45 protein-coding genes (1 of these 45 running past the window's edge) are annotated in these 52,531 nt (G+C 46.0%); 20 read left to right on the top strand and 25 right to left on the bottom strand.

The genetic code is table 11. From position 1 onward, the window contains the following. Nucleotides 1-299 precede the first annotated feature (299 nt). The 7 genes from panC to sfsA form a co-directional block, all read right to left on the bottom strand. Complete coding sequence (gene panC / locus PSI22_RS07460) at nt 300-1,157, bottom strand: pantoate--beta-alanine ligase (RefSeq protein ID WP_273579215.1); 858 nt, start codon at nt 1,155-1,157, stop codon at nt 300-302. Nucleotides 1,158-1,196: 39 nt separating this feature from the next. Further along, nucleotides 1,197-1,988, bottom strand: coding sequence for a 3-methyl-2-oxobutanoate hydroxymethyltransferase (panB, locus tag PSI22_RS07455; RefSeq protein WP_273579214.1), 792 nt, complete (start codon nt 1,986-1,988; stop codon nt 1,197-1,199). A 163-nt stretch (nt 1,989-2,151) separates the two neighbouring features. Continuing rightward, nucleotides 2,152-2,634, bottom strand: coding sequence for a 2-amino-4-hydroxy-6-hydroxymethyldihydropteridine diphosphokinase (folK, locus tag PSI22_RS07450; RefSeq protein ID WP_273579213.1), 483 nt, complete (start codon nt 2,632-2,634; stop codon nt 2,152-2,154). A gap of 1 nt (nt 2,635) precedes the next feature. Further along, nucleotides 2,636-3,994: a polynucleotide adenylyltransferase PcnB gene (pcnB, locus tag PSI22_RS07445; protein ID WP_273579218.1), complete on the bottom strand. Its 1,359-nt coding sequence runs from the start codon at nt 3,992-3,994 to the stop codon at nt 2,636-2,638. A 294-nt stretch (nt 3,995-4,288) separates the two neighbouring features. Continuing rightward, nucleotides 4,289-5,209, bottom strand: a complete 921-nt coding sequence (gene gluQRS, locus PSI22_RS07440) for a tRNA glutamyl-Q(34) synthetase GluQRS (RefSeq protein ID WP_273579212.1) — start codon at nt 5,207-5,209, stop codon at nt 4,289-4,291. Nucleotides 5,210-5,244: 35 nt separating this feature from the next. Next, on the bottom strand, nt 5,245-5,700 hold the full coding sequence (gene dksA / locus PSI22_RS07435) for an RNA polymerase-binding protein DksA (protein WP_012989999.1): 456 nt from the start codon (nt 5,698-5,700) through the stop codon (nt 5,245-5,247). 196 nt (nt 5,701-5,896) lie between these two features. Further along, complete coding sequence (sfsA, locus tag PSI22_RS07430; RefSeq protein WP_038187857.1) at nt 5,897-6,607, bottom strand: DNA/RNA nuclease SfsA; 711 nt, start codon at nt 6,605-6,607, stop codon at nt 5,897-5,899. A 103-nt stretch (nt 6,608-6,710) separates the two neighbouring features. Here sfsA and hrpB point away from each other — a divergent pair, with 103 nt between their 5' ends. The 4 genes from hrpB (at nt 6,711) to PSI22_RS07410 (ending at nt 12,370) form a co-directional block, all read left to right on the top strand. Then, nucleotides 6,711-9,176, top strand: a complete 2,466-nt coding sequence (gene hrpB, locus PSI22_RS07425; protein WP_273579211.1) for an ATP-dependent helicase HrpB — start codon at nt 6,711-6,713, stop codon at nt 9,174-9,176. 53 nt (nt 9,177-9,229) lie between these two features. Continuing rightward, nucleotides 9,230-11,692 carry a bifunctional glycosyl transferase/transpeptidase gene (gene mrcB, locus PSI22_RS07420; RefSeq protein WP_273579210.1) on the top strand — a complete coding sequence of 821 codons (2,463 nt, stop codon included), beginning with the start codon at nt 9,230-9,232 and terminating at the stop codon, nt 11,690-11,692. Nucleotides 11,693-11,801: 109 nt separating this feature from the next. Beyond that, complete coding sequence (locus PSI22_RS07415; RefSeq protein WP_238098144.1) at nt 11,802-12,062, top strand: type II toxin-antitoxin system Phd/YefM family antitoxin; 261 nt, start codon at nt 11,802-11,804, stop codon at nt 12,060-12,062. Then, a complete protein-coding gene (locus PSI22_RS07410; RefSeq protein WP_273579209.1) occupies nt 12,062-12,370 on the top strand; it encodes a type II toxin-antitoxin system RelE/ParE family toxin in 309 nt (102 codons plus the stop codon). Before PSI22_RS07415 ends, PSI22_RS07410 begins: the two co-directional genes overlap by 1 nt. 130 nt (nt 12,371-12,500) lie before the next feature. Here PSI22_RS07410 and hemL read toward each other — a convergent pair whose 3' ends face one another. Further along, entirely contained in the window at nt 12,501-13,784 is a 1,284-nt protein-coding gene (hemL, locus tag PSI22_RS07405) for a glutamate-1-semialdehyde 2,1-aminomutase (protein WP_273579208.1), read from the bottom strand. 220 nt (nt 13,785-14,004) lie between these two features. Between hemL and erpA the strand changes: the two genes are divergently transcribed. Further along, nucleotides 14,005-14,349, top strand: a complete 345-nt coding sequence (erpA, locus tag PSI22_RS07400) for an iron-sulfur cluster insertion protein ErpA (protein ID WP_012989992.1) — start codon at nt 14,005-14,007, stop codon at nt 14,347-14,349. 72 nt (nt 14,350-14,421) lie between these two features. On the opposite strand, the gene btuF is transcribed toward erpA, so the two are convergent. Together btuF and mtnN are read right to left on the bottom strand one after the other, a co-directional pair. Next, on the bottom strand, nt 14,422-15,270 hold the full coding sequence (gene btuF, locus PSI22_RS07395) for a vitamin B12 ABC transporter substrate-binding protein BtuF (RefSeq protein WP_273579207.1): 849 nt from the start codon (nt 15,268-15,270) through the stop codon (nt 14,422-14,424). A gap of 31 nt (nt 15,271-15,301) precedes the next feature. Beyond that, on the bottom strand, nt 15,302-16,000 hold the full coding sequence (gene mtnN / locus PSI22_RS07390; protein ID WP_273579206.1) for a 5'-methylthioadenosine/S-adenosylhomocysteine nucleosidase: 699 nt from the start codon (nt 15,998-16,000) through the stop codon (nt 15,302-15,304). Nucleotides 16,001-16,138: 138 nt separating this feature from the next. Between mtnN and dgt the strand changes: the two genes are divergently transcribed. Next, a complete protein-coding gene (dgt, locus tag PSI22_RS07385; RefSeq protein ID WP_273579205.1) occupies nt 16,139-17,677 on the top strand; it encodes a dGTPase in 1,539 nt (512 codons plus the stop codon). Here the strand turns inward: dgt and PSI22_RS07380 are convergent. After that, nucleotides 17,661-20,021 (bottom strand): ATP-binding protein, encoded by a 2,361-nt coding sequence (locus PSI22_RS07380; protein ID WP_273579204.1) that lies wholly within the window; start codon nt 20,019-20,021, stop codon nt 17,661-17,663. The genes dgt and PSI22_RS07380 overlap by 17 nt on opposite strands. A gap of 53 nt (nt 20,022-20,074) precedes the next feature. On the opposite strand from PSI22_RS07380, the gene rlmD reads away from it, so the two are divergent. From rlmD to PSI22_RS07350, 6 genes are all read left to right on the top strand, one after another. After that, nucleotides 20,075-21,427, top strand: a complete 1,353-nt coding sequence (rlmD, locus tag PSI22_RS07375; protein ID WP_273579203.1) for a 23S rRNA (uracil(1939)-C(5))-methyltransferase RlmD — start codon at nt 20,075-20,077, stop codon at nt 21,425-21,427. Nucleotides 21,428-21,436: 9 nt separating this feature from the next. After that, on the top strand, nt 21,437-23,674 hold the full coding sequence (gene relA, locus PSI22_RS07370; RefSeq protein WP_273579202.1) for a GTP diphosphokinase: 2,238 nt from the start codon (nt 21,437-21,439) through the stop codon (nt 23,672-23,674). A 6-nt stretch (nt 23,675-23,680) separates the two neighbouring features. Continuing rightward, entirely contained in the window at nt 23,681-24,481 is an 801-nt protein-coding gene (gene mazG / locus PSI22_RS07365; protein WP_273579201.1) for a nucleoside triphosphate pyrophosphohydrolase, read from the top strand. A gap of 239 nt (nt 24,482-24,720) precedes the next feature. Next, nucleotides 24,721-26,358 carry a glutamine hydrolyzing CTP synthase gene (gene pyrG / locus PSI22_RS07360; protein ID WP_038202943.1) on the top strand — a complete coding sequence of 546 codons (1,638 nt, stop codon included), beginning with the start codon at nt 24,721-24,723 and terminating at the stop codon, nt 26,356-26,358. A 101-nt stretch (nt 26,359-26,459) separates the two neighbouring features. Further along, a complete protein-coding gene (gene eno, locus PSI22_RS07355) occupies nt 26,460-27,761 on the top strand; it encodes a phosphopyruvate hydratase (protein ID WP_273579200.1) in 1,302 nt (433 codons plus the stop codon). Between the two features lie 353 nt (nt 27,762-28,114). Next, the gene (locus PSI22_RS07350) at nt 28,115-29,500 is read left to right on the top strand and encodes a DASS family sodium-coupled anion symporter (RefSeq protein ID WP_273579199.1); all 1,386 of its coding nucleotides are present in this window, start codon (nt 28,115-28,117) and stop codon (nt 29,498-29,500) included. A gap of 70 nt (nt 29,501-29,570) precedes the next feature. Here PSI22_RS07350 and PSI22_RS07345 read toward each other — a convergent pair whose 3' ends face one another. The 3 genes from PSI22_RS07345 to PSI22_RS07335 form a co-directional block, all read right to left on the bottom strand. Further along, the gene (locus PSI22_RS07345; RefSeq protein WP_273579198.1) at nt 29,571-31,052 is read right to left on the bottom strand and encodes an aldehyde dehydrogenase family protein; all 1,482 of its coding nucleotides are present in this window, start codon (nt 31,050-31,052) and stop codon (nt 29,571-29,573) included. A 540-nt stretch (nt 31,053-31,592) separates the two neighbouring features. Beyond that, entirely contained in the window at nt 31,593-32,933 is a 1,341-nt protein-coding gene (locus tag PSI22_RS07340; RefSeq protein WP_273579197.1) for a dicarboxylate/amino acid:cation symporter, read from the bottom strand. A 208-nt stretch (nt 32,934-33,141) separates the two neighbouring features. Further along, a complete protein-coding gene (locus PSI22_RS07335; protein WP_273579196.1) occupies nt 33,142-34,278 on the bottom strand; it encodes an ABC transporter substrate-binding protein in 1,137 nt (378 codons plus the stop codon). A gap of 887 nt (nt 34,279-35,165) precedes the next feature. Here PSI22_RS07335 and PSI22_RS07330 point away from each other — a divergent pair. Next, nucleotides 35,166-35,513, top strand: coding sequence for a DUF6694 family lipoprotein (locus PSI22_RS07330; protein WP_273579195.1), 348 nt, complete (start codon nt 35,166-35,168; stop codon nt 35,511-35,513). A 73-nt stretch (nt 35,514-35,586) separates the two neighbouring features. Here PSI22_RS07330 and PSI22_RS07325 read toward each other — a convergent pair whose 3' ends face one another. Both PSI22_RS07325 and metK read right to left on the bottom strand, forming a co-directional pair. Next, entirely contained in the window at nt 35,587-36,126 is a 540-nt protein-coding gene (locus PSI22_RS07325) for a SprT family zinc-dependent metalloprotease (protein WP_273579194.1), read from the bottom strand. A 101-nt stretch (nt 36,127-36,227) separates the two neighbouring features. Next, the gene (gene metK / locus PSI22_RS07320; protein WP_273579193.1) at nt 36,228-37,382 is read right to left on the bottom strand and encodes a methionine adenosyltransferase; all 1,155 of its coding nucleotides are present in this window, start codon (nt 37,380-37,382) and stop codon (nt 36,228-36,230) included. A gap of 670 nt (nt 37,383-38,052) precedes the next feature. Here metK and speA point away from each other — a divergent pair. Next, the gene (gene speA / locus PSI22_RS07315; protein WP_273579192.1) at nt 38,053-39,957 is read left to right on the top strand and encodes a biosynthetic arginine decarboxylase; all 1,905 of its coding nucleotides are present in this window, start codon (nt 38,053-38,055) and stop codon (nt 39,955-39,957) included. Between the two features lie 223 nt (nt 39,958-40,180). Here speA and PSI22_RS07310 read toward each other — a convergent pair whose 3' ends face one another. Together PSI22_RS07310 and PSI22_RS07305 are read right to left on the bottom strand one after the other, a co-directional pair. After that, the gene (locus tag PSI22_RS07310) at nt 40,181-40,555 is read right to left on the bottom strand and encodes a helix-turn-helix domain-containing protein (protein ID WP_273579191.1); all 375 of its coding nucleotides are present in this window, start codon (nt 40,553-40,555) and stop codon (nt 40,181-40,183) included. Nucleotides 40,556-40,558: 3 nt separating this feature from the next. Then, nucleotides 40,559-40,861, bottom strand: coding sequence for a type II toxin-antitoxin system HigB family toxin (locus PSI22_RS07305; RefSeq protein WP_273579190.1), 303 nt, complete (start codon nt 40,859-40,861; stop codon nt 40,559-40,561). An 83-nt stretch (nt 40,862-40,944) separates the two neighbouring features. Between PSI22_RS07305 and PSI22_RS07300 the strand changes: the two genes are divergently transcribed. From PSI22_RS07300 to PSI22_RS07285, 4 genes are all read left to right on the top strand, one after another. After that, nucleotides 40,945-41,115 (top strand): hypothetical protein, encoded by a 171-nt coding sequence (locus PSI22_RS07300; protein WP_273579189.1) that lies wholly within the window; start codon nt 40,945-40,947, stop codon nt 41,113-41,115. Between the two features lie 283 nt (nt 41,116-41,398). Continuing rightward, nucleotides 41,399-42,325: an agmatinase gene (gene speB, locus PSI22_RS07295; RefSeq protein WP_238125295.1), complete on the top strand. Its 927-nt coding sequence runs from the start codon at nt 41,399-41,401 to the stop codon at nt 42,323-42,325. A 189-nt stretch (nt 42,326-42,514) separates the two neighbouring features. Continuing rightward, complete coding sequence (locus PSI22_RS07290) at nt 42,515-43,000, top strand: YbhB/YbcL family Raf kinase inhibitor-like protein (RefSeq protein ID WP_273579188.1); 486 nt, start codon at nt 42,515-42,517, stop codon at nt 42,998-43,000. Nucleotides 43,001-43,055: 55 nt separating this feature from the next. Then, nucleotides 43,056-43,835 carry an L-threonylcarbamoyladenylate synthase gene (locus PSI22_RS07285; RefSeq protein ID WP_273579187.1) on the top strand — a complete coding sequence of 260 codons (780 nt, stop codon included), beginning with the start codon at nt 43,056-43,058 and terminating at the stop codon, nt 43,833-43,835. 55 nt (nt 43,836-43,890) lie between these two features. On the opposite strand, the gene PSI22_RS07280 is transcribed toward PSI22_RS07285, so the two are convergent. After that, a complete protein-coding gene (locus PSI22_RS07280; protein WP_273579186.1) occupies nt 43,891-44,811 on the bottom strand; it encodes a LysR family transcriptional regulator in 921 nt (306 codons plus the stop codon). A gap of 289 nt (nt 44,812-45,100) precedes the next feature. Here PSI22_RS07280 and PSI22_RS07275 point away from each other — a divergent pair, with 289 nt between their 5' ends. Both PSI22_RS07275 and PSI22_RS07270 read left to right on the top strand, forming a co-directional pair. Next, the gene (locus PSI22_RS07275; protein ID WP_306310527.1) at nt 45,101-46,399 is read left to right on the top strand and encodes a 3-isopropylmalate dehydratase large subunit; all 1,299 of its coding nucleotides are present in this window, start codon (nt 45,101-45,103) and stop codon (nt 46,397-46,399) included. Continuing rightward, the gene (locus PSI22_RS07270) at nt 46,396-46,947 is read left to right on the top strand and encodes a LeuD/DmdB family oxidoreductase small subunit (protein ID WP_273579184.1); all 552 of its coding nucleotides are present in this window, start codon (nt 46,396-46,398) and stop codon (nt 46,945-46,947) included. Before PSI22_RS07275 ends, PSI22_RS07270 begins: the two co-directional genes overlap by 4 nt. A 71-nt stretch (nt 46,948-47,018) precedes the next feature. Here PSI22_RS07270 and PSI22_RS07265 read toward each other — a convergent pair whose 3' ends face one another. The 6 genes from PSI22_RS07265 to PSI22_RS07240 form a co-directional block, all read right to left on the bottom strand. Further along, the gene (locus tag PSI22_RS07265; protein ID WP_273579183.1) at nt 47,019-48,056 is read right to left on the bottom strand and encodes an MrpH family fimbial adhesin; all 1,038 of its coding nucleotides are present in this window, start codon (nt 48,054-48,056) and stop codon (nt 47,019-47,021) included. A 99-nt stretch (nt 48,057-48,155) separates the two neighbouring features. Further along, on the bottom strand, nt 48,156-48,680 hold the full coding sequence (locus PSI22_RS07260) for a fimbrial protein (protein WP_273579182.1): 525 nt from the start codon (nt 48,678-48,680) through the stop codon (nt 48,156-48,158). A gap of 32 nt (nt 48,681-48,712) precedes the next feature. Then, entirely contained in the window at nt 48,713-49,255 is a 543-nt protein-coding gene (locus PSI22_RS07255) for a fimbrial protein (protein WP_273579181.1), read from the bottom strand. Nucleotides 49,256-49,308: 53 nt separating this feature from the next. Next, complete coding sequence (locus tag PSI22_RS07250; RefSeq protein ID WP_273579180.1) at nt 49,309-49,797, bottom strand: pilus-assembly fibrillin subunit; 489 nt, start codon at nt 49,795-49,797, stop codon at nt 49,309-49,311. Between the two features lie 25 nt (nt 49,798-49,822). Next, complete coding sequence (locus PSI22_RS07245; RefSeq protein WP_273579179.1) at nt 49,823-50,569, bottom strand: fimbrial biogenesis chaperone; 747 nt, start codon at nt 50,567-50,569, stop codon at nt 49,823-49,825. Nucleotides 50,570-50,599: 30 nt separating this feature from the next. Further along, nucleotides 50,600-52,531: the 3' portion of a fimbria/pilus outer membrane usher protein gene (locus PSI22_RS07240; protein WP_273579178.1), read on the bottom strand. 645 nt of this gene lie beyond the right edge of the window; only the last 1,932 of its 2,577 coding nucleotides appear in the window; its start codon lies beyond the right edge, outside the window; it ends in the stop codon at nt 50,600-50,602.

Raw genomic sequence — 52,531 nt, 5'->3', positions numbered from 1 at the left:
AGTGAATTTATTTATTATGTTTATTTCTTTATAAAGTATAATTTAATTACCTTGTAAAGGTAATTAAATTATTTGTTCAATATAAATAAAATCATCAGATAAATATCATGTGGAATGGATGCAAGAAAAAAGAACTTATTGTATTTATCTTTTTTATCAATGACATGGGTTTTTTCGGCTTGCTGACAGATTTTGAATATAAATATCGATATGCGTTCTTCTCAATGATATTTGCGCCTAAATCAGGGATATGTGCATCATGTTACGGCTCCACTAACACACACATCCCATCACTAAAATCAGCCAACCAAATCGACTTGCTGATTGTCAATCAAGCGTACTTGTCCTAACCAGGCTGCCATTAGGATCACGGCTTTTTTACTTTGCGACGTCAGAGGTGCCAAGTTTTCTGCATCACGGATAAATAACTCATCCGGCATAAAGCCTTCTTCACGCAAATGTGTCGATGCCAGTTCGAGCAACGGTTCGGTCGCTTGTTCTCCATGCGTCAGCTTTTCTGCAATACACCGCATGATCTGATGCAATACCGGAGCAATTTTTTTCTCTTCAGCCGATAAGAGATTATTGCGGGAACTCAGTGCCAACCCACTTTTTTCACGGACGGTGGGGACGGAAACCAAAGTAATATCGTAAGCCATATCAGCAATCATCTGGCGGATAATCTGCACTTGCTGGAAATCTTTTTCTCCGAAATAAACGAGATCGGGCTGAATCAGATTGAACAGTTTGCTGACAACGGTGGTGACACCACGGAAATGCCCCGGGCGGTTGGCACCTTCAAGCAGATAAGAAAGCTCTGGTACTTCGACGAAAGTCTGGCTGCTGTCAGAGCCATTCGGATACATTTCATTTGCGTTGGGAGCAAAGACCAGTTCGACCTTGCGATGGCTCAGTTTTTCGCAGTCTTCCTGTAGGGTTCGTGGATAATTGACCAAATCATCTTCATGCTCAAACTGCATGGGATTGACAAAAATACTGACGATAACTACGTCAGCCTGTGCTTTGGCGGTGTCTACCAATGACATATGGCCATCATGCAGATTACCCATAGTTGGCACGAAGGCAATACGTTTGCCTGCCTGATGCCAGCGGCGGATTTCACGGCGTAAAATGGGGATCGTTTCTATAATCAGCATTGTTCTACTCCTTTAATTGGCCATCATGCCGGGGAATAATTATTTGAATGAGTGTGCTTGGCCGGGATAAGTACCACTTTCTACCTGCTCGATATACAGGCGGATGGCATCCCGTATGTTGCCGGTTTCTTTGAGGAAATCTTTGGCAAATTTAGGTGGTCTGGCGGTGATGCCTAAGGCATCGTGCATGACCAGAATCTGACCGTCAGTGAGGTTGCCCGCGCCAATGCCAATGACTGGAATTTCCAGCGCTTCGCTCACTCGCTGTCCCAATGCTGTCGGTACACACTCCAGCACCAGTAGTTGCATACCTGCCTTTTCCAAAGCCATCGCATCGTCAAGCAATTGTTGGGCGGAGGTTTCATCACGACCCTGCACTTTATAGCCACCGAAAATATTGACCGACTGCGGCGTCAGCCCCAAATGACCACACACTGGCACGGCACGTTCGGTCAGCATGTTGACCGTCTCACACAGCCAGCTTCCGCCTTCAATTTTTATCATGTTAGCCCCGGAACGCATCAATGTCGCAGCACTGCTAAAACTCTGCTCTGGAGTGGCGTAACTCATGAAAGGCATGTCTGAGATCAGGAAAGAGTGGGGGGCACCAGCACGGACGCAGCGGGTGTGGTAAGCAATATCTTCAACCGTGACAGGTAAGGTCGAGTCAAATCCTTGTAAAGTCATGCCGAGTGAATCGCCGATAAGCATGACGTTGATGCCTTGTTCGGCAAAAAGGTGGGCAAAACTGGCATCGTAAGCTGTGATTGTAGCGAACTTGCGCTTCTCTTTTTTTAACTGACTCAGATCAGTCAGGGTTGTTGGTTTCATTGTTATCTCCTGAATAGTTAGGGCCTGTCCCATTGAGCATCACTTTTGAACCTCAATGGGACAGGCCCTGATTATCCAAAAATCGGCCACGGCTGTATGAGATATTGAATAACTTTTCCTTCATAAAACGGCTGTGTTACAACGATAAATTCTGCTATCCGTGCTACAACCAAAACGTCAGGCCATTTTCTGGAACATGTTTTAATCGTGCTGCCAGTGTTTCTCCATCTGGGAATACAAGATCCGGCGCAATTTCTGCAAGCGGATAAAGCATAAACTCGCGCTGTTTTAAGCCGTAATGGGGAACGGTCAGGCGTTCAGTCTTAATAATGCAATCGCCAAACAGCATGATATCCAGATCGAGTGTTCTCGGCCCCCAGCGCTCATCTTTGCGGATACGCCCTTGTGCCAGCTCAATGGCTTGAGTGTGATCGAGCAACGCTTCTGGTTGCAGCTTGGTTTCCAGTGCAACAGCAAGGTTGAGGTAATCTGGCTGATCTTGTGGCCCCATCGGTTTGCTGCGATAAAAAGAGGATCGCATAACAAAGCTTGTGTCAGGGATCACATGCAGGGCAGCAAGTGCACTATCGACTTGCTGCAAGGGATCAGCCAGATTACTGCCAATGGCGATGTAAACCCGTGCCATGTCAACCGTTGTCCTTGAACTGACGAGGCCGGCTGCTACGGCGGGGACGTGTTCTGCGACGAACGGGGTCGGTGCCCAGTTCTGATATCATGCCACGCTGTTGAGGTGCTGTCGCCTGTTGGAATTCTGACCACCACAGTACCAGCTCTTTCAGTTCATGCCGTGGTTCGACGCTGGCGCGTAGTTCCAATAAATCATACGCAGCGCGGAACTTCGGATGCTCCATCAGCTTATTCGCGCGTTTTCCCTGACGGCGTGGCAGACGAAGCTGCAATAACCAAATGTCACGCATGGTCGTGGTATGGCGCTTCGGAATGGCAATAGAACCGCACTGCTCATCAAGAATGTCATTCATCGCGAGAGCAAAGGCATCGTAATACGGTAAACCACCTTCCTGAGACAGTTTCTCTGCATGTTCAATCAACGGATACCACAACATGGCCGCGAATAAGAAGGCCGGATTGACACGTTTGTCGTTCTGGAGCCGATAATCGGTATTTTTCAGCACCTGTTCCAGCAGTTTTTCCAGCGGTGAGTCACTGTTTGGAGTGAAACCGCGCTGCATCATCGGGAATAGCAGTTGGAACAGATTGTACTCGCGCAGCAGTTTATAGGTGCTGTAACCATGCCCCGACTGTAATAGTTTCAGGGATTCTTCGAACAGGCGTGCGGAGGGAATATCCTTCAACAGAAAGGCAAGCTGCGGGATCGGTTCGGCAGTGGTTTTCTCGATGGTCATGTCAAGTTTGCTGGCAAAACGGACTGCGCGCAGCATACGGACAGGATCTTCACGGTAACGGGTTTCCGGATCACCTATCAGGCGAATGATCCCTGCTTGCAGGTCAGCCATTCCGCCGACGTAATCCCGCAAGGCGAAATCTTCAATGCCATAATAGAGGCTATTGATGGTGAAATCGCGGCGAACGGCATCTTCTTCGACCGAACCGAAGATATTATCGCGCAGTAACATTCCGCTTTGTGCTTTTTGTGACTGATTCCGGTCATTGGATTCAACTTGCTCGTGTGACCCACGGAAAGTGGCGACTTCAATCACATCTGGCCCAAACATAATATGGGCAAGGCGGAAACGGCGACCCACAAGCCGACAGTTACGGAAGAGTTTGCGTACCTGTTCTGGTGTGGCATTCGTTGCGATGTCGAAATCTTTGGGTTTTTTGTGCAGCAATAAATCACGAACACCACCACCGACCAGATAGGCTTGAAAACCTGATTTATTCAGGCGATACAAAACCTTCAGGGCATTGTCACTGATGTCTTTACGCGAAATTGGGTGCTGATCCCGAGGGAGCACCGTGATCGGGGGGTCCGAAGGCTTGCCCTTTGCGGGTTTTTTCTTCATTGTGGCGTTATCAGCATTTGATGAAGATGAGTGATGTTCTCTGCGATGTTTAGGCAGAGGGCTGCTCTCTATTTGAGCAGAATGGTCAGATACGGTGACTGGCCTTTCACTGGCTGCCTGTGTGTCGCGTTTTGTTTTGTTTTCGCGGATCATCAAATTACGGCAGAAAGTTGCTACTCGGTTAAAAATGGTACACCTCGATAGTGACTAAGTAATATTAAAGCAAAAAAACAGCCGCTAATCATAACTTACTGGGCATTCTTTGAGAATGCTTGCAGAGTCAATAGAAACACTTTATTTGAATTGGCGATAGGTTATGTTTTTCTGCGGAACAGGGTTTATATTCCAACCGACGATAGCTTGCCGCAGCACCTGATCTGTCGTGAGATCTTGCCAGCCTGCAATGGTGGGTTGGTTTAAAAATGATAACGCATCAATAAGCAATGGCCGTGGATCATCCAGTGGGATCGGCTGGGCATGGTTTTGCTTAGAGAGCTTATTTCCCTCTTGATTGAGAACGAGGGGTAAATGCACATAATCTGGGATCGCAAAATTCAGGTACTGGTACAGTGATAGCTGGCGAACCGTGGGTTCAATCAAATCCGCTCCTCTGACAATTTCAGTCACGCCTTGATGGTTATCATCAACAACAACGACGAGATTATAAGCGAATAAACCGTCTTTGCGATAAATGGTGAAGTCTTCTTCCGCCATTTTAGCAGGAACAGTGATGTAACCCTGCAATTTATCGTCAAACCCATAAATTGGATGGCGTTGTTTCAAGCGAACAGCGGCATTGTCAGCAGGTAAATATAAATGCCGGCAATGATCGTCATAAAACCCGCCTAATTGTTGAATGCGCTGGCGGGTACAGGTGCAGTAATAGCTGCTTCCCTGTTGTTGCAACTGAGCGAGTATTGCACGATAGGCTTCATGGCGCTGGGATTGATACAGCACCTCGCCATCCCAGCAAAGACCATAATGCTCAAGGGATTGCAATATCCGGCTGGCGGCTCCGGGAACTTCTCTTGGGGGATCGATGTCATCAATGCGCATCAGCCATTTGCCATGGCAGGCATGTGCCTGTAGGTAACTGCCCAGTGCAGTTACTAGGGAACCGAAGTGGAGATCCCCGGAAGGGGACGGAGCGAAACGCCCGATATATAATGCGGAATGTTCAGATTGAGTCATATCAGGATAAATATAAGGGAGCATACGGCGCCATTCAGCGCCGTACTCAGCCCTACCGGTCAGCCAGCCATTTGCTTTTCGCGAATTTCGGCCAACGTTTTACAGTCAATGCATAAGTCAGCTGTCGGGCGAGCTTCTAAACGGCGGATGCCGATTTCAACCCCACAGGATTCACAATAGCCGAAATCGTCATCTTCGACTTTTTTCAGCGTTTTTTCGATCTTTTTGATCAACTTACGTTCACGATCCCGATTACGTAGTTCAAGACTGAATTCTTCTTCTTGCGCCGCACGGTCAACTGGATCAGGGAAGTTCGCTGCCTCATCTTGCATATGAGATACAGTACGGTCTACTTCATCCCTGAGTTGATTGCGCCATGCTTCCAGAATCAGCTTGAAATGCGTTAACTGGGCATCGTTCATGTATTCTTCGCCTGGCTTTTCTTGGTAAGCTTCTACCCCAGCGATGGCGAGAATGCTCAAGGACGAGGTTTTGCGTTTTTGCCCTTCTTGCATAATGCTTCTCCTTACACACGCACTATCAAACGACCCCCCCAACAATGGGGGGAAAAAAATAGGCCGCTATAAATAGCAGATGACTGCGAGGTTGGCAATTGTTCCTGCCATTAGTTTTGCAATGGTGTGAAGGCTACCGTGTTTACTGCCTAAATATGTTGCAAAACTTGCCTCATCAGTATGTTCTGTTTACAAATTATCCTATTGATACAAAAGGTAATTTGTGACTTAGAACCATCCTGTCTTTTGTCATGCTGGCCCCGTAACAGATTACTTCGACCCCTGAATTGCATGCTTGTTCCAAAAGACATGCATAATCATGGTCAATATGTTTTGCTGCCGCAACCTGACTAATCCCAGAATGTAAAACAGCAAAGAACAGAACAGCACGCTGCCCCTGTTGTGCTATCAATGATAGCTCACGTAAATGTTTTTGCCCTCGAATTGTCACTGTGTCCGGAAAATAGCCCTTATTTTCCTGCAACAATGTCACCGATTTGACTTCAATATAGCAGTTAACTCTCTGTTTTGACTGTAACAATAAATCTATCCGACTCTTCTCTTTTCCATAGACCACTTCACGGCGGATTTGCTCATAGTCAGATAATTCTGAAATTGCATTTTTTTCAATGGATTGATAGACCAATTCGTTGGCTCTGAGTGTATTGACACAAATCAAATGCCCGTTCTGGGTCTGAGTCAGTTCCCAGCTATTCGGATATTTACGTTTGGGATTGTCTGATGTGGAATACCACACGGTATCTCCCGGCATCGCGCATCCTGTCATTGCTCCGGTATTAGCACAGTGTATGGTCAGCGTTTCGCCTTCCGGGGTGAGGACATCGGCAAGAAAGCGCTTATAGCGACGGATTAGGGTCGCTGACTTCAGGGGAGGCGAAAATTCCATAAATTTTCCTTCATCGCTAATGGTCGGCAAGATCAATGAACTGAAATTAAAGTAGCCAATGCTACAATGACGCCCATTGAAAGTTAATGGTTAGGGTGATCCTTTGTTATTACCAATTTATGATGTTTTGGACTCTGTTATAACTAAGTTGAAAACGTCGAAACAGGTATTGTTGCATGCACCCACAGGGGCCGGGAAATCGACCGGATTGCCATTGGCGATCCTGAATAAAGCTCAACTGACAGGGCGCATTATTATGCTGGAACCTCGGCGCCTTGCAACGCGCAGTGTAGCAGAGCGTCTTGCCGAACAATTGAATGAGCCTGTTGGCGTAACGGTAGGTTATCGGATGAGGGCGGAAACCAAAGTCAGTGCCTCTACACGCCTTGAAGTTGTCACTGAGGGTATTTTGACCCGAATGCTACAACAAGATCCTGAATTAAGCGATGTTTCTCTGGTTATTCTCGATGAATTCCATGAGCGGAGTTTACAGGCCGATCTCGCGTTGGCGTTGTTGCTGGATGTACAGGAAGGTCTGCGTGAAGATCTGCGTATTCTGGTGATGTCCGCGACGCTGGACAATCAGCGTCTTTCTTCTTTATTACCTGATGCGCCCGTGATTGTTTCAGAAGGTCGTAGCTATCCGGTAGCACGATCGTATCATCCGCTGCCGATTCATCAGCATTTTGAACAATCAGTGGCTTCGGCAGTGTTGCGTTTATTACAGCAGGAAACGGGATCATTGTTACTGTTTCTGCCCGGTGTGGGTGAAATCCAGCGTGTGTTGGCGCAACTTGAACAAAAAATCAATGACGATACTTTATTGTGTCCACTGTACGGTGCGTTGTCGTTATCCGATCAACGGAAGGCGATAGCTCCCGCGCCAGCAGGAATGCGCAAAGTCGTGCTGGCCACCAATATTGCGGAAACCAGTCTGACGATTGAAGGTATCCGGTTGGTGGTGGATAGCGGCCTTGAACGTACCAGCCGCTTTGAGCCGAAGAGTGGCCTGACCCGATTGATGACCCAACGCATCAGCCAAGCGTCAATGGTACAACGGGCTGGGCGGGCAGGAAGGCTGGAAGAAGGTGTCTGCTGGCATTTATTCAGTCGCGAGCAGGCGGAACGCGCTACGGAATACAGTGAGCCGGAAATTCTGCATTCAGATCTGAGCAGCCTGCTACTTTCATTATTACAGTGGGGATGTCGTGACAGTAATCAGTTGAACTGGCTGGACAATCCACCACAGCCCGCACTTGCAGTGGCTCAATCGCTGCTGCTGCGATTGGGGGCGCTGGATGATAATCAGCAATTGACTGCCCGTGGCTGGCAAATGGCGGAGGCGGGTAGTGAACCGCGTCTGGCGGCCATGTTGTGCGCAGGCAAAGAGCGGAGTGATGAGGCGCTGGCAACGGCAGCAAAACTGGTAGCGATCTTGGAAGAACCTCCCCGCAGTGGGCTGCCGGATCTCACTCATTGGATAAATTCAAACCAACCTCATTGGCAGCAGCGCGCCAATCAGCTTATCAGGAATCTTGCGAGCAAGACTGCAAAAATAGGATCTAAAAAAATCAGCACAGAAAAGATGAATGCTGCGCTTGTACCTGAACTATTAGTACAGGGATTTCCTGATCGGATTGCTAAAAACCGTGATAATCTTGGCCGTTTTCAGTTAGCCAATGGTTTGGGTGTAGCACTGGAACATGACGATCCGTTGTCGGGAGAGCAGTGGCTGATAGCGCCTACATTGCAGCAAAACAGTAAAAACCCCGATGCCAGAGTCTTGCTCGCTTGCCCGCTGAACATCGAACACACTATTCATCAATATCCGAGCCTGTTTACAGAACAGGCAGCCGTGGAGTGGGATAATAATAAAGGCACTCTGCGAGCATGGAAACGTCTGCAATGCGGGCGTTTGACTGTCAGAGCGCAGCTTTTAGCAAAACCTTCTCAGGCGGAATTACAGGAAGCCCTGCTGAACTGGGTTCGGCAGGAAGGGTTGGCGGCGTTGAATTGGTCGCCGGAAGCATTGCAGTTGCGCATCCGGCTGCAAAGGGCAACAGAATGGCTATCTGAAATTGAGTGGCCTGCGGTGGATGATGACAGTCTGCTGGATTCCCTCGAGCAGTGGCTTCTGCCTATGTTGGAGGGAGTGGGGGATTTGAAGGGATTACGCCAGATTGAGCTGTCGTGTGCTCTTCTGGCTCTGCTTGATTGGCAGCAACGGCAAATACTGGATAATGAATTGCCTACTAATTACACTGTGCCGACCGGGAGTAGGATTACCATCCAATATTTCCACGATAAACCGCCTGTGCTGTCAGTCAGAATGCAAGAAATGTATGGAGAGCAGCAAAATCCAGTACTGGCGAAGGGGCGGGTTCCTGTGGTCGTTGAACTGTTATCTCCGGCGCATCGTCCATTACAGATTACGCAAGATCTCGCTGCATTCTGGCAGGGGGCTTATCGTGAGGTGCAAAAAGAGATGAAGGGACGTTATCCCAAACATTTATGGCCAGATGATCCGGCCAACACAGCGCCGACGAGGCGTGTGAAAAAATATATGTGACTGGTTTGATGCAGTCAGACTTCTATATTGAATAAACATTTGGAGATTTCGGTATGTCTGATGATGATCGTCAGCCAATCGGACGCAAGGGCAAAAAACCAGAACTTCGTCGTGGGCGTCCAGCAAAAAAACGCCATCGGCGGGATGACTATGAAAATGATGAAAATAATGATTTTGATGACGACGATGAGGAAGAGGTCATGACGAAAAAAGGGAAAAAATCCCGTCCGCCAAGGAGTCGATGGCTAGGATTCTGGTTGCTGCTGTTGAAAGTATTTATTGTGCTGACAGTGCTCATGGTTATTTACGGTTTTTATCTGGATAACAAAATTCGTCATCGTATTGATGGGAAAGTATGGGATTTACCCGCTGCGGTGTACGGGCGTATGGTCAACCTTGAGCCGGGCATGAATTACAGCAAGAACGAAATGATTCGGTTGCTGGAAGGCATGCAGTATCGGAAGGTGACCAAAATCACGCGTGCCGGTGAGTTTGTTGTCAGGGGCAACAATATTGAAATGCTGCGCCGTCCGTTTGACTTCCCTGACGGTAAAGAAGGGCAGATCCAGGCTCGGCTGGTCTTCAGTGATAACCATATTGCCAGCATCGAAAACATGGAAAACCAGCGCCAGTTTGGTTTTTTCCGTCTCGATCCGAAACTGATTACGATGATGCAATCGCCGAATGGCGAACAGCGTTTGGTTGTCCCGCGTTCAGGTTTTCCGGATTTACTGGTTCAGACTCTGCTGGAAACCGAAGATCGTTATTTCTATGAGCACGATGGGGTCAGGCCGCTTTCCATTGCCCGTGCGGTGCTGGCGAACCTGACCGCCGGGCGTACGGTTCAGGGAGGCAGTACACTGACACAGCAGTTGGTCAAAAACCTGTTCCTCTCCAATGAACGTACCTTCAGCCGTAAAGCGAATGAAGCTTACATGGCGTTACTGATGGATGCCCGCTATAACAAGGATCGCATTCTTGAACTGTACCTGAACGAAGTTTATCTGGGGCAGAGCGGCGATGAACAGATCCGCGGCTTCCCATTGGCCAGTCTGTATTATTTCGGGCGTCCGATTGATGAACTGAGTCTGGATCAGCAGGCGCTGTTGGTGGGAATGGTCAAGGGAGCATCGATGTATAACCCGTGGCGCAATCCTAAACTGGCACTGGAACGCCGCAACGTGGTATTAAAAATCCTCCTGAACAGGCAAATTATCGATCAGGAACTCTATGATCTGTTGAGCGCTCGTCCGCTGGGTGTGAAACCCAAAAGTGGAGTGATTACCCCACAGCCCGCTTTCATGCAATTGGTACGTCAGGAATTACAGGAAAATCTGGGTGATAAGATTAACGATCTGTCGGGCGTGAAAATCTTTACAACACTGGACCCTGTATCACAGGATGCGGCGGAAAAATCCGTGGAAGAGGGCGTTGCCGATCTGCGGAAAACCCGCAAGGTAGATGATCTGGAAGGCGCGATGGTCGTTGTTGACCGTTTCAGTGGCGAAGTTCGTGCGATGGTCGGGGGTTCTCAACCAGAATATGCAGGTTTTAACCGGGCCTTGAATGCACGTCGTCTGATTGGTTCTCTTGCCAAACCTGCGACTTATTTGACGGCACTGAGTCAGCCGGATAAATACCGCATGAATACTTGGCTGGCGGATGAGCCTATTTCGATACCTCTGTCGGGCGGAAAATCTTGGCAACCGAGGAATTTCAGCCGTAATTTTAGTGGACGTGTCATGCTGGTGGATGCGTTGGCTCGTTCGATTAATATTCCGACAGTGAATCTGGGGCTGGGTGTTGGGCTGGATCGCATTACCAGTACCTTGATCTCACTCGGCATTCCGGCTAAAGAAATCCAACAGGTTCCTTCCATGCTGCTGGGTGCAATCAACCTGACTCCGATGGAAATGGCTCAAGAGTTCCAGACCATTGCCAGCGGCGGCAATCGGGCGAAACTTTCGGCATTGCGTTCAATCCTTGCGGAAGATGGTACAGTGATTTACCAGAGTTATCCGCAGGCAGAGCGGGCAGTGCCTCCACAGGCGGCTTATCTGACACTGTACGGTATGCAACAGGTGGTGGCTCGTGGTACAGGCAGTTCGCTGACGAAAAAATACGGTAAATACAATCTGGCAGGTAAGACGGGAACCACCAACGATCTGCGCGACAGTTGGTTTACCGGCATCGATGGTAAGGAAGTGGCGATCGTCTGGACCGGGCGTGATAACAATGGCCTAACCAATCTGACGGGAGCAACGGGGGCATTGAAGATCTACCTCCGCTATCTGGAAAATGAAACGCCATTAGTACTGAATAATCGTCCACCGGAAGGCATTGTGGATATGTCCGTCAATGAAGATGGCAGTTTCAACTGTACTGGTAATGGCATCAGGATGTTGCCGGTCTGGACAGATGATCCGCAGAGTTTATGCCAGCAATCTACGCCACAGCCGGTTGAGGATAACAAAGAAGAGGCTCCGGGCTGGCTACAGGAAATGTTTGATCAGTAATAGAATATCGCTCCCCATCGATTCTGATGGGGGGTAGTTGAAATTTTGACCGATATGGGTTAATTCGATTATAATGATTAAATCGAACGATATTAAAGAGGCTATGACGATGAATGCACTTTCTGCTAATGAAGCTAAAACCCATTTCGGCGATATGATATTAAAAGTGCAGCAGGCACCAATCCAGATTAACAAGAACGGTAAACCCGTTGCGGTGGTTATTTCTATGGATGAATATCAAAGTATCGAAATGCTCAAATTGCAATTATTGCAAGCAAGAGCGGTTCAGGCCAAAGTTGATATGGAAGCAGGAAAACTGACCGATGGCGAAGCCTTTTTTGATGAGTTAGAAGCTGGCCAATACGATTGATGTCTACTTATCATTTAACCCCTGATGCCCAGTCGGATTTAATTAAAATCCGCCGATTTACGGTACAACAATGGGGGCTCGCTCAGTCTCAAAAATATTTATCAGAACTGAGGAAGACCATCAGTTTGCTTGCCGAAACACCTTCCCTTGGTAAATCTAGGCCAGAAGTTGGGGAGAACGTACTGAGTTTTCCTCATGTCAGTCATGTTATCTACTACGTGGTGCATAAGCGGCAATTGTTGGTTTTCGGCGTGTTGCACAAAAGCATGGTGCCGCTCGATCATTTAGTAAAAAGGGAGATGATTTAATGACATGGGTTGATGAGACATATTTATTGACGCCTATCAGATCCTGAAATAGGCCGCAGGCAAGGATGAGTCCATTCTGTTTACCCAATAAGACGCCACAGGATTGTGGCGTCACAGATGACGGAATCGCTTATTTCAGTTTGGCAAAACAGCGAGCGGCGGCATCAACGGTACGCTGAATATCTTCATCTGAATGGGCGATGGACATAAAGCCGGCTTCAAACGCGGAAGGAGCCAGATAGACGCCTTCATCCAGCATCAAGTGGAAGAATTGCTTGAAGCGTTCAACATCACACGCCATGACATCCTGATAGCAAGTCACGCTTTCTGCGTCGGTAAAGAAAATACCGAACATCCCGCCAACGTGGTTAACCACCAGAGGAACGCCCGCTGCTGATGCCGCGTTTTTCAGGCCAACCGCCAGCTTGTCTGTCAGTTCGCTCAAACGCTGGTGAATGCTGGGCTGGGCGACTTCATTCAGGCAAGCCAGACCCGCAGCCATAGCGATTGGATTACCGGAGAGGGTTCCTGCCTGATAAACCGGGCCAGTGGGTGCCAGTTTTTCCATGATGTCCTGACGGCCGCCAAATGCGCCCACTGGCATACCGCCACCGATGATTTTGCCGAGGGACGTCAGATCCGGTTTAACGTTGTAATACTCTTGTGCGCCGCCCAAAGCGACACGGAACCCGGTCATGACTTCATCAATGATCAGTAAAGCACCGAATTCATCACACAGCTTACGCAGGCCCGGCAGAAATTCTGGTCGTGGAGGAATGCAGTTCATGTTACCGGCGACGGGTTCTACGATGATACAGGCGATCTCTTCTGGGTATTTTTCGAAGGCTTCACGCACGGAATTCAGGTCATTATAGACGCAGGTCAGAGTATGTTTGGCGAAATCGGCAGGAACGCCCGGAGAATTGGGCTGGCCGATGGTCAAGGCGCCGGAACCCGCTTTGACCAGCAAACAGTCAGCGTGGCCGTGATAGCAGCCTTCAAATTTGATGATCTTATCGCGCTCGGTATAACCACGCGCCAGACGAATGGCGCTCATGGTGGCTTCTGTACCGGAGTTCACCATGCGAACCATATCCATAGAAGGCACCAACGCTGTCACTAGTTTTGCCATTTCCACTTCGGCAGCCGTTGGTGCACCAAAGCTCAGGCCACGCTCGGCGGCTTCAATCACGGCGTTGCGAATGGCTGGATGATTGTGCCCCAGTACCATTGGCCCCCATGATCCGACATAATCGATATAGGCATTGCCATCAACATCGTAAAGGTAAGCACCATCGGCGCGTTGGATAAAGACAGGCGTACCACCAACGCCATTAAAAGCGCGTACCGGCGAGTTGACACCGCCGGGGATCACCTGTTTTGCCTGAGAGTAAAGCATTTCGGACTGGCTCATTAATAAAAGCTCCTGAAAGATAAGGGTACAGATAGGGGGAGGCCATTTTAAAGCAGCCTGATGGGGAAGCCAAATCATCCTGACATAGAGAGGCTTGTTGCCTTCGTGTAGCAAAACTTGAACGAATCAGTCAGGTATTGGATAATCGCGGCTAACTGATCAGAAGGTTTAAAACGACTTTCCGAGAATTTTCACCGGAACACCGGTCTGGAGCAAAAAAATGAGCGATGATGCTGCATTGCCTTTGCAGTTTACTGATGCCGCAGCCAATAAAGTTAAAGTACTGGTTGCTGATGAAGATAACCCGAACCTGCGTCTGCGGGTTTATATTACAGGTGGTGGCTGTAGCGGTTTCCAGTATGGTTTCACTTTCGATGATCAAATGAACGAAGGTGATCTGACGATTCAGAAACAAGGTGTTGAGTTGGTGGTTGACCCGATGAGCCTGCAATATCTGGTGGGTGGCTGTGTTGATTATACGGAAGGGCTGGAAGGTTCCCGTTTTATCGTCACTAACCCGAATGCAAAAACTACCTGTGGTTGTGGTTCTTCTTTCAGCGTCTGATCGAAAATATGATACCGCTATTAAAAATAAGGGCAGCTTAAGAGCCGCCTTTATTTTTTTCTACGTTGGCCTCTAGCCGCCAGCAAGATTAAGCTCCCGACAAAGCTGCTCGGTCGCCAGAATAATTCGTGGCCCTGCACGGCTGAACCAATCGTCATTCAGGGTGATGATCTTGACATTCAACTGTGGCTGCCAAAAATCCGCCACGCGCTGTTTTTGATCTTCAGTTCCTCCCAGCACAATCACTTCAGGTTTGCGTGTAAGTACTTGCTCACGATTGACTTGCGGCCACGGTACAGTGCTGTCGGCAAAGATGTTTTTACCACCACATGCGGATACGATTTCACTTTGAATGGTGTGATCGGATGAAGTAAAAATCGGATTCATGCCAAATTGTAAAAACACCGGCTTGGGATTGGGGGTGGCATGGGTTTGTTTTAATCGGCTGAATGTCTGGCGGATATCAGTGGCTGATTTTTTGGCGATATCGGGGCGTGGGCTATAGACAGCTAGTCGTTCCAGATCGGTTGCGACATCTTCCACTTTTTTCACATCAGAATAAAAAATCGGGATACCTAATGCGGCGAGCTGTTCTAACGGACGCTGGGGATTACCGCCGCGCCAGGCCAGAATCAGATCGGGTTTCAGGGCAATGATCCGTTCAACATTGATGCCTTGCCAATCAGCGACTTGCTCTAGTTTTTTGGCGGCTTCGGGATAATCGGAGTAAGCACTGACTGCAACAAGCCGATCGCCTAGTCCTGCCGCATACGCGAGTTCGGTCGTCGAGGGCGCAAGGCTGATAACACGAGAGGCTGCTGCGTGAAGTGGCGCACTGACACTATATAGAAAACTAAAGAGCAGGAATGAGAATGACAACCAGATTGATCTAAGTGAGATTATTTTCATCCAGAGTTTCATGATCGGTGCTCCACTTCAATTAATTGATTAATTAATGTTGGCTGAGTTCGCTCAACATGGCGTTGACCATCCGTGTTGATTCACGGGCAGCGATAACTAAGAATTCATCAAAGCTGATATGAGATTCCTGATCGGCAACATCAGAAATGGCACGAACCACCACGAATGGAATTTGATACTGGTGGCAGACATGGCCGATAGCTGCCGCTTCCATTTCGACTGCCGCGGCTCGCGGGAAAGTAGCACGGATACGCGCCAGGGGTTCTGCGCCATTGATAAAGGCATCACCGCTACAAATCAGCCCACGAACTGCATTCAGGTCAAGGGATTTAATGCATTTTTCGGCCAGTGTAATTAATTGGCTGTCGGCGATAAAAGCAGGTGGACATTGTGCCATTTGACCCGGCTCATAACCAAAGGCAGTGAGATCGGCATCGTGATAGCGGACTTCTCCGGAAACCACGATATCTCCCACATTCAGTTTAGGGTCAAGGCCGCCGGCTGATCCGGTGTTAATCACGATGTCTGGCTGGCAATGTTCAATCAACAGGGTAGTGCCAAGAGCAGCCGAGACTTTACCGATGCCGGATTTCAGCAACGCGATGTCAACGCCATTCAGCTTGCCGGTGTAGATTTCACATCCGCCCCGCGACACCGTTTGCAGACCTTCAATCTGGTCACGCAGTAGTGTTACTTCTTGTTCCATTGCGCCTATTACACCTACTTTCATTGTGTCATACTCATGGTTAATTAATGGATTAGTGTCTATGAAAAGGCACTCTTATTCGATGCGGCAGTGTAACATTGAATCACTGTTTACTGGATATTCCGGCTATAAATAAGCGTTTCATTCGGTATGGGGGGATTAATGACTAAAATTGATTTCAAGCAGAAGTTGAATTACCAGCGTAAGTACAGCAACTCTTCCATACATCCTGACGATGAAGATCAGGTGAATCGTCAATTCGAAAGTGACCGTGGGCGGATCATCAATTCAGCCGCTATCCGGCGCTTGCAGCAGAAAACGCAGGTTTTTCCGCTGGAACGCAACGCCGCCGTGCGCAGCCGGTTGACTCACTCGCTGGAAGTGCAGCAAATCGGTCGCTATATTTCAAAAACGATTATTGCAGAACTGGCAAAGCAGAATCTGCTGGAAAAATATGGGCTGAGTGATCGCTTACTTGCTTTTGAAAGCCTGATTGAAATGGCCTGCTTGATGCATGATATCGGTAATCCGCCGTTTGGTCATTTTGGTGAGGCGGCGATTAGAGATTGGTTCTCGCGTCGATTAGATCCTGATTATTTTTCAGATTGCGCTTCTGAAAGCACAGTTCGGCAAGATGGCTGTAAGGTGGCGGCATTGAGCTACAATGGTGAAGCCAAAAAAGATCTGTTCCGGCGCCAGTTACGTAAGGATTTATGTGAGTTCGAGGGCAATGCCCAAGCTATCCGGCTGGCACATAATCTGCTTAAACTGAATCTGACTTATGCCCAAATCGGCTGTATCCTGAAATATACCTGCCCGGCTTACCGTCTTGAAGAATCACCTGACGAATTCAGTTACCTGATGAAGAAAAAAGGCTATTACTGGTCGGAAGACAGTTTTATCCATGAATTAAGAAAAGAGCTGCAATTGGGGGATTTCTGCCGTTTTCCGCTGACGTATATTATGGAAGCCGCAGACGATATCTCTTATTGCATTGCTGATTTGGATGATGCGGTTGAAAAGGGCATTTTCAATGTTGAACAGTTGGTGGAATACCTGAAAAATGAGTGGCAGGAAAATGGGGGACACAGGAAAGGGGATTTATTTGAATTCACGGTAATGCAGGCTCATAAGAAAACGGCCAGCAATGAGGCTCGTCGCAGTATTCATGAACAATTTTTCATGTACCTGCGGGTATTTATTACCGGTAAACTGGTGCCCTATACCGCTAAACGTTTTATTGAGCATTTGCCTGAAATCTATGCCGGTACATTCAATCATGCTTTGTTGGAAGAGAATGGCGATGAACATCGTCTATTGCAGATTCTGAAAAGTGTCACGCGGAAATGGGTATTTAATCACCCTGAAGTCGAAGAGCTGGAATTGCAGGGCTATCGGATTATTACCGGATTGCTGGATGTTTATAGCCCATTGCTGGAGTTATCTCGGCAGGATTTTATGGCGCTGCACCGAGATAATTTTCACAAAAAATACTTTATTGAAACGCGCCTGCTGCACAAATTATCCACCAAACACCGTCTGGCCTATGAAGAAGCGGTAGAAAGCATTATTGCCACTGATGAAGCGGAAAAAGATGTGCTCGAATTTTATTATCGGGCGCGTTTGATTCAGGACTATATCAGTGGCATGACTGACCATTATGCTTACGAAGAATATCGTAAATTTATGGTATCGAAGTGAGAGGTTCGGCCGCTCTCAGTACATCGGGAGCCGCTGTGATGACGTGATTGATCTCATCAATGAATTCCAGTAATTCTGGCTCCAGATCTGCCAGAGGAATAGCTTGTCTCAGTTGTTTTTCGATGAATTCACAAATCGATTTCAGTTTGGGGACGCCGTTGTAACAGCAACTGCCATGTAATTGGTGGACATGATGCTGAAACTGTTTGCGATCAACGTCGCTATCTGCTGCCAAGATCTGCTCAATCATCGCTTTCATTTCTGGCAGCGATTGTACTAGCATCTTCAGCATTTCCCGTGCCAAAGATTCTTTTCCGGCAGTTTGTTTCAAAGCCATATCCCAATCGATGAACTGTGATTTTTTCTTTTGACTGTATTGATTCAGCAGTGTTTTCAGGCGATGTTCATCCAATGGTTTTGACAGGCAATCAACAAACGGGGAACGTCCCCCATTTTGAGTTTCATTACAGGGAAAAGCCGTCACGGCCACAATAGGAGTCTCTTTATGTTGTGGCAATTGATGGATCTGTTCAGAGGTTTGAATACCGTCTATATCTGCCATCTGAATATCCATCAGAATCAGATCCAGCGTGTGTTGTTGTGCCGTGGTCAGCGCTTCCAGACCACTGCTGCACAGCAGAGTGTTCTCGATTTGTTCGCCCAATAAAGTGCCAATTAATTTCAGGTTGGCCGGATTATCATCCACTGCCATCACGGTTATGGGCAAACGTGGAAAAACCGAGGGAATGGGCAGGCGTTCAGGTAATGAACCTAATAAAAATGCTTCTTTTTCTAGCCAGATATCAAAATAAAACACGGTTCCTTTTGCGGGTTCGCTGATGAAATCGATCTCTCCTTTCATTTCATTGACCAGCCTTTTGGTAATGCTCAAGCCCAGCCCGGTTCCCCCGTAGTGGCGGGTAATGCTGGCATCGGCCTGATTGAATGCCTGGAACAGAATCGGGCGATATTCTGGTTTAATGCCGATGCCCGTATCGGTTATGGTGAAATCAATCTGCACGAGATGATGCTGTTGCTGACGTAATTTGACCTCCAGTATCACGCTGCCTTTATCTGTGAATTTAATCGCGTTGCCAATCAGGTTAGTGAGTATTTGCTGCAAGCGAATGGGATCGCCGATCATCAGGTTAGGCAATTTGTCATCTATGCGATGATGCAGGGGAAGGTTTTTCTCGCTGGCCGCGGGAGTAAGCAATTCAATGACTTCATTGACCGTATCTCGCAGTAGAAAAGGAACTTGATCCAGCACCAGTTTATTCGATTCCAGCCGTGAGAAATCCAGAATGTCATTGATAATTTTCAGTAAATTATTGGCAGAACGTTCAATCACATAAAGATATTCGGCTTGCTGAGAAGTAATGGGTGTTTTGAGCATCTGACGGGTAAAGCCAATAACGCCATTAAGCGGCGTGCGTAATTCATGGGACATATTTGCCAGAAATTCTGTTTTGATCTTAACCGCTTCCTGTGCGCGTTTTTTGGCTAGAGTCAGTTCAACGTTTTGGATTTCTAACTGTTCCATGGTGATTTGTAAGTCAGATGTGGCCTGATCAATATGTAACTGCATCTCATCTTTATATTTCGACAGCGATTCCGCGACGGTATTGATGCCATTCTGGAGTGCGGCCAGTTCTCCCGGCATCGCGCCAGTGACACGAATGTTCAATTGCCCCTGCCGTATCCGCTCTACGACTCTCACCATACCACCCAGTGGCTGTGTCACTTTGCGTACCAAAATGTGGGCAAACAGGGCAGTGCCGCCAAGACAGAGGATCAGCAGGATGATTGAAGTCGTAATTTCTTTATATTGCTGGATTTGAGCCGCTCTCAAATCCAGATCAATGGTGATATAGCCGATGGGATTGGCTTTGCTGGTGGTATTGCGCCATTCGTTTTCCTGAGTGTTTTCTGCAATCAGCGGCATCATCAAAATGATGTTATTGTCGTGTCCTGATTGACTCGATAGTGTCTTTGGGATTGGCTCACCAGGAGGCAGCCGCAATTGGCTGGCATCATATTTATCATTAGAAATGTCGAAAAGCTTATGATCTTTATCAAAAATCGCAATGGCTTTGACAATATCGGAGTTGCGGCGATGCAGGCTATTGACTAATACCTCGACCCGTCGATGATTATCCAGATTGATGCCCACTTCGCTGGCGATGGACAACGGTTCAATAATGCTGATCCCACTGCGGACTATCAGGTTCTTCAACTCGTAATAACGGTATGAGATAAATGATATACTCACCAGCGTTCCGACCAGTAAAACAGGAACCAATATCAGGCTCATCATACGGGTGCGTAGGCTATATTTGGTCATAAGCGTCCATTGTGGGAAAATCAAAACTTAATTTTTCAAAGTCAGTCAGAATCATGGTGCAATTTTACTCCCCAAACCGCCGTTCCGTAAACCGAGGCATTATTTCCGTTACCGCAGATAACCTTGATGCACAAGGGCAAGGTATTGCCCGTCATCAGGGAAAAACGATCTTTATTCAGGGATTATTGCCGGGTGAACAGGCCCAAATCCAACTGACAGAAGAAAAACGCCAGTTTGCCAAGGCCAAAATAGTAAAACGGCTATCAGACAGCCCGTCTCGTGTTGTACCGCGCTGCCCGCATTTCAATGTGTGTGGCGGTTGTCAGCAGCAGCACGTTGCGATTGAGCTGCAAGCCAAAACTAAGGCCAGCGTACTGGAACACCTTATCCAGCGAGAAACTGGCATCAGTATCAGTGCTCATCCCATCATTCATAGCCCGGAATATGGTTATCGGCGTCGGGTACGGCTTGGCCTGCAATACGATGTTAAGAAAAACCCGGCCAGGCAGCACAAATTATTGATGGGATTTCGCCAGAGCCAGACCAACGATTTGGTGGCCGTTACACATTGTCCGGTAATGCGTCCTGAATTGGAACAATTATTGCAGCCGTTATCCCAGTGCCTGAATAGCCTGAGTGCGGTTAAACGGCTGGGACACGTTGAGTTGGTGCTGGCGGAGAATGGCCCGTTAATGGTGCTGCGTCATCTTGATCCACTGAAGTGCGAAGATAGGGAAAAATTGTGCACTTTTTCGGTGCAGCATAAGGCGGCAGTCTATCTGGCTGGCGATGAAAAATCCCTTGAGCCTTTGATAGAAGGGCAGCCTGCTCCGTGGTATCAGGTGGATGGGTTGAAACTGGAATTCAGCCCGCGGGATTTTATTCAGATTAATGATGAAGTTAACCAGCAAATGGTGGCACAGGCGTTGACCTGGCTGGATTTGCAGCCGACGGATCGGGTATTGGATCTATTTTGTGGCATGGGGAACTTTACCTTGCCGATGGCGACTAAAGTACAGGCCGCAGTGGGTGTCGAAGGGGTTGCCGCGCTGGTCGCGAATGGGCAATATAATGCCCGGCTCAATGAACTTAATAACGTCGATTTTTTCCACGAAAATCTGGAATCGGATATTCACCAGCAGCCTTGGGCGGTGCTGGGGTTCAATAAAGTGCTGCTGGACCCAGCCCGTGCAGGTGCGGCGGGCGTCATGTCACATATTGTAAAACTGGCCCCTGAAAGAGTGGTGTACGTTTCCTGTAACCCCACGACGCTGGCGCGGGACAGCAAAGTTCTGCTGGAGGCTGGTTATCATCTTGTCAGTGTGCGGATGCTGGATATGTTTCCGCACACCGGCCATCTGGAATCCATGGCATTGTTCAGCCGTGAGCCGATGGCTATCGAGTAGGGAGGAATTATGGTTGCGGTAAGAAGTGCACATCTCACACCGGCAGGTGAATTTGCGGTCGATAAGTGGATCACGAGTTTAAATATCACGAATCCACAATCCAGTGAGAAATTAGCCGAAACATGGCATTACTGTCACGAAAAAGTCCAGGATCACCCTGATGCGGCGCTGTTGCTGTGGCGCGGTGTGGAAATGGTGGAAATCCTGTCCACATTGAGTATGGATAATGACAGTATGCGCGCTGCGCTGCTCTTTCCCATCCTTGATGCCAAACTGCTCGATAATGAAACAGTGACAGAAACATTTGGCACGGCCATTACCAATCTGGTGCATGGCGTGATGGAAATGGATGCTATTCGCCAGTTGAAAGCTACCCACACAGATTCCACCAGCTCAGTGCAGGTCGATAATGTGCGTCGGATGCTGCTGTCGATGGTGGAAGATTTCCGCTGTGTGATCATCAAGCTGGCGGAACGGATCGCCCATTTACGGGAAGTGAAAGACGCCAGCGAAGATGAGCGGGTACTGGCGGCAAAAGAGTGTTCCAACATCTATGCGCCTCTTGCCAATCGGCTGGGTATCGGTCAGCTAAAATGGGAACTGGAAGATTTCTGTTTCCGCTACCTGCATCCTGATGAATACAAAAAGATTGCCAAACTCCTGCATGAGCGCCGGATCGATCGCGAACAGTACATCGGAAAGTTTGTTACGACCATACGCAAATACATGCTCAAAGAAGGGATCTCGGTCGAAATTTATGGGCGTCCCAAGCATATTTACAGCATCTGGCGCAAGATGCAGAAAAAATCCCTCGCCTTTGATGAACTGTTTGATGTGCGGGCAGTGCGTATTGTCGTTGAGCGTTTACAGGACTGCTATGCGGCTTTGGGAATAGTGCATACTCACTATCGTCATCTGCCGGATGAATTTGATGATTATGTCGCTAACGCCAAACCGAATGGTTATCAGTCCATTCATACCGTCGTACTGGGGCCGAATGGGAAAACGCTTGAAATTCAGATCCGCACCCGCCAGATGCATGATGATGCTGAACTTGGGGTTGCCGCCCATTGGAAATACAAAGAAGGCACCGCCATTGGCGGCGGCAAATCGGGCAGTTATGAAAGCCGTATTGCATGGCTGCGTAAGCTGATCGCATGGCAGGAGGAGATGGCGGACACTGGCGAAATGCTGGATGAAGTTCGCAGCCAAGTGTTTGATGATCGTGTTTATGTCTTTACGCCAAAAGGCGATGTGATTGACTTGCCGGCAGGCTCTACGCCGTTGGATTTTGCCTATCACATTCACAGTGACGTCGGGCATCGCTGCATCGGGGCGAAAATTAGCGGACGCATCGTGCCGTTCAGCTATCAGCTTCAGATGGGGGATCAAATTGAAATTATCACCCAGAAGCATCCGAATCCAAGCCGTGACTGGCTGAATCCGAACCTTGGCTATGTAACCACCAACCGGGGACGAGCAAAGATCCACAACTGGTTCCGCAAGCAGGATCGTGACAAGAACATCATTGCCGGCCGCCAGATGCTGGACAATGAACTGACCCATTTGGGGATCACTGTCAAGGAAGCCGAGAAAGAACTTATTGCCCGTTATAACGTTCATTCGCTGGAAGAAGTGTTGGCGGGGATTGGTGTTGGTGACATCCGTATTCACCAATTGATGAATTTCCTGCAAAGCAAGTTCAACAAAACGACGGCGGAAGAAGCTGATCGTAAAGCGCTGCGCAATCTGGAAAACAAAACCTACACTCCGCGCAATGTAAAACAAGACAATGGACGCATCGTCGTGGAAGGTGTCGGCAATCTGATGCACCATGTTGCCCGTTGCTGTCAGCCGATCCCCGGTGATGAAATTGTCGGGTTCATTACGCGCGGACGCGGAATTTCCATCCACAGTGCCGATTGTGAACAACTGGCCGAATTGGAAATTAGCTCCCCAGAGCGCATTGTGGATGCGGTATGGGGCGAAAATTATTCCAGCGGCTACTCCCTTGTGGTGCGGGTGCTTGCTAATGATCGCAGCGGATTATTGCGTGATATCACCACGATTCTTGCCAATGAAAAGGTGAATGTACTGGGGGTGAGCAGCCGAAGCGACGTAAAGCAGCAATTGGCGACTATCGATATGAATATTGAGATTTATAATCTACAGGTATTGGGACGGGTACTGGCGAAGCTCAACCAGCTATCTGATGTGATTGAAGCCAGACGTTTGCACGGTAATTAATGAAATATGGATAAGATAAAAACCACCTCGATTGAACGACTTAAGGGGATTATGACGCAGTTGCGCCATCCCCAGCAGGGTTGCCCGTGGGACAAAGTGCAGACTTCTGCCACCATTGCGCCTTACACGCTGGAAGAAACCTATGAAGTCATTGATGCCATTGAGCGTAACGACGCAAATGCCCTGAAAGAAGAGCTGGGGGATTTGCTGTTTCATATCGTGTTTTATGCCCAGATGGGCCAAGAACAGCAGTTGTTTGATTTTGACGATATCTGCGACGCGGTTTGTGACAAATTAGAGCGCAGGCATCCCCATATTTTCGATCAACAGGCAGGCATCAGCAGCGAAGAAGCGATAGGGAGCTGGGAACAGCGTAAAACGGCAGAGAGGGCGGAAAAAGATCAGCATTCTGTGCTGGATGATATTCCCGCCAGTCTGCCGGCATTGATGAAAGCCTATAAAATCCAGAAGCGCTGCGCTTCGGTTGGTTTTGATTGGGATACACTTGGCCCGGTGCTGGGCAAGGTGTATGAAGAAATCGATGAAGTGATGGATGAAGCCCGGCAGGCGGTTGTTGATGAAGCCCGGCTGGAAGAAGAGCTAGGGGATTTGTTGTTTTCTGTCGTCAATTTGTCCCGTCATTTAGGGCATAAACCAGAAATGGCATTGCAGAAAGCCTGCGGTAAATTTGAAAATCGTTTCCGAAGCGTCGAAAAGCTGATCCTTGACCAAGGTCTGTCATTGGAAACGGCGACACTGGAGGAGATGGAACAAATGTGGCAGCAAGTCAAAAAACAGCAGCCGTAGGGCAGAAATAGCGAAAAAGGCGTCAAGGAATGGCTGAATAACCTGAATCAGGTGAAAAATTTTTAAACTATTAACTTGATGAATTTAAAGAGAAAGGCATCGGGTGGTTTTGGACTGTTCCTGATGAGTTGATACTTTATCCTGTTTAGATGGTTTGTAGCGCATTTAAGGTTAGGGTATACTGCTTTCCCGTCCTGTTATATTCATCATCCTTTTAAACCTAAACTTTCAGGTTCAGCATGAAAACTAATTATATTTTTGTGACCGGCGGGGTCGTATCCTCTCTGGGTAAAGGCATTGCTGCTGCCTCTTTGGCGGCTATACTCGAAGCCCGTGGACTCAAAGTCACCATTATGAAACTGGATCCGTACATCAACGTCGATCCGGGTACAATGAGCCCAACCCAACACGGGGAAGTTTTCGTTACCGAAGACGGCGCTGAAACTGATCTCGATTTAGGCCATTACGAACGTTTCATTCGTACCAAAATGACACGCCGCAATAACTTCACGACGGGCCGGGTCTACTCTGAAGTGCTGCGTAAAGAACGCCGCGGCGATTATCTGGGTGCAACCATTCAGGTTATCCCCCACATTACCAATGAAATCAAAGATCGTATCATCCGTGGCGCAGAAGGCTATGATGTGGTGCTGGTGGAAATTGGCGGTACTGTCGGTGATATCGAATCTCTGCCATTCCTTGAAGCTATCCGTCAGATGGCCGTGGAAGTCGGCCGTGAACATACCCTGTACATGCATCTGACGCTGGTGCCCTATCTGGCAGCGGCAGGTGAAGTCAAAACCAAGCCTACTCAGCATTCCGTGAAAGAACTGCTTTCTATTGGTATTCAGCCGGATGTGCTGATCTGCCGCTCAGATCGTATTATTCCCGCCAATGAGCGTGCAAAAATCGCGCTGTTCTGTAACGTTCCAGAGAAAGCGGTTATCTCTTTAAAAGATGTTGATTCTATTTATAAAATCCCAGCCCTCTTGAAATCTCAGGGCTTAGATGATTATATTTGTAAACGATTCAGCCTCGGGTACCCTGAAGCTGATCTGTCCGAATGGGAACAGGTCGTTTATGAAGAAGCCAATCCATCGGGTGAAGTCACCATTGGAATGGTGGGCAAATATGTTGAACTGCCGGATGCTTATAAGTCAGTGATTGAAGCACTGAAACACGGCGGGTTGAAAAAACGCCTGACCGTCAACATCAAACTGATCGATTCTCAGGATGTTGAAACCCGTGGTGTTGATGTATTGAAAGGTCTGGATGCCATTCTGGTGCCGGGCGGCTTCGGTGGCCGTGGTATCGAAGGCAAGATTATGACTGCACGTTATGCCCGTGAAAACAAAGTCCCTTACTTGGGGATCTGTCTGGGTATGCAGGTTGCCCTGATTGAGTTTTCACGTAATGTGGCGGGCATGAAAGAGGCCAACTCCACAGAGTTTGAGCCAGAGTGTAAATTACCGGTTGTAGGTCTGATCACGGAATGGCGTGATGAGAACGGCAACTTAGAAGTACGTAGCGAAGAGAGTGATCTCGGCGGAACGATGCGCGTTGGCGGCCAGTTATGCCGTCTGTCTGAAGGCAGTCTGGTACGTAAACTTTATGGTCAGGACGACATTATTGAACGTCATCGCCATCGTTATGAAGTGAACAATTTGTTGCTGAAACGCATTGAAGAAGCAGGCCTGCGTATTGCTGGCCGTTCAATCGATAACAGATTGGTGGAAATCATTGAGAACCCGGCACATCCGTGGTTTGTGGCGTGCCAGTTCCACCCGGAATTCACTTCAACGCCTCGCGATGGTCATCCGTTATTTGCAGGCTTTGTTGAAGCCGCAGGCAAATATCAGAAAGGCCAGTTGAAATAAGATATGGGGCAATGGATTGGTTTTAATTGTAATTTAATGAATTTTAATGAATTTAATTTCAATCGATTGCCCGGAATTTAACTTGTACTGAGGAAAACCTAATGTCCAAAATCGTTAAAGTACTTGGCCGTGAAATCATCGATTCCCGTGGTAACCCAACGGTAGAAGCAGAAGTACATCTGGAAGGTGGCTTTGTTGGTCTGGCTGCTGCGCCATCAGGTGCATCAACAGGTTCTCGCGAAGCACTGGAACTGCGTGATGGTGACAAATCTCGCTTCATGGGTAAAGGTGTACTGAAAGCGCTCTCTGCGGTTAATGGCCCAATCGCTCAGGCTCTGGCTGGTCAGGATGCGAAAGATCAGGCTAACATCGACAAAATCATGATCGAGCTGGATGGTACTGAAAACAAATCTAACTTCGGTGCCAATGCGATTCTGGCTGTTTCCCTTGCGAACGCTAAAGCGGCAGCAGCGGCAAAAGGCATGCCTCTGTACGAGCACATTGCTGAGTTGAACGGTACGCCAGGCAGATTCTCCATGCCTCTGCCAATGATGAACATCATCAACGGGGGTGAGCACGCTGACAACAACGTGGATATTCAGGAATTCATGATCCAGCCAATTGGTGCCAGCACGCTGAAAGAAGCGGTACGTATCGGTTCAGAAGTTTTCCACCATCTGGCAAAAGTGCTGAAAGCAAAAGGCATGAGTACGGCGGTTGGGGATGAAGGGGGTTATGCGCCAAATCTGGAATCTAACGCAGCAGCGCTGGCTGCTATCAAAGAAGCGGTAGAACAAGCGGGTTATGTGCTGGGTAAAGATATTACTCTGGCGATGGATTGCGCAGCTTCCGAATTCTATAACAAAGAAACGGGCAACTATGAACTGAAAGGCGAAGGCAAAACTTTCACTTCTCAGGAATTCACCCATTATCTGGAAGGCCTGACCAAAGAATATCCAATCGTTTCTATCGAAGATGGTTTGGATGAATCTGATTGGGATGGTTTTGCTTATCAGACTAAAGTTATGGGCGACAAAATCCAGTTGGTTGGTGACGATCTGTTCGTAACTAACACTAAGATCCTGAAAGAAGGTATCGAGAAAGGCATCGCAAACTCCATCCTGATCAAATTCAACCAGATTGGTTCTCTGACTGAAACTCTGGCTGCAATCAAGATGGCAAAAGATGCGGGCTACACTGCGGTGATTTCTCACCGTTCTGGTGAAACCGAAGATGCGACTATTGCTGACTTAGCTGTGGGGACTGCGGCAGGTCAAATTAAGACCGGTTCTATGAGCCGTTCTGACCGTGTTGCTAAATATAACCAGCTGATCCGTATTGAAGAAGCACTGGGTAACCGTGCGACTTTCAATGGTCTGAAAGAAGTGAAAGGTCAGGCATAATTGCCGGTTGATATCGATAAAAAATAAATTTTATTTATGTTTTGGCGAAAGAGCATATGTTCTTTCGCCATCTTAACAAAAGATAATTTTATCCATATAAGTGATTATATACACGATGATGAAATGAAAAGTATGAAATAACGACATAATATCCGTATGTTTTCTAAACAATCATTCATTAATTGAACAAACCCCACGTGATAGATCCCAAAATCATACACGTTGTATTTTCTTCTTTGTTAATACTCCTTATTATTTCACATGTAATGTAATTCTTTAACATTTATGGCAATGATTCATCAATAATTCTTTTTACATTACCGTGTTGTGTTTCATTGTTTTACGGAGTCTTCATGGACGCTTCTGAATCTTTAACCCCAGCGATTGGGCCAAATCCCTCAAATAAAAGAGGCTTAATTATTCTCGCGCTGGATATTATCTTGCTTGTCGCTCTGCTTAAGTTTTTGCCGTATGGCGAAAAAGCCAATGCAGGACTGGCATTGATGGCATTTGTTGGTGTGCTATGGCTGACTGAAGCTATACACGTCACAATTACGGCTCTGTGTATTCCAATTCTGGCTGTTGGTATGGGATTAATGAATACGGGTGATGCGCTGCAATCTTTTGCAAACCCGATCATCTTTCTGTTCTTTGGTGGTTTTGCACTGGCAACGGCGCTGCATATTCAAGGTCTGGACAGGCTGATCGCCAACCGTCTTCTGATGATTGCTCGTGGGCGTTTATCGGTGGCTGTATTGCTGATATTTGGTATTACAGCCGTGCTTTCTATGTGGATCAGTAACACCGCGACTGCTGCGATGATGCTGCCACTGATACTGGGCATTCTGGCTAATCTGGATGTGCGCACTGAACGCAATACGTTTGTTTTTGTGTTACTGGGGGTGGCATACAGCGCCAGTATCGGTGGTTTGGGGACATTGGTAGGGAGCCCCCCGAATGCCATTGCAGCGGCGCAACTGGGCATGGACTTCTTCACATGGATGAAGTATGGCGTGCCGATGGTCATCATTTTGTTGCCAGTCATGATGGCCGTGATGTACATCATGCTGCGTCCAAACCTGAAGTATAAATTTGATCTGAAATTGGAACATCTGGAGTGGAACAGTAAGCGCATTATCACTATGGCTATCTTCCTGCTGACGGTGTTTAGCTGGATTTTCAGTTCAATCATCAGTGAGGCTTTTGGCGGTATCAAAGATCTGGATACGATTATCGCAGTGAGCGCAGCCATCCTGATTGGCATCACTGGCGTGTCAACTTGGTCACAGATTCAGAATAACACCGAATGGGGCGTATTGATGCTGTTCGGTGGCGGCCTGACGCTGAGTGCTGTCCTGAAAAACTCCGGAGCCAGCGAAGTTATGGCGAATGGCATGGCGGCAACCTTCGGTGCCAGTCACTGGTTTGTGATCATCCTTGCTGTTACTGCGTTCATTATCTTCCTGACGGAATTTACCAGTAATACCGCCAGCGCTGCGCTGCTGGTGCCGATTTTCGCTACGGTTGCAGAAGCTTTGGGGATGCCTGTCATGGCGCTGACCATGATTATCGGTATCGGTGCATCCTGTGCATTTATGCTGCCTGTGGCAACGCCTCCTAACGCGATTGTTTATGGCTCTGGCTATATCAAGCAAATTGAGATGGTGAGAGTGGGCATGGTGCTGAACGTGGTATGTATCGCCATTATCTCTGTGGTTGCCTGGTTCTTCTGGTTGTAATTCATATCAATAAAAAATTGATCATAAAAATCGCCACCCGGAAGGGTGGCGATTGTCTTGGAACCGATAACTATTCTTTCGTACTGATATAGATGTTTTTCACCTGAGTGTAAGCATCCAGACTCATTTTGTGGGTTTCTCTGCCAAGACCGGATTTTTTGTAACCGCCAAATGGGGCATGGGCGGGCAGGGCATGATAGGTATTGACCCACATGCGGCCTGTCTGAACCGCTTTTGCCACGCGCAGAGCACGGTTGATATCCTGCGTCCAGACTGCGCCTCCCAGACCGTATTCAGAATCATTGGCCATTTCCACGACTTCTTCTTCACTGCTAAATGGAATGACACACAGCACTGGCCCGAAGATTTCTTCCTGTGCAACCCGCATTTTATTGGTCACATTGGTAATAATGGTTGGCTGAACAAAGAAACCCTCATCGTATCCTGCGCCTGTTATGCGGTTTCCACCGGTTAGCACGGTTGCGCCTTCCTGCTTTGCAAGGTCGATATAGCCCAGAATAAAATCCATTTGTTCCTGACTGATCTGACAACCCATCTCGGTTTCGGCCATCATTGGATCGCCCACCCGAACGGATTCAAATACCGCTTTCAGCGATTTCAGGAACTCGTCATGAATATCTTTATGCAGGAACAGGCGAGCGCCAGATTCACAGGCTTGCCCCTGATTTAACAAAATGCCGTCAGCAGCATATTTGACAGCCTTTTTCATATTGGCATCAGGGAAAATAATGTTGGCAGATTTACCGCCGAGTTCTAATGTGGCAGGGATGATCCGTTTGGCTGCCGCTGCGGCAACGTTGTAACCGACTTCTGTTGAACCTGTAAAGGCTACCTTGTCAATGTCTTCATGATCGAGGATCGCTTGACCAACACTAGACCCGCGACCTGTAACGATATTGACAACGCCCGCTGGCAGAACTTGATTCAAGATACGACCTAATTCGAGTAAACTGATTGAAGTCAGGCTGGCGGGGTTGATCACGATGGTATTACCGGCGGCGAGAGCAGGAGCTAGTTTCCATGCAGCCATCAGCAGTGGGAAGTTCCACGGGATAATCTGTCCTACAACCCCAATGGGTTCTCTGATCACTAGGCTGAGAGTATCGGCATCAATCACATCGGCTTCATCGGAATGGGCGCGAATGACGCCTGCGAAGTAGCGAAAGTGATCAATGGCAAAAGGAATGTCAAACGTTCGACATAGATTTAGTGTCTTACCGGCGTCTAAGGCTTCAAGAGTAATGAAACGTTCTGATTCAGCTTCCAGCAGATCAGCGATTTTCAGTAGCAGAGATTGTTTTTCGGCTGCTGATTTTTTACTCCATGCAGGTAAGGCTTTTTGGGCGGCTTTGACTGCCAGTTCAACATCTTGGGCATTGCCAGCAGCATATTCTGTGAGTAACTCACCGGTTGCGGGGTTATAACTTTTACGGGTTTCTTTTGAAACGCTATCTACCCATTCTCCATTAATCAACATCTTATACGATTTAGCAGGTAACATTTCTGTTGCGATATCATGTAGTTTTTTCATTATATTCTCCGAGTACTTTGGTTTTTCCTATGCTAGGACATATATCCCGAATGTTTTATGGGATTAATTCTTATTTTTCTGTCAGAGTTATATTTAAATATAAAAGACCTGTATCAATAAATAAGTAATATGAAATAATAAAATAGAGGATGTAATCTAATAAAATTACATGAGTATATTTATAATAAATATATATTATTATTTTAATTATAAATTATTTCTTATGTTATTAATCGATTTCTTTGTAGTTGTTTCACTTATTTATTTCTTGGTGTATATAATAATAAATATCTGACGTTTTAGCATTGTCATTAATAATAACGATTTATATATAAAATAAAAACCATTATTTAATGTTTTTATATTTATTATAATAAAATAAATAATGTACATATGTTATATGTTAATTAAATTGTTATGGAATGATGAAATTGAGTTATATTTTATGGTTACTGAATAATAAGGTTATTCTAAAATTAATTTCTTAATTAAAAGTCACCGACATATGTCGGTGACTTTTAACCTCATTTTTAGTGAGTTTTATTTATTCTCTGGAGGGGACATATTTTTTTTACTTGATAGGGAAATTGATATATCTTCTACTGGATTTTGACTATTACCATTTAAAGCTTGATGCATTTTATCCTTATCTAAAGCATTTTCCCAGCGAGCGACAACAATGCTGGCACAAGCATTTCCAACTAAATTGGTCAATGCGCGGCATTCAGACATAAATCTATCAATGCCCAAGATGAGAGCCATACCGGCTACGGGTAAACTGGGAACAACAGATAAAGTAGCGGCTAGCGTAATAAAACCGGCACCCGTTACTCCAGCGGCACCTTTTGAGCTGATCATTGCGACTAATAATAAAGATATTTGCTCAGTGAAACTCAACTCAATTCCTGTTGCTTGAGCGATAAATAATGCCGCCATCGTCATATAAATATTAGTACCATCAAGATTAAATGAATAACCTGTTGGAATAACTAATCCGACAACCGATTTCTCACAGCCCGCATTTTCCATTTTTCTCATCAGGCTAGGTAAAGCCGCTTCAGAGGATGATGTTCCTAAAACCAACCACAGTTCGTCCTTAATGTATTTAATTAATTTAATGATGGAAAAACCGTTATATTTAGCAACAGCACCCAGTACAACAAAAATAAAGAGTAATGATGTCATGTAAAAAGTGACAATTAACATCATTAAATTTCCAATGGATGAAATGCCATATTTACCGATGGTAAATGCCATTGCCCCAAATGCGCCAATCGGTGCCAGCTTCATCAATATGCCTACCATCTTGAAAACAGGCTCTGAGAAGTTTTGCAAAAACACCAATATAGGTTCCCCCTTTTTTCCTGTCGACGCTAAAGCGATACCGAAAATAACAGCAATAAAGAGGACTTGCAGAATATTCCCATTCACAAGTGGGCTAACAACCGTTTCCGGTATAATATTCATGAGAAAGCCGACGATGGATGATTCATGCGCTTTCTCCACATAACCGATGACTTTGCTACTGTCTAACGATTCCGGTGAGATATTTAAGCCATCTCCGGGGCGAATGATATTGGCAGCAACCAAACCAATAATTAAAGCAAGAGTTGAAAACGTCAAGAAATACAACATCGATTTTCCTACGACACTTCCAACGGATTTCATATTATTCATACCGGCTATCCCTGTTACAACCGTCAAAAAGATAACAGGGGCAATAATCATTTTCACAATTTTGATGAAAGCATCACCTAAGGGTTTGAGTGACTCACCAATATCTGGATAAAAATGACCCAGCGCTATACCCAGTAAGATGGCAAATATGACTTGAATGTAAAGGACCTGGTATAAAGGTTTTTTCTTGGAATTGTTATCCATAAAGGATCCTGTAGTTAATATAATTATTTGTTTAGATTAGTGATTTTTTACAATATTTTATTGCTTCATGGCAAAAATGTTTGATTTTTTACCGCATAAAGAAGCATGTTGACCAATATGAAAATTACTCCTAACGCCTGTCAGAAACAAGTCCCGGATCTATGGAAAAACCCACAGGAAAAACCTGTAGGTTTAGATTAAGAAGGCGCTATTTGGTTGTTACCCAGAATACACCGCTACCGTCCAATGCCGTAAATGTTTTATGGACATAAATACTGTCTGCATGGGGATCAATATCTTTGAACAACTCAGGATGTAGCCATTTAGCAATGGCTTCTACGGCAATAATATTGAATGGTGAATCGTAATATTGGTGGTAAATCGCCATCACGCGTTTTTCACGGTACGATCTGAGTACTTTCAGGTTTGGGCGGGAGAGCAAGTTTTGCAAACGCTTTTCGGATTTTTCCAAATTGCCGGTATAACCCAAAGGAACCGACTGGCTTCCTGCGCGAACCTGATCCCAATCTGCTACTGTCATCAGGTAAGTATCGGGATTACTGACCAGCAATTGCTCCTCGTTAATTTTGCCTCCCATGCCTGAGAACCACTTACTGCCAACGTTGTCTCCCCCTGCGGTTGTGACAAACTCTCCAAAGCTATTGGCACCAATGGTATCGCAGCAGTCTTCTGCTCCCAGCATACCGGCATGACGCTCAATGAAAACACTGGGGATCTGCTCCTGGTACAGTGTGCCGATACGCTTATTGATCAAAGACAAGCGGCTTTCATAAAACGCAATGAATTTACCGGCATTCTCTTCTTTTTGAAACACCTTACCAAGAAGTTCCATACTGGGAACGGTATTGGACAGCGGATATTGGTGAAAATCGATGAAAATGACAGGAATACCCGATTTTTCCAGTAATTTAACCGTATTGCTGTTATCCAGTTTAGGCTTCAGGCCAATATCGAAAATAACCAGATCAGGTTTATAGGTCATGGCTTTTTCGACACTGAAATCACTGGTATAGGGGTTCGGGAAAATAGGGATCTTCCTTAATTGAGGAAATTTTTTCTCATAGGCTGCGGCAAGGTCAGGTGCTTTTTTCTCCAGTGCATTATCCCATGCCACAATACCTTTCAATGGATCGTTGGGGTGCAGGATATTCAACGCAATAATGATCCGGCTATCTGCCAGCATGACCCGTTGAACCGGAGCATTAACTGTGACTTCTCGTCCAGCAATATCTGTGACAGTAATATTTGCTGCCTGTGAGCATATTGGTAATAACACAAATAATACCGATAGAAAATATTTTATGGAGTAATGAATGACAGACATTTTTCTTCCTTCGCATTAGACGTAATATGAAAATTATCGATAAGCCCATGAATGATTTATATAGGGAAATAATGGATTTTTCATGGGAATCACAATATCTTTCGAATTATTGGATAATCGCATTTTTAATAAAGACTTTATGGTTCACTGTTACTTTCAGTAATACACTGAATTCAGTTTTCCAGTGTTCTTTTGAATTTAATGTTTTATGATTATCAAAAATATTTTTTGTTTTACAGGCCATGTTTTTCCATAATTCATCTTCCTTCCATCCCCTAATGTCAATAGATTAATAAGCCTAAATAATGTTGTTTGGCAAGGATAGATGCTGAAATAATTTATAGTAAATGGTTTTATATGGAAATTATTTTAATTAATCAACTTTTTTACATTTCTATACAATGCAAATCTTATTGAATTGCTTTTTGTATTTAATAACAGCGAGTTAAGTTTGGCGTAGGATAGTTTTATGGTGAATGATATCTGTCAGTGATTAACTGGTTAGGTTTTCAGGAGAGTGTGATTGATTATTATTACTTGTAATATATTATTTTGAATAATTCACTGCGGTAAACAAAAATAGGTAAATATTATAAAAAAATAAATTGATATTTTTTCAGGTATGGCATTTGTCTCATTCCGCATTGTACTCAGGAATTTTGTCGGGTTTGAACAGGTTTTAAAATTAATAATCATGGTACAGAAATACATTTCGTTTTTTGCAGTAACGATACCATTATTGGGAGGATGGCTGGCTGAAGATCGCTAATTGAGTTAGCGTTAATGAAAAGTAAATAATATTCAATTTAAATAGAGCTATAACTAAAAACGGCTTATTCCTTTCCCTTCTGCTACTATTATTTTATCGGCAATAGGTGGGGGTAATCATGAAAAATGTGTTGGCAGTATGTTTATTGGGCTTTGTATTAACAGGATGTGATAATCACTTGAAAATTGATGGTACAAATGAAATAGCTGTAAAAACATCCATCGAAAAAATCAGAGATACGTTACCGGAAGATAAAAAATTAAAATTTGATGATTCATTGAATATTGCCATGACCAATAGCATTGATTTTGATGATCTGTTTAAAGAGAGCGCGAATGGAAATATTAAACATGGGGATATAGAAAAATTGGAACAGAAATTTTTTCGATCACTGCACGGAAAAACGGCAGATCAACTTATTGCAGAAGCGGAAAAAATTAAAGCAGCGAACTTTACCAGCCAATGAACTTACGTCCAATAGATTTCAAGTTGTAGCGCATACTACGTTAGCCCTATTTGCCAGCATTGAACCGGATTTCTTAGGCAAAATTCTCTGACTGTGGGGTTTTGGATTTATCTTGCTCCAATAGTTTTAATCTTTCCTTGCATTGCTGGCAAAGATAGCAACTTTTTCCTTTGAGGACTTTATTGTGCTGCCGTATGGTCAACTCATGTTGCTGGCAGCGGCAGTAATAAGTAAATATTTTGCTGCGGACAGAATCCACTGAGAATTGATGTGTCCGGTTGGCAGGCACTTTAAGCACTGTTTCCATGACGAAGCGCCATTCTTTTCCATGAGGGGCTACCTTGCCAAACTGATGGTAAGTTAATAAATGTGCCAGTTCATGGGGGATCACTTCATCAATGAATGACTGCTGATTTTCGATCAGTAGAACGGGATTCAGGCGAATTTCCCAACCTTGCAGGCGGGCGCTGCCGGCAATTGTCCCTCTCTGTCGATAGGTCACGCAGGGTTCAGGAAATGTTGTTTCAAGGTAATCACTCGCCTGTGCTAATTTTTGCCGCAGAGTGCGCATGACGGCTTGCTGTAGTGCGAGGGGAACTCTAACCAATTTCATAACGGCAGTATACGGTATGGTAATTTCACTCATTGCTCAATGAATGGTGAGTTATGAAAAAGCCCGCAGGATATTAGCGGGCTTCTTATGCTGACAGGGTATTATTTCAATCCTGCCGCAGAACGCAGAATTTCTGCCTTGTCGGTTGCTTCCCACGGGAACTGCTCACGGCCAAAATGACCGTATGCCGCAGTATCGCGATAGATTGGGTGCAGCAGATCCAACATTTTGATCAGACCATAAGGACGCAGATCAAAGAATTCACGGACTAATTGGATCAGGGTTGAAGTTGGTATTTTTTCAGTACCGAACGTTTCCACCATGATAGAAGTGGGTTCAGCAACACCGATAGCGTAAGACACCTGAATTTCACAGCGATCAGCCAGACCTGCCGCAACCATGTTTTTGGCGACGTAGCGTGCCGCATAAGCTGCAGAACGGTCAACCTTAGAGGGATCTTTACCGGAGAATGCTCCGCCGCCGTGACGCGCCATACCACCGTAGGTATCCACGATGATTTTACGGCCAGTCAGACCACAGTCACCCATTGGACCACCGATCACAAAGCGACCTGTTGGGTTGATAAAATATTTGGTCATTGGAGTCAGCCACTCAGCCGGCAGTACAGGCTTAATGATCTCATCCATTACAGCTTCTTGCAGTTCTTTCTGCTGGATATCTTCAGAATGTTGAGTAGAAAGCACTACGGCATCAATGCCGACAATTTTACCGTTGTCATACTGAAAGGTAACCTGACTTTTTGCGTCCGGGCGCAGCCACGGCAGAATACCGTTTTTGCGGACTTGAGCTTGACGCTCAACCAGACGGTGCGCATACGTGATAGGTGCCGGCATCAGCACATCGGTTTCGTTGGTCGCATAACCAAACATTAACCCCTGATCACCCGCCCCTTGCTCCAGGGGATCTGCACGGTCAACACCCTGATTGATATCAGGAGACTGTTTACCAATTGCACTAATTACTGCACATGAATTTGCATCAAAGCCCATGTCTGAGCTGGTATAGCCGATTTCACGGACGGTACGGCGGGTAATTTCTTCAATATCAACCCAAGCGCTGGTAGTGATTTCACCACCAACCATAACCATGCCAGTTTTAACATAAGTTTCGCAGGCAACACGAGCCTTAGGATCTTGTTCTAAGATTGCATCAAGAACGGCATCGGAAATTTGGTCGGCAATTTTGTCTGGATGTCCTTCTGAAACAGACTCAGAAGTAAAAAGGTGTGTAGTCATTATATTTGGTTACCTTAAATATAATTTTGGTTTAAGGGTAGATGTTTTACCATCTAGACGGCCATTTTAAGGCACTCTTGTCAAGGATACCAGTTTTTTTGGTTTTAAAAATCTTTTGCCGTGTGACATTTTTCAGCGTTTCTAAAAAAGATTAGTCTGAGTGAAGGTATTTTGATAAATTTCATTTTGCAATTTTGCTTGATTGGAGGTATAAAATGCGCGCGTAACTGATGGATTTTTTGCACTTCAGGTTACAGGCGTTTGCAGGGGACGTGCACTGCGTGTTCTGCTTCTCAATTGAGAAACGGCTTGCGTTCTGATAAGCCATGTGGGGGTGAATGGGGTTATGCACCATTATCTGCTGATTGTTAACGGCCAACAGCCACATTATGCTATTGATGTATTCACATCTAGTTCCTTTCTTTTCAGTATGAATTCATTCCGATGTTACCGAAAGCATTCAAACAGGCTGGTAATATCGAGTCGACACCATATTGTCACACCGTAAATTTATTGTTTAGTTCCCTCTAAACGTTTCTATAATTTAAGAGCATGCTGTTCCCTGGCATTTTTTAATGCGCAAGATACGCACTATTAGCACTATTAATAGTGTCTTGGGTTATTGACTTTACAGGTGAAGGCAAATCTCTACTCCATGAAGGAGACTGCCATGAATGATAATATCGCTCGTAAAATGCGACAAACCTACAATATCGCATACTGGGGTGGCGGCTATTACTATGTCAATGATCTGGGTAATGTCAGTGTTTGTCCAAACCCTGATTTACCGGGAGCTCAAGTTGAACTTACTGAGCTGGTGAAGAAAGTTCAGGAAGAGAAAGAACAGCTGCGTTTACCCTCATTATTTTGTTTCCCTCAGATTCTGCAACATCGTCTGCGTTCTATTAATGCCGCGTTTAAACGTGCACGTGAATCTTATGGTTATAAGGGCGATTACTTCCTGGTTTATCCCATCAAGGTCAATCAGCAGCGTCGTGTGATTGAATCGTTGGCAAATGCGGGTGAGCCCATCGGGCTGGAAGCGGGCTCCAAGGCTGAATTGATGGCTGTGCTGGCTCATGCTGGCATGACACGCACGGTCATTGTCTGTAATGGCTATAAAGATCGCGAATACATTCGTCTGGCACTGATCGGTGAAAAACTGGGGCACAAAGTGTATCTGGTTATCGAGAAAATGTCTGAAATTGCGATGGTGCTGGAAGAAGCAGAACGCCTCAGTGTGATCCCTCGTCTTGGTGTGCGGGCGCGTTTGGCCTCGCAGGGGGCGGGCAAATGGCAGTCCAGTGGTGGTGAAAAATCCAAGTTTGGTCTTGCGGCGGCACAAGTACTGCAATTGGTTGAAACTCTACGTTCAGCAGGGAAGCTGGATAGTTTGCAGCTACTGCATTTCCATCTGGGTTCTCAGCTTGCCAATATCCGTGATGTGGCAACCGGCGTGCGTGAATCTGCCCGTTTTTATGTCGAACTGCATAAACTGGGTGTCAACATCCAATGCTTTGATGTTGGTGGTGGATTAGGTGTCGATTATGAAGGCACTCGCTCTCAGTCAGAATGTTCAGTTAACTATGGCCTGAATGAATACGCGAATAACGTCATTTGGGGAATCGGTGATGCGTGTGAAGAGCATGGTTTGCCGCACCCAACCGTGATTACTGAATCTGGCCGGGCGTTGACTGCTCATCATACGGTCTTGATCTCTAATGTCATTGGGGTAGAGCATAACGAATTTACTGAAACAACACCGCCAGCAGAAGATGCTTCACGTCCTCTGACAAGTTTGTGGGATACGTGGCAGGAAATGCAGGATGGCGGCTATTCCCGCTCCCTGCGTGAGTGGCTGCATGATAGCCAGTTTGACCTTCAGGATGTCCATACCCAATATGCACACGGGATGTTGAACCTGTCTGAGCGGGCTTGGGCAGAAGAACTCTATTTAAATATCTGTCGCCGTATTCAGCGGGATCTTGACCCAAGCAACCGTGCTCATCGTCCGTTCATTGATGAATTGCAGGAACGTATGGCGGATAAATTCTATGTGAATTTCTCGCTGTTCCAGTCGATGCCGGATGCGTGGGGGATTGATCAGGTGTTCCCTGTTCTGCCGATTGAAGGGCTGGATAAGCCACTGGATCGCCGTGCAGTTTTGTTGGATATCACTTGTGATTCTGATGGCATCATTGACCACTATGTCGATGGTGATGGTATAGCAGCAACGATGCCAATGCCGGCTTATGATCCAGAGAATCCGCCCTTGATCGGTTTCTTTATGGTCGGGGCGTATCAGGAAATTCTGGGTAATATGCATAACCTGTTTGGTGATACGGCTGCCGTTGATGTGTACGTTTCAGAACACGGCGAAGTGACCTACCAGCAGAGCGAAGAGGGTGATTCTGTAGCTAATATGCTTCAGTATGTAAAACTGGAGCCGCAGGTACTGATGAGCCGTTTCTGTGATCAGGTGAAAGCGGCTGATCTGGATGAAAATTTGCAGGAGCAGTTCCTGCAAGAATTCGAAAATGGCCTGTATGGTTACACCTATTTGGAAGATGAATAACCTTGATTAGTCATACATATTCATTTGATGTCACAAGGGTTATGTACATCTAGATGTACATAAACGAGTAAGAGTCATGTTGATTTTTGAGGAAATTGATATGGCTCTTACTGATTCATGGTTACGCTCCGTTAGCTTTTCAGTTCCGGTATCGCTGGGATGGAAAAGAGATCGAATTGACATTGGCACATAGACCCGCTTAAAAGAAGTTTTAAAACAGCCCTTATTGAGCTGTTTTTGTTGGTTTTATCAGGACGTCAGCAGGAATACCGAACATACTGTGTAAATTTCGGATCATGGGCAATGTTAAATTACGCTTGCGGTTCAGGATTTCATAAACGCGGTTCGATTTGCCTATCGCTGGCTCCAAATCTTTAACTGTCAGGCCGGATTGCTCCATTCTGAATTTGATAGCCTCAATCGGGTCTGGCGGGGCGATTGGATAATGCTCTGCTTCATAGGCCTCAATCAGCAGCACCATCACTTCCATAAAATCAAATTCAGGGGTGCCAATTTCTGGTTGATTATCAAACAGCGGAGCGACGGCTTTTAATGCTTCTTGATAGTCTTGTTCGGTTCTAATGGGTTTAATGTTCATTGTTCACTCCGGCTCTACCGTGTTGGCATCTATGGCATCATATTGCCTGTGCGTGCCGATAAATTTAACGTACACCCAGCCTGCGGGATAAAAGATGGAAACTATCAGGCGGTAATCGTTCCCTTTAATGTTAAAGACCACACGATTATTTTTCAGGATACTCGCATTACGGTATTGAGTCTTAATATCGGCTGGTGTCTTCCACGAAGCTTTTTTGGCCTCATCAAACCAAGCCCTTAGTGGGGGTTCTGCGTCGGGATACTTCTCCCAAAACGCTTTCAGTGATGCAACGGATATTATTTTCATAAACTTTATGATAGTCCCATTATGGGACTCATACAAGTAACAGTACGATTTTTTACCATCCAATACCGCTTAACTGCGGTTTTTTGCATCCAAATTTAAGAGGCTGGGTAACCCGAAAAATTACTCTGCGCGGTTTCATCATTCAGGACAGCTTGGTTTATGACGCACTGTCATTAATCTCTGGCGCGGTGCAGGAATTACGTAAAATCAGCAAGTTAGATAAAGGCGGGGTTTCCCGCTTTTCTTTCAGGTAATTATAGCGCGGTCATGGCGCTTGATGTGAATTTATCAAAGTTGTGGCAAGTGCAAACCATGTCTAATACTATACAAGTCGTCATTGAACAGGGTGATTTGGGTGCTTTTTCTGTTTGTGCATGAAGGTGTACATATTTGTTTTTTTTAGTCTTATTTGTATTAATAACTAATTGATTTTAAATTAAATTTAAAATTATAGCCTATATGTAAAAATAATCTTTTAGCGTAATCAAGCTCCGTGTTGCTGGAACTCAGTGAACGCGGGGCTTTTGAGGATATATCATGAGTATTAGCTCCTTAGGGAACCAAATTGATAACTCTTTGGTTTCAAATGCCTTCGGTTTCCTGCGTTTTCCGCTGAATTTCCAGCCTTATTCCAGCGATGCAGAATGGGTGATTACCGGTGTGCCTTTTGATATGGCAACATCTGGACGTGCCGGCAGCCGTCATGGGCCAGCCGCTATTCGTCAGGTATCGACTAATCTGGCGTGGGAAAGCTGTCGCTGGCCGTGGGACTTCAGTTTGCGCAAGCGCCTGAATGTGGTGGATTGCGGTGATCTGGTCTTTAATTTCGGTGATGCTCAGGACATGAGCGACAAATTGCAGGCACATGCTGAAAAAGTGCTGGCATCGGGTAAGAAAATGCTGTCTTTCGGCGGTGATCATTTTGTCACTTTGCCATTGCTGCGCGCCCATGCGAAACATTTCGGCAAAATGGCGATGATTCATTTTGATGCTCATACGGACACCTATCCGAATGGCAGCAAGTTTGATCATGGTACGATGTTTTACCATGCGCCAAACGAAGGGCTGATAGATCCTCATCGTTCGGTGCAAATCGGTATTCGCACCGAACACGATACTGACAATGGTTTTACTGTATTAGATGCGGCACAGGTCAACGATCGTAGTGTTGATGATGTTGTTGAACAGATCAAAAATGTTGTCGGTGATCTGCCAATTTACCTGACATTCGATATTGATTGCCTTGATCCTGCTTTTGCGCCCGGTACAGGGACGCCGGTGATTGGCGGGCTGACGTCCGATCGTGCACTGAAAATCCTGCGTGGTCTGCAACCCCTGAATATCGTCGGCATGGATGTAGTGGAAGTGGCTCCTGCCTATGATCAGTCTGAAATCACCGCTCTGGCAGCAGCGACGATTGGATTGGAACTGCTGTATTTGCAGGCATCGAAGAAAGAAGTTTAGTTTTTAGATTAAAACAATCCAATTGTGAAAGCCACCGTGGATAGCGGTGGTTTTTTTGTTCCAAGTCGCCTGAATTCCTCACTTATTGTTCCCAAATTGAAACAATCCAGTAAAACCACGGTCGGATATTGCAGCCGCGAAAAACTCCGTTAGGATGTTTGCAAAGGCATTCGACTGAGGAAACAACCGATGATAATCAGCTCACCTGAATTTAAGCATAATGATTTTTTGCAAAAACGTCATGAATTCAATGGATTTGGTGGTAATGGGGATAACCGTTCTCCTGAGCTTTCTTGGCAGAATGCACCCGCTGAGACCAAAAGTTTTGCTATCACTGTTTATGATCCTGATGCGCCTACTGGCAGCGGCTTCTGGCACTGGGTTGCTTTTGATATCCCCGCTGAAACCCACGCTTTGTCAGCCAATGTGGGTCAGGCGGATGGCTCTGGCCTTCCAGCCGGCACTATCCAAAGCAGAAATGATTATGGTCAGACTGGTTTTGGTGGCCCTTGCCCGCCTGAAGGTGATAAGGCACATCGCTATATTTTCACCGTACATGCTTTATCGGTAGAAAAACTGGGGATTGATGCCGAAACAACAAACGCTGTTGCGCGTTTTATGATTCAGGCTAACACCCTGACTACAGCCACTCTGACAGGTTACTATCAACGTTAACTTCCAGCGTTAACGGATTAATTAACAATTTTGGGTTCCGGTAAAAGGTATAAGTATGAGCAATAAAAAAATTGAATGGAATAATGGATTACAGCAGGAAGCGGTAGAGATCCTTTCCAACGAGGGTGGAATGATCGTCTGCCCGACCAAAGTGGGCTATATTATTATGACTTCTGATGCAAAAGGTCTGGAGCGTAAATTTGAAGCCAAGCAGCGTAATCGCAACAAACCCGGCGTTGTGTTATGTGGATCTCTCGAACAGTTGAAAGAATTGGCTCAGCTTAACCCGGAAATCGAAGAACTGTATCAAAAACATTGGGATGCAGATGTGTTGCTGGGCTGTATCCTGCCGTGGAAAGAAGACGCTGTCGCCCGTATTCCTGATGATGGTTCTAAGGAGCTGATGATGGATGGCCGTGGCACCAGTTGTTTCGTGATTAAATTCGGTAAACCGGGCGAAATTCTGGCGAAAGCCCTGTGGGAAAACCACGGCAAATTCTCCTTTGCCAGCTCGGCTAACCCATCTGGTAAAGGTAACCGTGGCTTGGTGGAATGTATCGGTGAACGCATTGAAGAGCGCGCTGACTTGATTATTGATGCCAACGACTACGTTAAATCTATCCAGCCAAATGAAACGGAGCAGACCCGCTATGAGCAGGGTGTGATGATTTCAATGGTGGATGATAACGGAACGCTCGTGCCGATGCAGAATGGTCAGCGCGATATCACCCCGTGTCCGGTATTAATCCGTAAGGGGCTGGATGTGCATAAGATCATGGTGATGATGTCTGATATCTTCACAACCTGGGATTACCGTCACGGTAACTATTACTGATTTTTCTTGCGGGTGTATTTCTTGTTGTGGATACACCCGCACTGATCTTCCCTGTCTATTCATCCTTTTTGCTATCCCCGAGATCACCCCGCAGTTTCTGCTGCAAAGCGTCGGCAAATAGCTGTACACGCGAAGAAAGCGTATTTTCTGATTTAAACATCATCCAGGTTTGATAAATATCCATGTGCCATCCGGGCAGTAGCCGGACAAGTTTGCCTTCTGCTACCGATTCATGGGCTATGTAATCTGGCAGGTAAGCAATACCTGCACCGGACAGCGCCGAACTCATCAACGCCACGCTGTTATTGATGCGAAAACGGCTGCGAACTTCAATATCCAGCTTTTGCCTCTCCTTACGGAACGGCAGGGAAATCGTATGGGCGGGGCCACGAAACAGCAGGTAATCGTAACGGGGTAGATCTTCGGGTTTTTCTATCGGCGGAAACTGACTCATATAATCTGGCGTAGCGTAAAGCCCCCAAGTGATATCAATCAGGGGTATAACAAGTGGATGATCCGGTGTTTCCCGTCCCACAATAATTGCAATATCGTAGTTATCCGTTGTCATATCGATGGTTCTATCGGTCAGTTCCAGATCAACGCTGACATGAATGTTTCTGGCGATAAAGTTATTCAGGGCAGGGACGATACACTGACTGCCAAAGGATACCGGAGCAATCAGGCGCAGGCTTCCCATTGGTTCGTCATGGAAATTGCGGATAAAACGTTCGGCACTTTTGGCCTCATTAAGAATACGGGAACAGTATTGGTAATAGCTCAGCCCGACTTCCGTCACTTGAATTTTGCGCGTGGTGCGATTGAGTAGCTGAGTGCCCAATCTTACCTCTAGCTGTGCGATCTCGCGGCTGACCGAAGATTTAGATAGCCTTAACGATTTCGCAGCTTCAGTAAAACTCAGTGTCTCTACTACGCGGGCAAAGATCACCATCGAAGTAAGATTTTCGATATTATTCATGACATAGCCTGATGATTTACTTGGGGGAATCTCCGCCTAACATACCACAGATGTTATGGAGAAAGGCTAACATTCCTCAATCAGATAAAGGTGATATTTTAACCAATGATTAAACTGCCCTGCAAAAATGGTGTCAGAATAAGAGTGCAGGAATTTCCCCTCTGAAGAACAACTGTTCCAGTAGAGAAACAGTGCGCCCAACAATGGTATTTCCCTGCTATAAGCGTTAGTAATGTCGTTAAGACTTCTATTTTTTTACTATTTTTTAATCTTTCGGAGGCAATGTGAGATGAGCCAAACTATGACACAAAAGATTCTCGCACGAGCGAGTGGCCGTGAGCAGGTCACACCGGGTGAAGTGGTTTGGGCGAAAGTGGATATCCTGATGTCTCACGATCCCTGTACACCGGGAGTAGCCAGTGTATTTAAAAAAGAGTTCGGTCAAGATGCCAGAATATGGGATCCGACTCGCTTTATTCTGATCCCCGACCATTTTGTTTATTCTGCTGACCCGCAGGCCAATCAAAATATTCGCGTCATGCGCGAATTTGCCGCCGAGCAGAACATCAAATATTTCTATGATGTGGGAACACCAAATTATAAAGGGGTTTGCCATATCGGTTTGGCGGAAGGAGGGCATACTCGCCCCGGTGAAGTCTTGTTGGGAACAGATTCTCATACCGTCACGGCGGGGGCTTTTGGCGCGTTCGCCATTGGATTGGGCATTACCGATGCCGCTTATGCATTAGGTACGGGGGAAATTCCTCTCAAAGTTCCGACTTCTATCAAAGTGAATTTTACCGGAACCAAGCCCTCGCATGTGTTGGCCAAAGATATGATTCTGGCGGTATTGTCAGAATTAACCGTTGATGGTGCAACTTATGAAGCTATCGAGTTTGGCGGTAATGTCATTGATGAATTATCGGTAGAAGAACGCATGACGATTTGCAATATGGTCGTTGAGTGCGGAGCCAAGAATGGCATTATGGTGCCTAATCAGGCTACCCTTGATTATCTGGCTGAGAGAAACCACCTCCCCTTTGAGATTGTTTATCCTGACGAAGATGCAGAATATAGCCGGGTATTAAACATTGATGTTTCCGATATGCAGCCGATGATTGCCAAACCTCATTCTCCGGATAATGTCGTTCCGATTGAGAAAGTGGCCAACGTTGCTATTTCTCAGGCTTATATCGGCTCCTGTACCGGCGGCAAACTGGAAGATTTTATTGCGGCCGCTCGCGTCATTAAGGGCAATAAAGTCTCTATTCCTACTTATGCTGTCCCTGCTACCAAAGAAGTTTTTCATAAGACAATAACCACCCAGATTGATGGTGTTTCTGTTTATCAAATCTTAACTGACGCCGGAGTGACACTTTCCTCGGAATCAGGATGTGCGGCTTGCTGTGGTGGCCCGCCGGATACTTTTGGCCGCGTGAATGACCCGATATCGGTTATCTCTACAACCAATCGTAATTTTGTCGGACGAATGGGGCATAAACGCGCCAATATCTATCTGGCATCCCCTTATGCGGTAGCTGCCGCCGCCATTACAGGGCGTATTACCAATCCGAAGGAGTTTTTATGAGTGTGTTGCAGGAAAACATCATCAGAGGCACGGTTTATGTTTTGACTGACAATATCGATACCGATCAGATCCTGACGGCTGAATACCTCAAGGTAAACCCCTCAACGCCGGAAGGATACGCTCAACTGGCTTCATTGGCGATGTGTGGATTACCGGAAGGATCGCTGCCCTTTATTGATGAAGAGCAGGGTAAGGCAAAGTATCCGATTATTGTGGCAGGGCAAAATTTTGGTTGCGGTTCCTCGCGTGAACATGCGGTCGCTGCATTGGGCGCTTCAGGTGTGAAAGCGGTCTTAGCGCAGTCTTATGCGCGTATCTTTTTCCGTAATTGCGTTTCTACCGGAGAGTTGTTGCCCGTTGCTGCACAGGAACGCTTGTGTGACAAATTAGTCACTGGCGATCGTATTGAGATTGATATTGAAAATCAGACGGTGACCTTACTGGCAAACGGTGAAAAATATCCCACCGATCCGGTTGGCGAACTTGCTAATATTGTCGCGGCGGGTGGGTTATTCTCTTATGCCCGGGCGACGGGCAGGATAAAATAAAATGCTGTCTGTGCAAAATTGACAGTTTCAACATGCAAAAACCACCGTGGCTAGCGATGGTTTTTGCGTTATCAATCAAATGCTGTTGTTAATATTGCATTCGTTGAATATTCTCCTGGAGTGATATTATCAGATGTTTTCTTTAACATGCTGCTGATTTGTAACACTTCACCACCAGATCCGACTTTAAGGATTGATTTATTCTTACTGGGATCGTACATGAGGCTATTACCTTCAACGGCTAAGAGTGAACTGACTCCGGGTTTATTCGTCGGTAAAGGTAACTCTATTTTATTTCCTGTTCCTACCTCTTTCCCTGATGAAGAGCTTGAAGTTAACGATAAGGTTATATCGGCAGGTTTATTACATTGAATATTAATGTTTTGCTTGGCAAGATCCCCATCAAAATTTGTAGTGGTTAAATCTTTGTGTTTTATTTCTATCAAACTAGATGGTGTTATTTTACATGCATTAGTTATATTGATTGTGTAATTCATATTTATTTGAACTCCATAAATTAATGAAGCACCATATATTTCGAAGTGTGTTAATGGGGGAGGTTCTCTGTAAGCATTTAATGTGCCAATATTGACTGAGCCAGTGTAGTGCCCCACTGGAATTTCATCTACTATTTTATACTTAATGATATTTTTTCCATTAAACCAATTGTACCATTCACCAGTTACTCCATTTGTACCACAGTCAGAATTAGCATAATAATCATTGGTCGTAAATGAGATGAAACCATTTCCCGGATAAGTATGACCTATTTCTTTGGAAAGAATTACATCATTTTTATCGAGCATCCCAATAGCAGTAATTTCTTTGCTATTTATGTTTAGCTTTATTTCTTTTCTTAAATTTAATACTGCAAGTGAGTTTACTTTACCTGAAATACATTTACCATTAATCCAGGCTGTAGTAGCAAAGAATTTGTATTTAAGGTCTATTTCAATCGTCATAATACTGTATCCTGATGTTACACCGGTATACGTTCCGGTTGCATTAGTATTGCCTGATGAAATATAATATCCCCAGTCACCGCATAACCCATATATAGGATTGCCAATCAATAATCCAAATATGGAGAATAATACTTTCTTATTCATTTAATACCTATCTCCCATAGTTATGTTATATAAATATAGTGATTAAATTTATTTAAACTATTATTACAATAGATAGCCTTTAAATATAAATATATTGTATTACTGATAATTCATAACTAAACTTGCTGAAGATCGAAACTCTCCTGCTTTCAATGCCCTGATGTTGGGGGAGACCAGACGGGCGGTTAATACTACATCTCCGGCAGGTTCTACGGTACTCGTATCAATGCCGTTTACTGGCAGCCAGCTATTTAATACCACCGGATCTTTACCTTGCATCAAAGCAATACCTAATCCATCTATTGATGTTTTCAGGACATGATCCCCTAGCGTGTTCATCGCACCATTATAAGTAGGACTCATTTTCATTTTTAATATCTTATTGTTTGGCGCCATACTCTCACATTTGATTTTTAATTGGATAGATTTTTCGACTTTTTCTGAGCCCACATCTCTGATTTTGGCTTCGCCAAAAAATACATTTACTGTCGTATTTCCATCTGCTCCGGTGACAGTACAAATAGGTTCCCGAAGTGTACCTGTAATATTGATACGAACATCGGTATACCCCCATAGACTCCATAGCAGAGTACCTGCTAATACTGCCAGCTTATATCTATTCATAATGTTGCTTCCCGTTTTTCATTGCACACTAACTACTCATAAAGCAATTCAAAATTGGCAACCGCCGAGTATGCGCCGGGTGTGACTGATATACTGCCATTTCTCACGGCCGATGCGGCTTTCAAATAAGCGCCAAATTTGAGCAGTTGAACTTTTTCTGTCAGTGTTTGTGTCGTACTTTCTGTTGTGCCATTTTTCAAGGAAAGTATTCTCGGTACACCGTTGGCATATTCCATTAACTCGATACCCAGCTCATCTGACTGTTCACCATTGACTCTCAGTAATCCTTCCAGCCCCGGAGCCTTGGCTTCGGTACCTTTGAATTGTACCTGCACAGTACGGCCTACTTCACACTCCTCCAGCCCGATCTGGAAACGGTGCTCAGCGCTTCTGTCATATAAGTCAAAATATTTGGCTCCTATCGGTAAAAATTGCACTTCAATAAGCTCGGAACCTGCGCTGAGAGCACAGGCACCCGCCCAAAGCGTTCCCGAAAACTGGATATCGATTGCGCCGTCAGTGTTTGCTGCCAGAGAATTCATGACGCCTGATATCCCCAGAAGCCATACAGCCATATTTTTACCTATCTTGCTTTCTATCCACATAGCTTCTAGATCCCCGATTTCAATCAGTCATAAGAAATTTCTAGTCGTAGATTGGATTTATCTTTCAGTGTACTGTCTGGCGTGATCTTCAATTGTGGGTTTTCTGAACCGATAACCCAATGAGATCGTTGATATAGCGCTGTTCTTTGTCCATAGTGCTCCGAGGCTGTCAGGGTCACGTTGATCGGTAAGGGCGGATTTTTCGAGATCAGCCCCTCACCGCAACCTATCAGCTCAATCATCAGCAATTTCCCCTGCTTAGGGATTTGATTTGCAGAAGGTACTAACGAACAGGGAGAACTGACTAATGCCCCATGTACTTCCAATTGACCTTCTCTGCCCGGTATTTGCTCCTGCATAAGACGGCTCTTTTCCCTGCTCATTACTTGAGCTATATGAGCATCATGCCTCTTGGGTATCACTTCATCTGAGTATCCCTTGTCCGCCGCGAACAACACTAATCCCAGTAACAAGGTCGTTCGGATATGTTGATGATTTTTCGTCCGATACATGCCAGCCCCCCTTAATTCTTTATAATCATTTTTTTGATTGATCTTTCATGACAACACAAAGTTCGTTACTGCAACTGAATAACAGTGTCGGGCGTCCGCCATAATCATTGATATAGGTCAGATACGGTGCGGCATATTGACCCCGATTTACAGTCTCACTGCTGAATGGGGCAATCATTACTGCTTCAAACTTTCCCCCCTCAGACTGTGGCACGGTATTTCCCATGCCGATAATTGTCGTGTAGTAAGGCGTGGGATTTTCGATGCGATAACCGCCGCTGACTTTATGTAACACCAGTTGATCCTGCCAGACTGAATTAGGTTTAGTTTTAATCGCCGCCGGGCGGTAAAACAGCTTAATTTTGCTTTGCAGGGCGATTTGCAGCACATTGGATTTATCACTTTTGGGTGGAATTTCACGCAGGTTAAAATAGAACAGTGATTCCCGATCCTGGGCTAATAAATTAGAGGCTGGCGTCGCTTCCACTCGCACAAGGCTACGTTTACCGGGTTCGAGACGCTGCACTGGCGGGGTAACAACCAATGGCCCGGTCGTGATTTTCTGTTGATTGGTATCTTCCAGCCATGCTTGAGCCAGATAGGGCAGCTGTTTGTTCTCATTGGCAATATTTAGTGCGATGGATTTTTGATCACCCTCAAATATTGCACGGGTGCGATCCAGAGAAATCGCTGCCTGCCCTGAAAATGAGGTCAGTACCAATGCACCTGATATCAGGCTTGAAGTCAGTTTTGTCAGACATGTTTTGTTCATTATTTCTGTTACTCCCTTCCACTCGTTATCTTATGGTCTTGTCACCTGAAGGTTGGCCGTTTCTAACTGGCCCGGATCTTGCTCTTTTTCTGTTTGCGGTTCTTGTGCTACGCCCTTTCTTTGGCAAGGCAGTACGAGTTGTGATACCGGATCAATATGGCTCGGTAATTTGGTCGTGCACTGTTGGTTATTCCAATCTACCTGTAGTGTTTCATTGGGCTGAGCGCCGCTGACCCACGCAATTCCGTCATCGCTGACGATCCCCAGCTCACGTCCGGCGACGTTACGTACGCTGGCACCAAAGGGGGGCACACTGTTATCTTCAAGTCTGAGTAGGGCGAAGAGGCGGATCCCTTTCAATACTTCAAATTTGCGATAACCAATCGCGCCGTCAGTCAGGATTGACTCGACGACGGCGTTACGTGCTTCCATGTTTTCGCTCAGTTTGTTGACATCTACCATCGTCGTATTGCGGTAGTAACTGCTGACATCGGTCACAACGCCGACACCCCAGCGATTGGTTGTGACCCTTCCTCCATCAATAGGGACATTGGCCACCCCGCGGGTATCGACCATCAGACGGGTTCCTCCATTGAAACCCCCTGCATGCAGGGCTGCACCTTTTGCTGTTACGGTTGCGCCCCCGGAGGCGGATAAACCCACTGAAATATAACGGCCTTGCACCAGCGACATATTCGCCGAAGTTTGGGTGATATCGCCAAGATGGCTGTAATAACCACTTATCTGTGCACGAGCGTGTTCACCGCCACCATGATTCGTTCCTGCTGTCAGGCTGTAGTGGTCATTGTCTCCTGATCGGCCATAATAGCCTGTTGAATGGCTGAATCTTCCGCCGCTATAAGCGCCGTTATAGCTCATCGAACCCTGAGTCAGCGGGACATTCAGGTTCACTAAAATTTCGTCATTCATCTTGCCCGTATTTGCATAACGAGAACGGACCGTCGAGATTCCCAAGGACAGGTTATCTAATCCAAATGCTGAGAAATATTTATCTGCCCGTGCGCTGTAATAGGTGATATTGCCCTGATCCCAGTAAGTCTGGTAGTTGTAGGACAAACCCAGTGACATCTGCTGCTCAGGGAAACTTTTATTCAGAGATATTGTGTACATTTCTTTACTGCGGCCACCCCAGAGATCTCTGTAACGGGCATCCAGATATTGTTGCATGGTCATATAATCACGTTCGCTAAAGCGGTAACCCGCAAAATTTACGTCCGTATTGACATCATCAAACCGTTTGGAATAACTGAGACGCCAGGACTTACCTTTTTGGGTTCCTTGATTGTCTGAGAATTTGCTGATTGACTGGGTTACGTCTGCGGATAAAGTGCCGAATTGCATCAGGTCTAGCCCAGCACCGAGTGCCATTGAGTTGTAGTTGCCCGCAGCGACACCCCCACCATAGAGTGACCAGCGGTTGGAGATACCATAGGAAATTTCGCCGGCACCAAACAGCGGCCCTTCCATTTTGTGGAAGTTATAGCGCGAACGCCCTGATACGAATTTATAGCGGAATTGGCCAGGACGGGTCAGGTAGGGGACATAGGCTGCGTTGACCTGAAAGGTTTTTATTTTACCGTCTTGTTCAGTGATTTTTACATCTAATGTGCCGCGTACTGCACTGCTGATATCCGGAATGGAAAATGGCCCGGGAGGCACCGTCGTTTCATACAAAACGCGTCCCTGTTGTGTGACGGTCACTCTGGCGTTGGTATCTGCAATCCCATTAATTTGCGGGGCATACCCTCTCAGTTTTGACGGAAGCTGCCGTTCATCACTTTCCACACCCAGTCCGGTGTAACTCCAGCCGCTGAAAAGAGCCGAATTAAAAGATGATTCCCCCAGTATCAGATTAGAACGCCATGACGGTAATGCCCGATACAGGTAGACCCGACTCAAGTCCAGTGAAGACTCCTTTCGTCCTTTTCCTCCGGTTGTATG

It is taken from the genome of Xenorhabdus aichiensis (assembly GCF_028598775.1).
GTDB lineage: Bacteria > Pseudomonadota > Gammaproteobacteria > Enterobacterales > Enterobacteriaceae > Xenorhabdus > Xenorhabdus bovienii.
The sequence above is the reverse complement of the archived record's forward strand: the minus strand, read 5'-3'. Positions and strand labels throughout refer to the sequence as shown.

Coding starts and splice junctions, on each gene's coding strand:
- panC (WP_273579215.1), bottom strand. CDS start 1,157: ATGCTGATTATAGAAACGATCCCCATTTTACGCCGTGAAATCCGCCGC.
- panB (WP_273579214.1), bottom strand. CDS start 1,988: ATGAAACCAACAACCCTGACTGATCTGAGTCAGTTAAAAAAAGAGAAG.
- folK (WP_273579213.1), bottom strand. CDS start 2,634: ATGGCACGGGTTTACATCGCCATTGGCAGTAATCTGGCTGATCCCTTG.
- pcnB (WP_273579218.1), bottom strand. CDS start 3,994: ATGAAGAAAAAACCCGCAAAGGGCAAGCCTTCGGACCCCCCGATCACG.
- gluQRS (WP_273579212.1), bottom strand. CDS start 5,209: ATGCTCCCTTATATTTATCCTGATATGACTCAATCTGAACATTCCGCA.
- dksA (WP_012989999.1), bottom strand. CDS start 5,700: ATGCAAGAAGGGCAAAAACGCAAAACCTCGTCCTTGAGCATTCTCGCC.
- sfsA (WP_038187857.1), bottom strand. CDS start 6,607: ATGGAATTTTCGCCTCCCCTGAAGTCAGCGACCCTAATCCGTCGCTAT.
- mrcB (WP_273579210.1), top strand. CDS start 9,230: ATGTCTGATGATGATCGTCAGCCAATCGGACGCAAGGGCAAAAAACCA.
- PSI22_RS07415 (WP_238098144.1), top strand. CDS start 11,802: ATGAATGCACTTTCTGCTAATGAAGCTAAAACCCATTTCGGCGATATG.
- PSI22_RS07410 (WP_273579209.1), top strand. CDS start 12,062: ATGTCTACTTATCATTTAACCCCTGATGCCCAGTCGGATTTAATTAAA.
- hemL (WP_273579208.1), bottom strand. CDS start 13,784: ATGAGCCAGTCCGAAATGCTTTACTCTCAGGCAAAACAGGTGATCCCC.
- erpA (WP_012989992.1), top strand. CDS start 14,005: ATGAGCGATGATGCTGCATTGCCTTTGCAGTTTACTGATGCCGCAGCC.
- btuF (WP_273579207.1), bottom strand. CDS start 15,270: ATGAAACTCTGGATGAAAATAATCTCACTTAGATCAATCTGGTTGTCA.
- mtnN (WP_273579206.1), bottom strand. CDS start 16,000: ATGAAAGTAGGTGTAATAGGCGCAATGGAACAAGAAGTAACACTACTG.
- dgt (WP_273579205.1), top strand. CDS start 16,139: ATGACTAAAATTGATTTCAAGCAGAAGTTGAATTACCAGCGTAAGTAC.
- PSI22_RS07380 (WP_273579204.1), bottom strand. CDS start 20,021: ATGACCAAATATAGCCTACGCACCCGTATGATGAGCCTGATATTGGTT.
- rlmD (WP_273579203.1), top strand. CDS start 20,075: ATGGTGCAATTTTACTCCCCAAACCGCCGTTCCGTAAACCGAGGCATT.
- relA (WP_273579202.1), top strand. CDS start 21,437: ATGGTTGCGGTAAGAAGTGCACATCTCACACCGGCAGGTGAATTTGCG.
- mazG (WP_273579201.1), top strand. CDS start 23,681: ATGGATAAGATAAAAACCACCTCGATTGAACGACTTAAGGGGATTATG.
- pyrG (WP_038202943.1), top strand. CDS start 24,721: ATGAAAACTAATTATATTTTTGTGACCGGCGGGGTCGTATCCTCTCTG.
- eno (WP_273579200.1), top strand. CDS start 26,460: ATGTCCAAAATCGTTAAAGTACTTGGCCGTGAAATCATCGATTCCCGT.
- PSI22_RS07350 (WP_273579199.1), top strand. CDS start 28,115: ATGGACGCTTCTGAATCTTTAACCCCAGCGATTGGGCCAAATCCCTCA.
- PSI22_RS07345 (WP_273579198.1), bottom strand. CDS start 31,052: ATGAAAAAACTACATGATATCGCAACAGAAATGTTACCTGCTAAATCG.
- PSI22_RS07340 (WP_273579197.1), bottom strand. CDS start 32,933: ATGGATAACAATTCCAAGAAAAAACCTTTATACCAGGTCCTTTACATT.
- PSI22_RS07335 (WP_273579196.1), bottom strand. CDS start 34,278: ATGTCTGTCATTCATTACTCCATAAAATATTTTCTATCGGTATTATTT.
- PSI22_RS07330 (WP_273579195.1), top strand. CDS start 35,166: ATGAAAAATGTGTTGGCAGTATGTTTATTGGGCTTTGTATTAACAGGA.
- PSI22_RS07325 (WP_273579194.1), bottom strand. CDS start 36,126: ATGAAATTGGTTAGAGTTCCCCTCGCACTACAGCAAGCCGTCATGCGC.
- metK (WP_273579193.1), bottom strand. CDS start 37,382: ATGACTACACACCTTTTTACTTCTGAGTCTGTTTCAGAAGGACATCCA.
- speA (WP_273579192.1), top strand. CDS start 38,053: ATGAATGATAATATCGCTCGTAAAATGCGACAAACCTACAATATCGCA.
- PSI22_RS07310 (WP_273579191.1), bottom strand. CDS start 40,555: ATGAACATTAAACCCATTAGAACCGAACAAGACTATCAAGAAGCATTA.
- PSI22_RS07305 (WP_273579190.1), bottom strand. CDS start 40,861: ATGAAAATAATATCCGTTGCATCACTGAAAGCGTTTTGGGAGAAGTAT.
- speB (WP_238125295.1), top strand. CDS start 41,399: ATGAGTATTAGCTCCTTAGGGAACCAAATTGATAACTCTTTGGTTTCA.
- PSI22_RS07290 (WP_273579188.1), top strand. CDS start 42,515: ATGATAATCAGCTCACCTGAATTTAAGCATAATGATTTTTTGCAAAAA.
- PSI22_RS07285 (WP_273579187.1), top strand. CDS start 43,056: ATGAGCAATAAAAAAATTGAATGGAATAATGGATTACAGCAGGAAGCG.
- PSI22_RS07280 (WP_273579186.1), bottom strand. CDS start 44,811: ATGAATAATATCGAAAATCTTACTTCGATGGTGATCTTTGCCCGCGTA.
- PSI22_RS07275 (WP_306310527.1), top strand. CDS start 45,101: ATGAGCCAAACTATGACACAAAAGATTCTCGCACGAGCGAGTGGCCGT.
- PSI22_RS07270 (WP_273579184.1), top strand. CDS start 46,396: ATGAGTGTGTTGCAGGAAAACATCATCAGAGGCACGGTTTATGTTTTG.
- PSI22_RS07265 (WP_273579183.1), bottom strand. CDS start 48,056: ATGAATAAGAAAGTATTATTCTCCATATTTGGATTATTGATTGGCAAT.
- PSI22_RS07260 (WP_273579182.1), bottom strand. CDS start 48,680: ATGAATAGATATAAGCTGGCAGTATTAGCAGGTACTCTGCTATGGAGT.
- PSI22_RS07255 (WP_273579181.1), bottom strand. CDS start 49,255: ATGGCTGTATGGCTTCTGGGGATATCAGGCGTCATGAATTCTCTGGCA.
- PSI22_RS07250 (WP_273579180.1), bottom strand. CDS start 49,797: ATGTATCGGACGAAAAATCATCAACATATCCGAACGACCTTGTTACTG.
- PSI22_RS07245 (WP_273579179.1), bottom strand. CDS start 50,569: ATGAACAAAACATGTCTGACAAAACTGACTTCAAGCCTGATATCAGGT.